The following is a 56,179-nucleotide window of genomic DNA, read 5'->3' as shown; positions in this document are numbered from 1 at the left end:
TTAATGAGTGGGGGGTCTTCATCCTCCACTCATTCCTATGCAGATTACATTAAAAAAGCATCCAAACTTTTAATTGGATGCTTTTTTATGTATATTTATCAGTTTATTAACTTTATAGCTACATATAATAAACTTAAGATTACTATTCATTATAATACTTACGCTTTCCGTAGCATTCTAGAAAAGAATGTAACGATTAAAATAAAGACGATTGCACCTAATAAAGCTGGAAGGATAAAGATGCCTCCCCATTCAGGACCCCAATGACCAAATAACGCACTACCTACCCAAGATCCGATTAATCCGGCAATAATATTACCAACTATACCTAAAGGAAAGTCTTTTCCTGTAATCATTCCAGCTAACGCACCAATAAGTCCACCTACAATACACGTAATAATAAGTCCCACAATTAAACCTCCTATATTCGTTTTATATTGGATTTATCAAGCTTTGGTATGTAACCAAAGCTTGATAAACATGTATTATTCTTTATTATCCAACCCATCACTTATCTTTTGTTTCACTTTTCCGACTTTTTCTTTTATCGTTCCTTTCGTCTTCTCCCACTTCCCTTCATTTTTCAACTCTGTATCTTCTGTAATTTCACCAATTCCTTCTTTTACTTGGCCCTTTTTCTTTTCAACCTTACCAGTAATTTGTTCTTTTAGCCCGCTCTCACTCATATTTCTAATCTCCTTTTCGTAATAGATTTATAGATTTAAAGGATACAAATTTAAATAGAATACATGCATCTTCTTTCTTGTAACCATTCACCGACTCTTTCTAAATCCTTAACGAATAACAAGATTTTCCCTTCATCCAGTTTTTCTTCATAGAAGTTTGCTTCTTCCTCATTAAGCCCTAACTCTTGCATCTTATTTCTTAACTGATCTCCCGTTTTTTGAAAGACGTTAATAATGCTTGTCCCAAGTCCTTCCTCTTTTATTCCAATTGTATTCACGTCTGCATTGTCTGCGATTCTATCTGTCCTATCTTTCTCATGTGTTAATACGTAAATATCTTTTTGGTCTATCCCTTTCTTCACTAGATCATTCGCCGCATTCATGACCTCTTTCTCCGTAATAAATTCATATACAAAAGGTTTACTATACTTCGTTTCCATCTTTAACTTCCTCCTTTAAAATGAATTATTTGTTATATTATATGTAATACACCCATTTTCGAAATGTTAAACATAGAATATGAAAAAAGTTATTTAGATTTTTTTTAATAGAGAATGAACAGCTTAATTTTCCACTTTAAAACATCTCACCCACCTTACAATAACTACCTAAATTAACAGAAAATTTTTATGATTAAACATAAGGATGGATACTATGAAAAAAATCATATCTATATGCGCTCTAACCACTCTATCTTTCACTTTAATTGGTTGTACAAGCACCTCAGCTACAGATAAAGCTTCACAAGTTAAGCAAGAACATACACAAAATACCTTTCAATTAAACTCCGCAAATATTACAGACATTGAAATACTCAAAACAACAAATCATACTACTTCCAAATCTCAAACAAGTAATGAAGAAATGGTAAAATCTATCGTTTCAGCAGTTCAAAAAGGTACCTCTAAACCAATCACATTAGATCAAAAAAAGAGAGATTCTGCACATTCTACTATAACCGTTACATATAAAGATGACGCAAAAGAAGAGTTTCTTGTGTGGGTTGATAATAAGGAACAAATTACGATTGCTAAAGATGCGAAGAAAGATAAGGTGGAAGGTGTGGTAGTGAATATTAAAGACGCTAAAATGATGAAAGATTTCTTTAAAATGTAAAAAGGGTCTCCTTTAAGGGGATCCTTTCTCTCTTCATACAGCCTATCGAGTTCTGCTCCTTAGCATTCAAAGTAAAACTATTAATTATAACGTTTATTTACGCTGTAGTTATATACCTATTGTTGCTATTGCAGCAAAGTAAACCAAACTGGACAACCTAGATTTCAAACTGTAAGATTAGATGTTGGTGAAATCGGACAGCAAAGTATATATAGAAAATAGGTGTTAATTTTGAAAATCAATAAAAAATTTGAACCAATAATTTTTAATCTCTTTATGATTTTAGGTATATCTAGTATTATCTCTTTCGTCATGGTTTCAATGAATGTTGGATATACAGATTTATTTCTCAAATCATGGATGAAAACATGGGGAATTGCTTTTGTGCTTGCATTTTTAGCTTCTAAATTACTACCCTTTGTAGTAAAAAGGATAATGAAAATATTCACATTTGTTGAGAAGGATGCTTAAAAATAAAGTGATACACTACTCTGGTTCATTCCAATTAAAAGAGAGTATTATCTTGAAAACTTAACCTAGTAAAATAATATTCGGATGAGAGTCCATACGTATTATGAAACATAAAATGTTTCGAATCGAAGGAAGGCGCCTTAAAAGTTGTCTTTTCTTTATATGTTAAAAAAGCCCGCCTATTTCCGTAGGCGGGCCTTATCTTTATTACACAATAAGAAAGTATACTCTCTTTTTCCTTGAATTTTTATGTAATTATACATATTCATGAAAATAGATAAAGTTGTTATTACAACATATTCTCCACGTTCAACTTAGTTATCATTAGCATATTTTTCTACAAAATCAAGGATTTTGGCATTAACTTCGTTAGAGAATTCACCATTGATTGCGTGAGATGCATTTTTCCAGTTCACTATATCGATATCTTTCACATATCTTTTCCCAGTTTCAACTGCTTTTACCGAATTATGCATTGTACTTTTTTCAGCCATTAATGCAAGCACTGGAATATTGATATTTTTCAAGTCTTCTTTACTAAATAAATCAGGCGCTGGCGTTTTCAGTTTATAGTTACGCATACCCGACTCGATTAACTTTGCGATCGGCTCATCTTTATTTATTTCTGCTCCTCCAGAAACATAGCTTAACATCTTTTCTCTTATAAACTTAGGTACAATAGGAACGGAAACTGGAATAGATGCTAGAATCATCTTTATGGATATTCGCGCAAATACAAAGACTGGGTCCAATAAACTAGCCGTAGCAAGATGCTCAGGGTTATATCTAGCCAAGTTCATTGTTGTCCAACCTCCAATGGAGACACCCACGATATGCACTTTTTCTAAACCTAATCCTTCAATTACTTCATTTAACCATTCTGCTTGTTGTTTTTGGTTTTCAATCACCTTCGTTTGCACACTCATTCCAGGTTCACCGAGTAAATCTATCGTATAAACAGGCCTTTTCTCCCTTATCCCTTCTAAATTGGGTACCCACATTGGAGTAGATGCACCACGTCCAGGGAGTAAGAGTATTGGTTCTTTATGTTTGTTTTCTTCTTTAGTAAAGTAATAAGCACGAATTGTGCCATATTTCGTTTTTATATCTTTCGTTTCGTTAGGTTTTGGAAGAAGTGCCATTGATTCATCGTAAGCAATTTGAAAATCTTCCTTCCCTTTTTCGGATATAAAGTGACCAATCTTATTATTAGCTCTCTTCATTTAAATTCCCCCTTTCTACAAATATATTGATGAAGTTTATCAATATATTTGTAGAAAGGGGGAATAGCTAATGATTTAAATAAAATAGACATACTAGATAAATATGCTACTTTAATCGCTGGTTTTATTGAAATCTATTATTTATTTTTTTAAATCCTTCACTTTCGAAGTCTAGTAGTTCTGGATCGCTAACTCTAAAAAACATATCAATTAATCCACTTGTAATAGAAAATAATATAATTCCTCTTAAAGGAATATAAATACTTACCATGTATTTTCTTTAACATTAAATCACTTGTTAAATTGAACATTTTTACTGCAACCAAATAACTTCCGATAAACTATTCGAGTTTAAAGTTTGAATATCATTACTTATCTCATATAAAAGAAACAAAAAATCCATTCTAATTAATCTTTTATCAAGATCATAATCAAAATGAATTTTTTAACTTTATAGAGACTGTTTTTTAGCTATACATCTCTTGGAGTTTCACTAAGTTTTTTTTATGATTTGATAATCCAATTGTAAAACTATTGGGATTCATAACGATATCTCCTTTGTTACCTTTTAATGTAACAATAACTTTAGACTTTATTAGCCCTCTTTTTACTTTTATACCCTCTACATCTTCAATATTAATTATTATTTTATTACCATTAAACTTACCAGTTAAAGGATTCAATTCAAGCATCATTATCCTCTTATTAGTAAAACAAATCACTTGATGTTGATTTTCTAAAAATGCACCAGGTCCAAATTTAAGATATTCTGATGTTGCTGCCATTTTCATAGTGTAAAAATAATAAAAATACAATTCATCTTCATATGCTACCTCATTAAATAGTGCATCTAATACATTATTGTTTAACATTTTTATTCCCCCGGTATGCAAATAATCTCTTACCATTTATCCTTTTTCTTCCTATCCGCCATCTAATTTTACCATAAATTAGAATTAGATTAGAGTTTATACAAGATTAATAACAAACCTAAAAAGATTCACATATTTATTTCAAAAACTAATTTAATCAATGGGGGGAAGATAAATGATAAGTTATAAAAATTAGAATGAGGTTCCATTAGAACTTGCAAGTAAAACTAAAACTCAGTAAAGAAGGTTTAAATCCTTTAGAAGCCCTGTAGCTAATGTATTCCAGAGAGTAAATAATAGGTATATACAGCTATATAAACGCTCAAAATCAGAAAAAAACAACTATCTGATAAACAAAAACTTGCACTACCAAATGGTAGAAAAGTAAGTTTGGAGCAACGGACTTGTAAACAGTGTGGTTATATCGTTCAAAGCAAAACTAAACTACGTCTAAATCTCTGCCCTAGCTGTTACGAACTTCAGGTAAGTATGAATCAATAATATGAATAAATTATTAAAATAAAAATAAGCACATCTCGTTAAAAAACAGATGTGCTTATTTTTATATAAGAATTTATTTATCACGTTTAACAATACGCTAAAATCTATTAAATCAAATTATTGTTTTATAAATTTAAATACTATTCCTTTGTCCATCTAACTAATATAATACTTTTTGCTTTATTTTATAAAATGAAGTATTTGACGCAAATAATTTCTTCTAATAATAAGGTAGTAAATTATTTGTACACTAATAAAGCTTGTGAATATGAGAATAGAATTCCCTGCAACAGGTAAGTCTACGCCCACCCTGCTCTGCGCTAAAGCCCTTATTGCCAAAAAGGCTACGCTACTGTGAATAACAGAAATCACAATAGGCATAAAAAATAATATGCTAATTTGTTGGGTTACAATTTTTTTTAACTCTCTTTTAGTTAACCCTAATTTAGAAAGCGTTTGAAATTGGCTTTTATCTCGATCTAAATCTGTGAATAAACGGAAGTATAAGAAGCTAATTGCAAATATAAAAAATACAACCCCCACTAGTACGCTAAGAATAGATAGCATTGCATTCATTTGTTTACGTTCTAACCATTGTAAGACCGAGCAATCAAACATAAAAGGTGGTTGTCCACTTTGATAATCATATGAAATTACCTTCTCAAGTTGTTTAGCAACATCTGCTGCTTCATGCATATTTTTAATTAAAAAACGATAGACTTTATGCTGATCAGCCCTTCCTTCTGCTAATTGCTTTGTATTTAGTATTGTTTCGTACATTGAATCTGAAACAACAACGGAAAAATAATAAGATGGGCTAATAATATTATCCCTTAATATCTTATTCCTCGAAAGATTAAAATGCATATTACCCTGTTCTATTTTAAGAGATGAGGACACTTTCTTTAATTCCTCTTGAGAAGCTGTTCTTAAATATTTTTTTGATGGTAGAATTAGACTATCTGTTTCCTTTTTTAATGTTTCTACTGGGTATCCTAGTATTTTGGCAGTTGCGTTGTAATCAGTCAGGCTCATAATTGTTGCACCTCCTTCTGTATTAAAACCAGTAGAAGTTACTAACTTATATGAGAATCCAGCATCATGTAATTGTTTCTCGATTTGAGAAATATGAGAGGACTCCTGCTTGTTGCGTTTCAATGATGTATACTCAAACGCATAAGGGCTGTCAACTTCCGCCAATGCTCCATTTCCAATAGCAAGACAAGCACCAATAGAGGTAAAGGCAACTGCCGAAAGTATACTTACTAGAAATAGTGTTCTTGCGTTATCTGTCATTCGATATGCTAACTCCGAAATCGTTAACATATTTGTTTTTTTAAAGAAAGTGTATTGACGATTTTTCAATATTTTAATGACATAAAAGCTGAGCTGAGTAAATAAAAAGTATGTTCCTAATACACATAAGAAAACGCATATTAACATAACATATATATAATCGGTACCTTTTTCCAATGCTGTATCTAAATAAAATGCTGAAGCATATCCAATGATAATACAAAGAATTGAAAAGAAAGCTAGCCATTTAGATGACTTTGGTTCCGTTTTTGGTTTTTCTTCAGATTTCATGAGTTCAATTAGCTGGGATACTTTCATTACTCGTAAAGTGAAAAAAGAGACAAGTATAAATAAAATAAAAAACATAATAGATGTCATTAAAATTGCCTTAGTAGGAAAATAAAATGGAAGCCCACCTTTTAATAGGAAAAGTGAACTACATATCAATAAAATTAATTTTCCAAAGACTAATCCAGTTCCAATCCCAACAATAATTGCAGAACATCCAATTAACATATTTTCCATGAAGATTAACTTTTTTAATTGTGTGTCAGACATGCCATGGAGTATTAAGATACCAAATTCCTTTTTCCTTGTTTTTAAAAACATAGTAATAGAATATAGAATGAAAAAGAAGGAGAAAAATATAATTAGATATTGAGTAATTTTAAATCCTTGTGTACTTAAGGCACTTATGACCGCACTTGTCGATACAAGATTACCAGTGAAATTAGGATGAAATGCAAGTAATTCATAAATGAATAGAATCATCACGGCAAATGTACTACTTAAAAAATGGCCTAAATATAATCGCTTATTACGAATGACGTTATTAAGCGCGAACTGACGCAAATTCATGTTGATTGCCTCCTAATAAAGATATTACATCCATAATATTTTTGTGAAATCTTGAACGATTGTCACCGCAATAAATTTCATTATAAAAAGATCCATCTTTAATGAAAACTACTCGGTCACAGTAACTCGCTGCTACAGGGTCATGTGTCACTAGCATCATAGTTACTTGTTCTTCTTGATTTAATTTCTTTAAAAGTTCCATCACATCATTTGCCGCTTTTGAATCTAAATTTCCTGTTGGCTCATCTGCTAAAATTAATTGAGGAGAATGAATGAGGGCACGAGCAATGGCAGTTCGTTGGGCTTGACCTCCTGAAATTTCATAGGTTCTTTTATTTAAAATCTGTTCAATCCCCAGTTGTTTAGAAATAACTTCTACTTTTTCGTTCATATCATTCAAACTTACATTATCTAATGTAAGTGGTAAAACAATATTCTCTTTTACAGTTAGAGTATTCATGAGGTTAAAAGATTGAAAGACAAATCCTAGTTCACGACGTCTAAATAGAGCTAAATCATTAGAAGATAAACAATAGGGATTTTTTTCGTTAATAAATACTTCCCCAGATGTTGGTGCATCAATAGTAGAAATCATATTCAGTAAAGTTGATTTTCCACTCCCTGATGCTCCCATAATCCCTACAAATTCTCCTTTTTGTATTGTCAAATCAATATTGGAAAGAGCTTTATAAGATACTTCTCCTGTATTATAAATTTTACTTAAGTTACGGACTGTTAATATACTCATTGTTGCTATCTCCTGTTCGTTTATTGGATATCTATAATTTAATCTAAAGTGTTATAGTCTTCATATTGAATTGTCTTACATTTACCTTACAAGAATGTAAGATTACAATAAGAAAGTGCAATTAATATTAAAGTAAATAGTAGTATTGTCAAGAATATGGTTAATTTAGAGGCATTTATAAATTAATTCCATAAAAAGGGTAACATTCGGCTGTTCTGGTTTAAGTTGTTCTAGCTTTACTTCTTTAAATTGCACTGTTTGTCCCTTCTCTTCAATTTCAGCGTGAATAGCTATTAAGATATTATCTTGATACAGTTCTTCAAAAACTACTAGTTCTTTACCTTGTAGTCCAGAAGCATTAAATGTGAAATCTAATGTGATAGAACCGTTTCTTTCGTTTTGGGGAGAATCAATTTCTTAAGTTAATAGCGATGGGGGCACCATATGAAAAAAAGAAAATTGTACGCTTAAATACAATTTGGCAACAAACTAACTGTTTTCTTATACATAAATAGACAACTACTGTAAGAGTTATAGTTCCCTTTTTGCATTTATCTTTTAATCAGATGAATGCTTTTTTTAGTACATAATAAAAAATATAAAAAAATAACTAGAAAAACTGTCACAAAATCCGTTTTTCTGGTTTCTCTATAATACAGGTATCAAATTGAAAGTGAGGTTTAAACTAACATGTTAACCATAGAAAATGAAGAAAGTCATGCTTCTGATATGACCTTTGAAGATTTATTTAAGCAGTACTATGCTTATGCTGTGAAACAGATCATATGGATTGTTAAAGATCAATCTATTGCTGAAGAATTAGCACAAGAAGTATTTTTACAATTATATCGTAGCGATTGGAAAGGAATTGAAAACATACCTGGATGGTTGATTAAATCTTCTACTTATGTAGCTTATAACCATTTCCGATCTGAAAAAAGGCAGCAAGCGAAGATTGATAAAGAAATACAATACCATGAAGTACAAAATGTTTCATCATTAGACGATGATTGGATAAGAAAAGAAGAAATTACAAAAGTCCAAACGATACTAAATAAAATGAATGATCGAGAACGAACCCTTTTACTAATGAAATTCTCTGGTTTTCAATATAAAGAAATTGCAGAAATACTTCAAATTGAAATATCTTCTATTGGAACATTATTGGTCCGAGCCAAAATGAAATTTCGCAAGATTTATAAACAAATAGAGGAGGCATAACAAATGAAATGTTATGATATCGGATTTATTCAAACATATATTGATGGAGAACTCTCTCATGATATAAGAAAGGAATTCACAAAGCACCTAGATACATGTGAAGCATGCCAAGATTTATTGGTAGAAATTAGTAAATTAAATCAATGGGAAAACGTAATGCTAGATGAAGAATGTGGAAATTCACCACAAGAAATCACAATTGATATAGAACAAGCATGGAAAACATTTGAAAGTCGCTCCAAGTTAGAGAATGTTTCTAATATAAATCAGAAAAAACAACAGAAGAAAGGAACCTTTACAAACATGAGTAAAAAATCAAAACGTTTCATGTATACAGCAGTAGCTGCAGCAGCACTTTTCACAACAGCAATGATTCCACAAGTACAAGTAGCAGCTACAAATGTTGCCTCGTATTTTTCTAATGCAGTTATAAACGATAAGGTTGTAAATGAGGGGGGTACAGATGAAAATGGTAACAAAATAGATGGAATGAAGAATGGTAAATATATTCCTATTGATGAAAAAATTACAGATCAAGGTATTACTGTACATTTCAAAGAATTATATATCGCAGATTCACGTATATCCGTTCATTATAGAATGGAAAAAGCTGACGGAAGTTTAGTACCATTTGAATTTGATACATCAGGATTAGAACTTAGGAATGATGGTAAGGTTAATGGACAACAAGAAGAAAACCCTGAGCTAAAAAAAGGCGGGATAGTATCTTTTATCCAAAGTTCAGATGATCGTCTTCCTTTTGAACTTGTGGCAGCAGGTAAAAAATTAGATCATGTAGGCATTCGTGATAATGACAAACCAGAAGGTGTCGTTACATTTGTTGAAGGTCCTGAAGGAAAAGACTCTTTCAAACAACCTCTTACGCTAGATATAAATATAAATAAAGTTGGAAAAGTAGCTGGATCTTGGAAAGCTCAAATTCCAATTGATACTTCACATTTGAAAAATAATACGAATTAACATGAAAAAAAGAATAGAACAGTATGTATCTAATTCTCAGTTTATATGTTTTCTTGTTTTCGTTACATTTATTTTTTATATAGTTTTTACTCTATCTTTTATTTATGATTTAAGTGTATAACCTTAAATCAATCATTTAAGATTATTACAAGAAAAAACTCCCTAAAAACAACCGATCTCTTAACGTATAAGAAATCGGTTGTTTTGTATCTACAATGCGTTTTAAAATACAATTTTCTTTTTTGTAAAAAAGAAAAGACACCCTAAGGTGCCTTTCTCCGACTTGAACCATCTTAATTTTAATAATATGTATTGGACTCTTATCTAAAAAATAATCTAATGTATTCCAATAAGATAAAGATAATGATAAAATAAAAGTGCAACAAGATGTTGCTTAGTTTTTAAATTTTATGGGAATAACACAAAAGCTAGGTTTGGTCGCCAAGTTTTTTCATTCCTATCGGTCATGAAATACCCCGGTTGGTCGCCGGGGTATTTCTTTTTTATTACCGTATATATAGGTCTATTATGGACAAAATAAAATATAATCTTAGTAGAAGATAGAACACTGACATCTTTGCCGCTTCTAAATCACTTTGGTCTTGTGCGAAGAAAGTATGGTCAGTACTTTCAGCTCAGTGTTCGATCCACTTTAGTTTTTGAGTTGAGTGTTGCTAATCATAGCAGCACTTTTTTACATTCCAATTTGTTCTTTGATCAATTGAATTATATGTTTTACAAACTGGCTTTGCGTGAAGAAGTAATGAATATTTCTCAGTACTGTCGTCCACGATGCTAGATTACTTACGAAAGACTGGGATTCTGTCTTTTTGGTCGCCTTTTTTTTACGTTTTTTCATTCCTGTCCCTCCCTTCATAAGGGAAGGGCAAAGATGGCACATTTTATATTTTAAAGAGTTATATAGAAGAGGACAAGCTATTCATTAGCAAAATAAAGAAAAGACACCCTAAGGTGCCTTTTTTTATGGAGAATCAGTTTAAAAATTAAAAATAAAAGAACCTCAATAAATGAGGTTCAAAAAATCTACTATTTTAAATTACCTTCGTAAAAAGCAACTCCATTTTGAACATGTTTTAAATACCATGTAATCGTCCCGCCACAAACATTTTCATTAAAACTATTAGCATATACTCCATTTGAGTAATAAAGAGTTCTTTTGAATTTACCATTAGAATATTCATAAGGAATTGAGCATGTTGCTTGCTTCGGAGAGCTCACAGCTTTTTGCGTATCAGCTGAAGCTGCCCCAATTCCTCCTGTTAATGCAATACCAGTTGACAATAGTCCTACTACTAATTTCTTGAACATAATAAATCCCCCTTTAATAGTTTTTATAACTTACAACTTAAATGTATCACTTTTGTAATTTATGTAAATATCTTGAATATGTAGAAATATTTATTAAACTATTGGTAATATTAGGATTTTATTTTATCAAATGAAAAATAGAGGGATTTAGAGAAGTATGTAACAATGCATAATAAATCAATCAGATATTATGATATACTCACAAAGAACTGATACAAAATTTCTTTAGATTGGAAAACTAAAGTCTTATCTACCTAAAAGGAATGCGCCTAATGGCGTCTTTTCTTTATTTTCAAAAGGACCTGCTCAATTCATTCTTTAAAACATAAGGTAAAGTGAACCCATTAAAATCCATGGAATGAACCCTAGTTTTACCCTTTTATCAAAAGGAGGCACTATTGTTATGGGATATGGTGGTAGTTGCGGCGAAGGCTGCGGTTTCGCTGGAGGATTTGCTTTATTAGTTGTATTATTTATTCTATTAATCATTATCGGATGCAGTTGTTTCTGCTAACAAACTATTAGAAAAAGGTACCTATATATAGGTACCTTTTCTTTATGTGCCTTATTCATTATCTAGTTCCAAACTTTTATCATGATTGGATTAGGTTTTTTCATTTTTCGCATTCATCATACCTCAAATATGAATCGATTTCAGACATGAGCTTTTAACTAAAAGAATTTGGGACCATTTTTTCCCACAAAGGAAATACCTTTTTGAAAACCTCTACTATAGAAGGATCAAATTGTGTACCAGATCCTTCTATAATACGTCTATAAGCTTCTTCAGGAGATAGAGCCGAACGATATGCTCTTGAAGAAGTCATTGCATCGAATGCATCAGCTATTGCAACAATTCTTGCGCATAATGGTATTTGATTTCCTTTTAGTCTTTGAGGATAGCCCTTTCCATCCCATCTTTCATGATGAGAAAGAATTATGTCTTCATTACCTTTTATTAAAGATATATTTTTAAAAACTTCTAATCCTAATTGTGGGTGTGTCTTAATAATATTATATTCTTCTTCTGTAAGAGAAGATGCTTTTTTTAAAACTTCATCAGGAATACCTATTTTCCCTATATCATGTAATAAACAAATAAAATGAAATTGTTTTAAGGAATTATCATCATATTCATTTGTTTCTTTAGCAAGAATAGTAGCATAATTTGCTACACGTTCACTATGCCCTTTCGTATATTGATCCTTTAATTCCATTATCCTCATTATCGATAAAGCTGTTTCTTTCATTTGTTTTTCATAGGATGCCTTAATTTTTTGTACTAAAAATTTTAATGAAAGAAATACAAAAAATGACGTAACAAAAATTGTTAGAAACAATAATATTAATGCTATTGGATAGTTAATTTCAAAATAATAAATAGCAATTAAAAATCTACATATCATACAAATAGATACCGATAGAAGATAATGAATACTTAAAAATAAAGGTGCAGAAATTACTAAGAAGCACTCTAAATAAGGGATATGTAAAGAAGCATCTGGATTACGTATAAACATAAGATCGTATGCCAAAAGATAAATAATACTTACTCCAAGAAAAATATATTTTGTAAACATTTGTTTATTCATTTTTTGTAGACACTTATTATATAAAATAAATGAAACAAAAATAAATAAAAATATGAGTTCAAATAAAAGTTTCTGTAGTGAAAAGTCCTTTCTAAGAATAAAATGTTGATAAATATTATCAAACAAAAGAATACTACAGGGAACCAATAGAAACATTTTTATCGGTTCTTTCGTTTCAATATTTTTAATACCTTTAATCATTTAACACACCGCCAAACCTTTTTTAATAAAAAAGAAGTTCATATAGATATTATTAATAATATCCAAGAATAGATAATAGTGCAAAAAACATCATTTCTCATAACCTATAAATGGGGTACCGCCATGATAGGAATGTATAAAAAGATGAATAGAGTTATAGAAAAAGAAAAAGGCGACGTTATGTTAACCTCATATGTATAGAATATACAGTAAACTAAAAATGAAAAGTTCACATTTTTTATTGTTTCTTATAGGTAAATTATTTGTATTCCTGTCTATATAATTTAAACGAATAAATAGCTCCAACGAAGAATACAAAGGCTTCAAATAATATAAAGATTTGACGGAAATTCTCGATATCTTTACCAACTAAAGAAATAAATATGCAATTCATTAGAATTTGAGTAGTAAACATACAAGAAATAATTTTAAAATAAATAGGATTTGTTCTTTCATCTGGTTTACCAATTTTTTTGTAAATAATTATAAGTGCAATTACTGAACCCAAAAATAGAAGTGCTGTAAGTCCTACAACGATATTGAAATTACCTGTACTTTCTAACATCCATTTATTTAATAGATCAATCATTATTATCTTCCTTTCCTACATAAGAGAATATTTCGTTCTTCTATTTCACTATAATAGAAAAAGAAAAAGGAAAACATCGAACTTTCTTACAAACATTCGTGTATTCTTACAATATTGTCATTTTGCAAATGCATTCATCGCCTTACCTTTCATTATTTTCTTTGGAAAACATAGTGAATTACAAATTTTAAACTCCTTTTAACTAAGATAATAAAAGGAAAAATTATATGTAATTATATTAAGATTTAAATAACTATAACGAACAATCTAAAGCTTCCTATTCAAATACTTTAGACTCCCTTATCTCGAGGCATCATTCATGGCCTATCGACTTAATATTTGGAAGTATATACAAATACCCTAAACAAAAAAATTAATTTGGGGTATTTGCTTTTCTTAGCTTGATAGCGATATCCTACTATTTAACATCAAAAAAACCTCGCTATTAATAACGAGGTTTTCCATCTCGAAACTTTATCTTCAACCAGTATTCCCATGTGCATATTGAACGATGACATCTTTAATAAATTGAGAGGCTTCCTGATGATTGACCGAATTATGAGACACATTCAAAAATAACGTAAGAGCCGTGACAACACCAACTAAAGTAACACTTATTTTTTTCATTTTAATGCCTCCTTTTTAAAAACCTCTTCACTCGCTTTATGGCTAGAGAAGAAATAATAACTCGCTTTTTCAAAGTTATGTTCTTTATGGAATAGAACCGCTAGTACTTCAGTATATTCTTTCACGTATTCCCAAAGCTTCTCTCTTTCGAAATATACAATACCTTCTAATATAATTTCTTCTAGCTTTTCTCCACTTAATCCTTCATTTCGTCCATTTAAAATTTTAAAATGGTGTTGGTACTCTACCAGTTCTAATTTATCGCAAATCTCCGTGCCTTTTCGAACAAGTACTGAAGCTAGTGAATTTTCGTCTAATTTAAAATGTTCTTTCCCCTTAATATATATCGCTTTATAGTTTTCAGGCATTTTTTCACAGACCTCATTTAAATGACTGATAGCTAACTCCGAAAGATTCTGCCCAGCATACATTAAACCTAAATTTTGTTTTACAACTAACATACCGTTTTCATTTTTAACCTTTTTAAAGATATCCATTGCCGAAATATAAAGTTCTTCAGCTAATTCCCATTCTTTCAAATGTGTACAAGCTAACGCCATAAGGTTGTTACAGTAACCGATTTTCACTTCATACCCTTCATGTTTAGCAAATATTTCTTTTGCTTTTGTTGCCTGTTGGAAGGCCACAAAAGCCTGATAATAATGATATTGGAAAACAGCTTGGTTATAATAAAACTCTGCTTTTTCAATTTCATCTGGAATACTTTTAAGTAAATTTTCTGCCATTTCATAATGCTCTTTTGCTGCATTGTAATTACCAACTGCATTAGAGTAGATCGCTTTATAAAAATGATAATAATACGATAAAAAATCATCAGTTGGTTCACCCAAAGATTCAATTTGATCAAAACTATTTTTTGCTATACTCAAATTATCTATTAAATATTTATAACCAAAATCAAGTAACGAATAATACAGTAATAGATTTTGGTCTTCTTCAATGTTGTTTATAGAACTCTCTATTTCTTTTTTAAATTTATATGCATTCGCAACGTTTCTATTTCGAATTTCAATATACCAGGCATTTAACAGTTCAGTAACTTTGTTATTTACGGTAGTTTGAACATTCAATTTACATCCCCCTTTTCCAAAATTATCTATATACTCTTTTCCTCATACTACCATACAACATTACCTCTTGATATCTTCATAAACTTGAGATAATTTTTACAGAAAATTCAGAATTTAATTCATTTAACTAACGTTTATTTAAACAATTAATGGATATTTTTAAAGAGGTAAAGTTAATATAGATCAACTAAATAACGCAAAGAAAATGTTTTATTTCATAAAAAAAGGCTCCATTGCTGAAGCACTCAAAAATAAGTAAATGAATTAAAACAAATAACAGACAATTTAACTATATAGATTAAATATAAATAAATCTATATATATTAAATATTACATATAAAACCCTATTTTTTGATGCTATAATAAGCTTACTCGATGATTGTTATATATTTTTATGGTTTTTAAGCAATACAATACCTTCTTAACACCAAGTGTACAAGTAAAAGAAGACATCTTAATCGATGTCTTCTTTTCTTATATAATAACAACACAATAAAATTAAGATGATTCAAGCTACAGGATGGCACCTTGATATGATAGTAAAGAATACATCATCACGGTGTCAGCAAGCAAAAGTGTATTCTGCATTTCTGAAAACAGTAGATGGCAGATTGTGACCTGCTGAATCTGCTAAGAAAGAATATACAAGAACATCCTTAACATCATCTTTATTTCCACTAATAATAACATCAAGAAAATCTTCTATTTGGAATTCTGGAGTAAACAACACAATCTTAGTTGTTCTGTTTGGTTCTAAAGAAACAAAAGTACGAGAGATTTCAACTAATTCATTTTGAGTTGGGAAAGAAGTGTTTGGACTTCTCTTAACAGTTACCGTTACATTACTAGTATGGCAGCGTGAATCATTGTTTAACATAATGTTGAGAGCAGTTGGAATAATCCCATTTTCAGAAACTGGAACTCGAAACACTCCAGTAGATTTATGAGCCATATAATCACATCCTTTCAAAATAAAATATATTTACAATATATTAGATGCAAGAAACGTTCATTTTGATAGGGACAAATTATATGATTAATATATCTATAATAACCCTCGGTATTACTAAGACAATGATTTAAAAGATTAACAAATATCGTGAGACCCAATCGAATGTATATGAAAAGTAAAAAGAATAAGGTGTCTAAAAGATTCCCTATTTTGAGCCAATAATGAGACATTATGTTAATCTTATATGTATAGCTGCACAAAATTGAAAAACTTAAGGAGACAGATCAATTTTATGAGAAAATCATTCATATTACTTACTTTAATTCTAGTATTAGTCAGTGTTACGGCTGCTTGCACACAAGATAAAAAAGATAGTGCCGTTGAAAATGGTCCAATAGAAGAACCCACCGCAAAAAATGAAAATGAAGAATTAATAAATTTTGAAGAAAAAGAAGATATGAGTCGCTTGGAACAAGGTATTTTATTAGTTGGTGAGAGTGTTAAGGGAGGCTATTACTTGACCGCCGTTCAAAGTGCATATTTAAATGATAGCAACGATTCTATCGTTGTTAATGTCTCTGTAAAAAATGTACGAGGTCAAACGATTGGACTATCAGAATTAAAATATAACCTAAAAGATGAAAAAGACGGAAAGGCCTATGAAGGAAAGGTGCTTGATCAAAATCCTTCTGATATACAAGTTAAACCAAATGAAACGGTAGAATTAAAAATAGCTTTTAAAGTACCAAGTACCGCAGATGAATATATGTTTTATATTGAAAGCTCTTTAGATCCTCTAGGAGCACGCTGGAAAATCGATAAGTTGCAATCACAAAAAAACTAAGTCTAACATACAATTTGATTGAAGAAATCTCTCAAATAAGCAAAAAGTACCGAAAGAAGTCTTCTACATATCAACTATATAAAAGTCCCTCCGACTTAAGACAGAGGGACTTTCTCATTCCTATTTCAAACTACCCGAAATCTCCGTAAAGATAACTCCAAGTGCATGTGCACCTGCATCTGGATAGCCTAAGCTTCTTTCACCAACTGTACCGGCGCGGCCCATGCGAGCTACGATTTCTTTCGTATACTCTGCTCCTTTTTCAAAGGTGATTTTCACTATATTTAAAATATCTGAAAACATAAATTCATTTACTTTTCACGAAAATAAAATTGTATTGTTTAGAATTTTAATGTTAATCAATTTGAAACTTTATGAGTTAATTAAATGTGATATTTAAAGAAGGAATTTATGATGAAGTACTCACATAATGGAATTAATGTTAAAAAACAAAAAAACTCTAACTAACTCGTCATGGCGATTTAGTTAGAGTTTTTTTGTTTGAAGTATTCACGAGTATCTACCCTTGTCTTTTCAGGTAAAACAATATCAAGTTCTTTATCTAACCATGCAAGAGTCTTTTTACGAAGAAACTCACGCATGTGTTCTTCTGCTTCGAGCATTACTAAGTTAATTGTACAAGAAGAATTGCTAGGTTCACAAGAATTACAAGCCTCGTCTCGATATAGTAGGCCATTCTGCACAATATTTTTACATTGAAAAATAGGTTTTGGACCTTCAACAGCTTCTATTACATCCCAAAAAGAGATATCTTCTGGAGACTTAGCTAACCTATACCCTCCCTTTACACCTGGGACAGAATTCACAATGTCAGCTTTAGATAATTTACCGAAAACTTTTGAAAGAAATGTTTCCGAAAGTCCTTGAAACTCTGCCAAATCTTTTATTCCAACACTTTCCTTAGAAGGGGTATTAATTAAATAAACTAGGCAATGCAAGGCATATTCAACCCCAACACTATATTGCATATACAAATCACCTGCTTTTTATTTTAAGGGTTATCAAATTGTATCTTAGGACCATTTAGAATTTTAGTCAAATAAAAAAAGGCTCTTTTAGAATAGTATGTATTTCATTTGACAAAAATAATTTCAGAGTTTATATTAAAGACCATATTAATCGACGATTAACTTAGTCGACAATTAAAACGTAAAAACTTTTAAAAAGGGGAAATAAAAATGAACAAAACACTTATCATAAACGCACATCCAAAAGTGGATGATACATCATCAATCAGCATTAAGGTTCTTAACCACTTTTTAGAATCTTATAAAGAATTAATTCCTAATAATGAAACGATTGAACAAATTAATTTATACGATGATGTAGTACCAATGATAGATAAAACTGTTTTAAGCGCATGGGAAAAGCAAGGAAATGGACAAAAGTTAACTGATGAAGAACAAAAAGTAACAGAGCGTATGTCCGAGATTTTACAACAATTTAAAAGTGCAAATACGTATATTATCGTATTACCTTTGCACAATTTCAATATTCCATCAAAGTTAAAAGATTACATGGACAATATCATGATTGCACGTGAAACATTTAAATATACTGAAACTGGATCAGTAGGACTACTTAAAGACGGAAGAAGAATGCTTGTTATACAAGCAAGTGGAGGAATCTATACAAATGATGATTGGTATACAGAAGTGGAATACTCTCATAAATATTTAAAAGCAATGTTTAATTTCCTTGGTATTGAAGATTATCAAATCGTTCGTGCACAAGGAACAGCAGTACTAGATCCAAATGAAGTATTACAAAGTGCATATAAAGAAGTTGAAGAGGCGGCTTCTAGATTGGCTAACAAATAGATCTTTTCACTGGAAGAATGATGGTTATAAATAAAGATCCCCTCCACCATAAGGCAGAGGGGATCTTCTAATTCCTATTTCAAACTACCCGCAATCTCCGTAAAGATAACCCCAAGTGCATGCGCACCTGCATCAGGGTATCCTAAACTTCTTTCGCCAACTGTACCGGCGCGGCCCATGCGAGCTACGATTTCTTTCGTGTACTCTGCTCCTTTAACGGCTGCTTCTGCACCTTTTTCAAAGGCGTTTTTCATGTCTTCTTCGCTTGAAGCGCTAGCTAACCAAGAGTCTACACATGGAGCAAGTGCGTCAACAAGTGTTTTATCACCAACTACCGCTCCTCTACCGAATGATCTTTCTCCGATAGATTGTATACCTTGCAGTGCTGCTTGTAACATTTCAGCGAATTCTTTCACTGTTAACTCACGCTTCTCGCCTGCTGCTTTACTAGCTGCGCGGAATGCTCCGCCCCAAATTGGACCAGATGCGCCGCCGCAATGTTCCATAATAATCATGGAACAACCGTCAAGGAATGATCCGATCGTTACGTTCTCTTGATCTACGATAGAATGCCACTCACGTTTTAATTGCTTAAATCCTTTTGCTACACTCATTCCGAAATCGCCGTCACCTGCATGCGTATCTAACTCACAGAACGTTACTTCGTTTTTAATAATAATATCGCTCATTTTATCAACGAGATAAATCATGTTGTTTAATGTGATGACATTATTTTTAATTACAGCGTGCTCTTCCGCTGTTTCTAGTTCAAAGGAAACTTCCTTCTCTTCTGCCCCTTCAATTACATTCACGTACTCTACACTTTCAACTGGTCCATCTACTTTAAACGCTGGTGTATTACACTCTTTAGATAGTAATGTTTTTAGCTCATCATCTAATTTCATTACTGTTAAAGACATACCAGCCATATCGATACTCGTCATATAATTACCGACGAATACTCTGTTTATTTTAATGTTTCTAGCAGCTAATTCTCGCGTAACTGCATTGTTAAATAAGTAAAGTTCTTGCAGTGGTGTTCCGCCAAAACCGTTAACTAAAAGCGCAATTTCTTCGCCGTCTTTTACACCTAAATCTTTCATTAAATCATTTGTCATACGGTTCGCTAATTCATCTGCTGACAGCATTTTTTCACGTTTAATTCCTGGTTCACCGTGAATACCTACGCCGTATTCCATTTCATCTTCCGCAAGTGTGAAAGTAGGTGATCCGCTCGCTGGAACAGTACAAGAAGTTAACGCTAAACCGATTGTACGCACGTTAGCCGCTGCTTTTTCCGCTACAGCTTTCACCGCTCCTAAATCCATACCTGCTTCCGCTGCTGCGCCGGCAATTTTATGAACGAGAATAACGCCCGCAACACCGCGTCGTCCTACTGTATATAGACTATCTTCTACCGCAATATCATCATCCACTTTTACGTAATCTACTTCAATTCCATCTTCCGTCGCTAAATGCGCTCCGTTTTTGAAATTCATAATATCGCCGCTGTAATTTTTAATAATTAATAACGTACCTTTTTTACTCGCTGTCTCTTTAATCGCTTGATACACCTGAATTTGTGAAGGCGAAGCAAACACATCTCCGCACACTGCCGCATCTAACATTCCTTTTCCGACTAATCCTGCATGCGCTGGCTCATGACCACTACCGCCGCCACTAATTAACGTTACTTTATTTTCGTTCATTTCTTTCTTCTTAATGACTTTATATTTTTTCAAAAGCTCAAGCTCTGGATGAGCCATAACCATTCCGTTACACATTTCCATTACTAATGTTTCTGGTTTGTTTATAATCTTTTTCATTGTGATTCTCCCTCAATTCCTTTAATATATTGTGATATATTTGAAATCTTCTTCTTACTAACCATGTTAAAATGAAAGCGTTTTATAGTAAACGGACAAAATGGACAATCTGTCTAAAGACACCGCTCTCATTTGTAGGTAGGATTTTCATATTACTAACATTCTAGGGATGATTGAGATGACCTCTTCTATAATTTCTAAAAAGATAATCGCGAATTCATTGAAATATTTAATGGAAACAGAGTCGTTTCATAAAATATCAGTGAGCGATATTATGTTACACTGTCAAATGCGTAGGCAAACTTTTTATTATCATTTTAAAGATAAATTTGAGCTATTAAGCTGGATTTATAGAGAAGAAACGAAAGAGAACATTATCGACTTTCTCGACTATGAAACGTGGGAAAATATTTTCGATTTATTATTTGATTACTTTTATGAAAATCAAAAATTTTACCGCAATGCTTTTAAAGTCATTGAGCAAAACTCGTTTAATCACTATTTATTTGAGCATACGAAAAACTTATATATGAAGATTATTGATGAACTATCTGTGAGCTGTGGATTCAGCCTTTCTGATGAGACAAAAAATACGATTGCCTCCTTTTATAGTCATGGCTTCGTCGGAACGATAAAAGATTGGATTGAAAGTAAATGCGAAGTAGATCCGTCCATTATGTCTTCTCTCATGAAAAATATGATAAACAATCAATTATTACTATTACTAGAGCAATCAGCAAAGTAATTAAAGGGTGGCAAAAGCAATGAAAAAGATTATGAATGATGTACAACATATCGTTCAAGATATGATGCATGGCTTTTATTTTGAACATAATGACAAAGTAAATTACGACGAAACAAATAACATCATTTATGTAAAAGATATCGAGAAAATGAAGCAAAACGTTGTTATCATTAGCGGCGGTGGTAGCGGACATGAACCTGCTGATATTGGCTATGTAGGAAAAGGAATGCTTACGGCGGCTGTAAACGGCAGTATTTTCATTCCGCCTACAGTGGAACAAATCGTCGCAGCTACTCGACTCATGCCAAAGGATAAAAGTATTTTATTCATCATTAAAAACTTTAAAGATGACGTTGAGAACTTTCTAGCGGCAAAGCAAATCGTGAAAGAAGAAGGAAGACAAATTGACCACATCATCGTAAATGACGACGTTTCAATTGAAGATGATGCTTCTTTTAATAAAAGAAGACGCGGCGTCGCTGGTACTGTTTTCGTTCAAAAAATACTTGGTGCGGCTGCTCTTGAAGGACATGCTTTAGAAGAACTAACAGCAATTGGCCGTTCTGTTACCGAGAACTTACACACATTAGGAGTCGCCCTTTCACCTGCAAACGATCCAGTGAAAGGTAAAGCTTCATTCATATTAAACGACGATGAAGTCTTTTATGGCGTCGGCATTCACGGAGAGAAAGGTTACCGTAAAGAATCCCTATCCTCTTCTGAAATATTAGCGATCGAACTAATGAACAAACTAAAAAGCATTTATCGCTGGAGAAAAGGTGAAAACTTCGCCATCCTCATTAATGGACTCGGCGCAACACCATTAATGGAACAATACATTTTCGCAAATGATATTCGCCGTTTATGTGAGCTGGAAGGATTACAAATTACATTCGTAAAAGTTGGTACACTGCTAACTTCTTTAGATATGAAGGGTGTTTCGCTCAGTTTGCTTAAGGTGGAGGATTTTGATTGGGTGAAGTGGTTGAAGGAAAATACAGAAACTGCTAGTTGGTAATATAAATAAAAATAGGATGACTTCAATGGGCCATCCTATTTTTGTACGTAATTCACCTATTAAAAAAAATTCAATTACTGAAGAATTCTGCCTTCAATATTACAACAAATTTACATTAAAAATGTAAATCCTCATTTCCTTCGTATTTTCCTTTATTAAGTCTTTTTCTTATGAATAATTCTGCAACAATTAAATTAGGTACCCACGCTAACCAAGCAATAATAGCGTAACTAAGTTCAAAACGCTCTATTCCAAATAGAACGATAAACAACGGTAGCCAAATTCTTAATGTAACTGCTCCAAAGGTTAAAGAATAATTTCTAATCATCCAATTCCGATGCTCTTTAATTTTTTTATTCTTAACTCTATTTAATGCTTGATATGCTGATGTTAGCCAAAATACAGATAACGAACCGAAACCTAGCTTCGCTACCAATCCTCCCGTAGCATAAAAGGATAGGTACAGTCCAGAAACACCTCCTAATAATATACCAACCATATAGATTCTCCCAACTATTCGATGACGGTTGATATTCTTTTCTCTAAATTTAGTGGATAATGTAAACGGACCAATTACTAATGCTACTATACTAGTTGTAATATGTATAAATAACATCATATACCAGAACTCACTTAATTTAGATCCAAACATAAGCTTCGCTTTTACAAGTCCTGTTTGAAATCCATCCATAATAAAATATTGGACAACAATATAACCAGATACTAAAAGAGCAAAACAAGTAACTACAAACCAAATTTTCCTGTTCAAATTTCACTGCCTCCCTATTATATTCACGGAAATTAGATTATATATTACTGTTCATTCTCGAGAAAAATAGAAAAGCCTTCTTCATACATAAAAACCCTCACGTATATCGTTCTATACTTGAGGGTTTATTCATCTATTTCTTCTCATCTCTCATTTTCTTACATCAATAGTTAACTCATCTGTAATCTGCTCAAGATGGAAAAATCTTTTTATATAATGGATATGTGACCATTTCTCTTCTCCACCAATAACAAATAATTCTTGCGCATCATACATAAATGAAAAGCTTGGATAGAAACTGTCAGCCTTTATTTCAATCTCACCAGTACGATTACTGATAATCTTACAGTCTGCTGAATAGCTTAATAACGTATAGAGAGAATCTTGTGCTGATTGGAAGAAATACTAGAATCATTTTATAAACGAGATCGCACATCTCATTGGAGAATTACAGGTCTTCCAAATAAAGCTGGATAATAAATTAACATCGCACCTACAAATGAACACACTAAACAAAAAACAGCTTCGTATTTTATAACTAGAGAAGAGTTGGCATCAAGCTTTTTTTCCTCTCTTTTACATATCATTTTAAATAATGCTTTATATAATACATACCCAATAATCGCTCCGAGGGTGTTCGTAAATAAATCATCAATATCTGTAATTCTATTATTTAGTAATTGATTTAACTCAATTGCCAATGAAAAAAAGAATCCCGCACATACGGTGTTTTTCATTTTTCTAAACTGCGGCCAAATAGTCGGTAATAAAAAACCTAACGGCATAAACAGTACAATGTTCAAAAGATACGTAGTACTACCTGCAGTATCAAATAGAGTTAAGTTAATTTGACTTACGCGAATCCACGTTTCATATCTACTTATATCCCATACAGTCGCGATTTGTGTCACCTTATACACTAGCGAAAGGTAGAACAGAAAAACATACACCCATAAAAAATGCCAAATAGATATAGTTCTTTTCGCTTTAAAATAACATCCAATTTGAAATACAATACAAAACATAATTGTAAAAAAATAAGTATACAAATAACTCATCAAAACTCCTGTATGCATGTGGAATCCCCTAACTTTACATTTTCATCTATGACTTTGTTGTTTATAGGATAGGGAAAACTTTTAAAATAAAAAGTGGGGTAAATATAAAATTTTTCTTAAATCTTCAGTTGGGTTTTATTATTACTCTTCTTAGGAATCCGCCATTGATAGCTAGGCAACAACATGCTTAAACGTAACAATATTATCATTTTTGCACGTAATCCTCGTAATACTTTAACCGATGAAGCATATATAAAATCATGTGAATCGTTTGTTCAGTTAAAACATGAAATGAAGAAATATATGACGTACTATAATCACTCTTGCTATCAATAGAATGTACAGAAGATGACTCCTGTTTGCATACAGAAATCATCTTTTTTAGAATGTCCTATTCAAGGGGATCAACTATACCTTCTTCCCTTAAAATCACTAAAACCCATTTACAAATCTATAAAAGTAGATATAATATCCTTATGGAACCTTTATTAATTTATAAAGCATTGTCAAATGAAACAAGATGTCAAATTTTATCATGGTTGAAAAATCCAGAAAACCATTTCGATGAAAAACCTTATCTAGAACAAGACCTTAACTTTCAAGTTGGAGTATGTGTAGGAGATATCCAGCTTAAAACCGGCTTAGCCCAATCGGTTATTTCTAGTTATTTATTAACTATGAAAAAGGCAGGCTTACTAGAGTCTGACCGAATTGGAAAATGGACCTACTATCGTCGAAATGAAAAAACAATACGAGAGTTTTCTGAATACGTCCAAAACGAATTATAAAATGAAAGCTAATGATCAATCAGCACACTAATTGATTATTAGCTTTCACACATTCTGCTTTTTTACAGGTATCCAATGAATTTTGTACAAATTGCACTGCCTATAAAAGCAAGAAACATCGAAAGGAGCATTTTTTTTAACATAACACATCTAGTTATTTAGATATCTGTTATTGTATTTAAAATTACATAATCCTAATAATATTGGCATCCAATCATGCTTATAATAATGCTTCTTTGTTAATGAATTTACTTTCAAAATACTGATACGAATGGAGAGTTTTATAAATGAAAAAAGTAAATCCTTTACTTATTCTGACACTCGCAATAGGTGTGTTCGGAATTATTACTACCGAGATGGGTATTGTCGGCGTATTACCACAACTCACTCAAAAATTCGGAATTTCAACTACACAAGCTGGATTTTTAGTAAGTATATTTGCACTAGTTGTTGCTATTTCTGGTCCGTTTTTAATTCTGCTCGTCTCTAGTATTAATCGCAAAATAATTTTATTAACAGCAATTTTCATATTTGTTATTTCAAATTTAATCTACGCTTATACAACACAATTTGAAATCATGCTTATTTTTCGTATTTTACCGGCAGCGCTTCATCCCCTCTTCTTTTCAATCGCTCTTGTAACAGCTGCTAAACTTGTCCCTCCAGAAAAGAGTGGTCAAGCAGTTACAAAAGTTTTCATGGGAATTACTGTTGGCTTTGCTTTAGGTGTACCACTAACCTCTTACCTTGCAGACCAATTTTCACTCGAAATGGCTTTCTTATTCGGAGCATTCGTTAACACTGTTGCATTCATTGGAATACTACTCCTACTTCCTTCTATGCCTGTTAAAGAAAAAATGTCTTTCGGCAAACAAATTCGTATACTCGGCAAACCAGGATTATGGTTAAATATTTTAACCGTCACATTCCTTTTTGCAGCCATGTTTTCCGTATACAGCTACTTCGCTGAGTACCTTGCAAAAGTAACTTCCATGAATGGATCTCTCATCAGTATCATGCTATTCATATTTGGTATAGTTATGATTTTAGGTAATCATTTATTTGGTGGTCTCCTGCAAAAAAGCATAATAAACACTGTAATATCATTCCCTATTCTATATTCTATTGTTTACATAATGGTTTATTATTTAGGTTCCTACCTTGTTCCAATGATTTTTATAGTATTCATTTGGGGAATCGTACATGCTGGTGGATTAATTGTTGGTCAAACATGGTTAATAAGTGAAGCTAAAGAAGCACCCGAATTTGGTAACAGTCTATTCGTTTCGTTCTCAAATCTCGGAATTACTTTAGGAACCACTATTGGAGGCTGGTTCATTTCAAACTTAGGTATTCACCAGCTTATTTGGAGCGGATTTATATTCACACTACTCTCATTTCTATTAATTATAATAAAACTAAAATTTTTCAATTCTAATAGCCAGGCTTCATTATCAAGCTAGTACATTGTCAGTTCCACATTCGATAAAAAACATTATAAATTCTTCTTATAAGATTTTATTAACTAAAAAGTATAATGCTCAAAGCCTTTAGCCATAATTACGACTAAAGGCTTTTTTGTATATAAAGTGAAACTTTAATCAGTGGCGGTTTTCTTCATCCCCCACTGATTATTAGTTGAACCAATCGGACTTTTATGAGCAGTTGATCCCCCACCTAACTTCTTTGCTTTCGCTGAATTTTGAGGTGGGGGTCTTACTGCCCATTAAAGCGGGATAAAAATAATTCTAAAAGGAGCTAATTTTATGGAACATAATCAAAATGGAGTACTTGCTTTAATTGTTTTGTTTTTAGGATTAGTGTTTTTTGTTAGTGGAATGGTTTATCATTTATGGGGTTCTTTTTAATGGTATGATTGTAATCACTCATAAAAACCCTCAAGTATATCGTTCCTTTATTAATTTCAACGTTTAGACAGATACATAATTCCAAAACTAAAACGTGTACTATAATTATCGATATGGAATATTTCCAAAAACAACTTAACATGGTAAAATAATATTCGGACGGGAGTCCAATATTATTAAAATTAAGATGGTTCAAGTCGGAGAAAGGCACCTTAGGGTGTCTTTTCTTTATTTTCAAAAGGACCTGCTCAATTATTGTGTAAAAAACATAAAGTAAGTTGAATCCATTAAAATACATGAGTGACCCCTTGTTTTCCCCTCTTATTAAAGGAGGAACTATTATGGGATTTGGTGGTAGTTGTAGTAGTAATTGTGGCGGCGGCTTTGCTTTACTAGTTGTATTGTTTATTTTATTGATCATTGTTGGAGCTTCTTGCTTCTGCTAAAAAACTATCGGAAAAGACACTCTTATATGGGTGTCTTTTCTTTGTAATAAAAAGCTCGCTATAAAGGAAGGTTTTCACATCCAAATTAGTGATTTACACAGCACTTTATTCCTTCGCATCCCTCATACTATAATAACCCAAATTAATAATAATTAAGAAATACCCACCCATAATTCCAGCTGCGAATGTCCACATGTACTCACGGTGTTCAATTTCATACATAATAATCGCACCGAGTATGGCGGCTGCAAACCGATTCATCATGCCAAGCATCGGTGCTTTTTCTTTTTTTACGATGCTATCTCCGAACTTTTCGATACGCCTTCCTAAAATCCAGGCGCAGTACATACTTACTAAAAGGCCAATGCTTATCCCTACAAACTGGGCTGAGAAAGGTGTCATCAACCATCCCAATAACATCACGCCTAGCAAACAATATATTTGTATGTTGAATGATCTTAATGCCATACGAATCATGTTATTCTCCTTATCTTTCCTATTAATCCCATCTTTCGGACTTCAAGCTCTCCGATATATCCTTTTTAAAATGGGGGAATTTGATTTTGCTCACCATTAAATAAGCGAGTACGCATGTGCCAAATGCCACGGAAACTGGGTTATTTAGGAGGCATAAAATAAGAAGACACATTGCCGCAAATGGAATGGGCATTCCGATGAATGTTGGGAGTTTGCTTTGTTGTGTATTAAATCTAGCAAGCCGCAGCATTCCGCAAACACTATAAACAAGCGCACATAGCATCCCGATAGACTGCAAATCTTTTAACGAGGCACTATATGCAAGAATAGACGGTGCCACACCAAAGGTCACTAAATCCGCAAATGAATCTAGTTCTCCGCCCATTTCCGAAACAGAATCTAGTTTCCGAGCAACCATACCATCAAACAGATCAAATACCATACCTGTAATAATGAACATAACTGCACCATACATATCGTGAACGAAAACAGCGTGAATAGCCAAAAGCCCACACACAAAATTTGCTATCGTAATCATATTTGGTATGTAACTCATCACATGCTTCCCCTCCTTTTTACTCATTACAATCAAGAGCCTTCTGTTTCTCTTCCAATATCACTTTATTTATTTTCGTTAACGTATCAGTCATTTGCTCTAAAGCATTTATATCGATTTTAGAAAAGTATTTCTCAATTAATACATCATCTAATTCCGACAACCGCTCTATATACTTACTACCGTTTGGGCCAAGTGTAAGGAAATACTCCCGTTTATTGTTAGGATTAACTTGTTTCGAAATCATCTTCTGCTTTTCCAACTTCGATAAAACTTGGCTCACAGCACTTTTCGATATATTAAAAGTAGTCGCAATGTGATTTGCTGTCGTGTTTTCATTTAAATTAATATGAAATAGCATACTCTCTTGCTGCCCAGTAAGACCAAACTCATCCTTTAAATCTTGAAATAGTAAAATGTAAAATTCATTATAGGCTCGATTCATTTCATTAATTACTTCTTTATACGATCTAGTCATAGCTTTCTTCCTCCATGCTGTTATTTCATTTTTAATAGTTAAGTTCACTTAACTTAACTATATTATACCGTTATGTTTGTGTAAAGGGAAATCTATCTCTATACATTCCTATAACACGGAATAAAGTATGCCCTTTGCCTTTTCCACTGCTTTTAATAGATCAAATTCAGAATGATACATCTATCATTCTGAATAAATAAACATAATCATTACAAAAAATTCCATATAGACCCATTACTGGTTAAAATGTTATAATGAAATTACCCTACATAGTTACTCATATTCCGATTGAGGAACTAGCGTCTTATTAAGCAATGCGCATAACTCAAATAAAAAAGACACTTTTTACAGTGTCTTTTTTATTTATATTCTATTCGTAAGGATTCTCTCTTTTACACACAAAATCTATTACATGACAAAGGAGACCATCAAATGGAACATCCTGTTGCAAAAGAACTACGTTTCATACGTATATGCCTCATCATCTTGATCATTGTCATCGCGTTTTGGGATCGTGAGAAAACTGTGGAAATCACTGACCACGGTAGCGATCCTATCGTAAACACGAGCAATATGACCCCAGTTGGCGATAATACATTTGCCTATAAAGACGAGTCGAATCAAATTAAAATATTTAAGTTTGACCCGGATACAAATGAAATAAAATTAATAAAAGAATTTTATGCTAACGAATATTAATTACATAAAGTGAAACTTTAATCAGTGGGGTTTTCTTCATCCTCCACTGATTATTAGTTGTACCAATCGGACTTTTATGGGCAGCCCGACCCCCACCTAAATTCTTTGCTTTCGCTGAAGTTTGAGGTTGGGGTCTTACTGCCCATTAAAGCGGGATAAAGGCACCTTAAGATGTCTTTTTTATTTTCAAAAGGACCTGCTCACGTTTATGCGTCAAAACATAAAGTAAATAGAATCCGTTAAAAAACACGAGTGACCCTTTGTTTTCCCCTCTTATTAAAGGAGGAACTATTATGGGATTTGGTGGTAGTTGCGGCGGAAGCTGCGGTTTTTCTGGAGGATTTGCACTATTAGTTGTATTGTTTATTTTATTAATCATCGTTGGAGCTTCTTGCTTCTGCTAAACAAACTATCGGAAAAGACACTCTTATACGGGTGTCTTTTCTTTGTAAACTAAAAAGTATGAGAATAAAAGCCTTTGGTCATCATTACGACTAAAGGCTTTTTCTATATAAAAAATAAAACATAGTAAAAATGAAATACTTACTCAAATTGTTTTTCACTTTACAAATTATATCCAAAAAGTTGGATAGCTCCTTTTACTACTCATATTATTAATAAATAAAGCAAAAGCTACAATAACAAGAGAACCAACTAGAACTGGTGTTACTAAATAACTCCAACTGTATGCTCCTAAAATAACGACAATTGGATCAGCCCCTGCCGGAGGATGCGTTGTTCTTGTTAACATCATAATAGCAATCGACATCCCCACTGCTAAAGCAATTGTCCAATATTCATTCCCAAACAAATGATATATTGATAGGCCAATGAAAGTTGAAATCAAATGTCCTCCAATAATATTACGTGGCTGAGATAACGGTGCATTCCAAACTCCAAACGCTAATACACAACTCGCCCCAAATGGAGCCATTAACAATTCTGTAGACGTTATACTCGTTAAATATGTTAAGGTGAGAATTGTTAAAAATCCCCCTAATAGTCCCGTCAAAGAGTCCTTTATATTTACTTGTAATGGACTTCTTCCTTTCCCTTTCATTTTTGCAAAGTATCGTACACTTATTGGTGGAGCCTCTTTCTGCTTAGCTGCTGTTATATTACTCATCATTCTCCTCCTTTATTTACCAACAATTATATTTCAAATTAACTAACCGGTCAATATCGTTTTTAGGGGTTAGTTTAAAAATACAGAAAAAAAAGGATCAACTGCTATAAGTTGATCCCCTAAACTTCTTCACATTTTCGATCCTGGAATTTTGCTACCTTTTTCCGGTTCCCACATATTTTCATAGAACACCATTTTCGTTTTCCGCTTTTATCTATAAATAATAAAACACAGTCAGGGTTTGAACACCTTTTAAGGAAAATAAGCTTATTTTCTGCTATTAACGTTAAAGCATCAAATGCAATTAACGATGCGAGTACATCCTCAATTTCCCCAACTGGGATAGGGACTAGACGCTGTTCAATGACTTTATATGTAAATGGTGCCTTCTCAATTTGTTTTTCTAAATATGTAATAAAATCATTAGAAATTTCGTGCTGATCGGCAATTGTCTCAAACTGTTTTCGCAATACTTCTCTTGCCTCTAATATGCTAGATGTAACTTGATTCATGCGCTCTTGAATTCCTATAAGTGTTTTTTCATTCCAAAAAGGCAGATTAATCTTTATTACATGTAGCCATTCTAATACATCTTCATCCGTTATTAATAAATCATAACGTTGTCCACGCCTAACTAGCTCTGTATTTACTAAATCTAATGAGAGATTTCCAGATATAAGCGGGAATTGTTTTGTTTCCTGCATGTACTCATCACCTACTCTTTAAACAATCATATTCCAAATTAATACAGAAGTACAACTTTTTTATAAACTATAAAGTATGAAGATCAAAGCCTTTAGCCATAATTACGACTAAAGGCTTTTTTGTATATAACTAAAAAGGAGCTGAATGTATGGAACATAATAAGAATGGAATGCTTGCTTTAATTGTTTTGTTTGTGGGACTAGCTTTTTTTGTTTTCGGTATGGTTTATCATTTATGGGGAACAGTCTAAAAATAAATAGTAATCCATTTAGAAGAAATTCAGACACAACATCCATGTCTTCATCTCATTAAGCACCAATAATCATTTACCTAGTTATGAAACCCCTCATTATGCTTCAGAGGTTTCCGCTTTAAAACAATTATAAAAAAAGGCCCCATCAATGGGGCTCTCAAAAAATAATATAAGTAAATGAATTAAAACAAATAACAGACAACTAAAATATATAAGATTAACATCATATAATCTATATATATGCAACATTACATAAAATTCTTTATTATTACATGCTATACTAAAATAGGAGTCGACAATCGTTATTTTCTTCTTATTTTTAAAGCAATATGGATATACCTTCTTAACTCATTTGGATTGTACAAGTAAAAGAAGACATCTTACTAGATGTCTTCTTTTCTTATATTTTTATGAATTCCTTTGAGCAGATGCTCTCCAAGCACGAAAAGATGTTGGGTGTCCAGAATGAGCTCTTTGCTTTGCAGCAGCAACAGCTGGTTTTTCTTCAATAGTCGTTGGTTTCTCTTCCACAATCGCTGATTTTTCTTCAAGAGTAGTCACAGCAGTTTGTATTTTTTCCAACTGCTCTTTTAAAGCTTGCTGTTCAATCTTTAAATCCGTAAGTAATCGTAAAATCATTTCAGAATTGGCCATAAAGATCCTCCTTCCCCCAATACACAGAATAAAATACAATATGTCATCAGCATACTACCCGTGACAAAAATAAGGTCGTCAACTCTTTTAAAATCTAAGCACTTTTTATTTTTCAAAAGGACCTGCTCAAGATTATCCGTAAAAACATAAAGTAAATTAAATCCATTATTAAATGGTCTTTATGGAAGGAGGAGTTAATATGGGATATGGCGGTAGTTGTGGTGGAGGCTGCGGTTTCGGCGGCGGATTCGCTTTACTTGTTGTGCTCTTTATCTTATTAATCATCGTTGGCGCTAGTTGTTGGGGCGGCGGATTCGGCTGCTAATAAGAGGCACTCTTGAGAGTGTCTTTTTTTTGTGTTTTTGGATGTACAACCCCTTCGCATTGGTAGCTTATCAACGTTACTAGTTACTGTCATAAGGAAATCGTATCCTTGTAATTCCCCCTCGAAATTCGCACATTTTAAAATTGACATAGCACTTTATGCACCATATACTGTTAACAACAGTATACTGTCAATAACAGTATAAATTCTAATTCATTCAAGGAGGTATATCCATGAAACATACAGGAAGACATACAGGTGCATTCCTTTTGTTATTTCTAGCTGAAGGAGATAACTATGGCGGGCAATTACTGCAAAAGTGCGAGGAAGAACTTCCAGTCAATCCAATCGATAGCGCCATTTTATATCGTACGCTAAAGAAATTAGAAAACGAAGGTGCAATTGAATCTTACGTAAGTACAGATCATCAAGACAAACCGAGAAAGATGTACAAAATTACACCTGCTGGAAAGGAACAATTGGCAGATTTCCAAATGGATATTGAAGAAAAAATGAAGAACTTATCCTTTTTCATAGACAAATATAAGGACTTAAAGGATTCCGACCATGATTAATGGCGTGATCCTTTACACTTTAGCCATTATTCTTACGGGGATTTCTTTTATGAAAGATCGCAATAAAACGAAAGATGCTCTAATGAAATCATGGAAAATGTTTCGCAATCTTCTACCTGCGATGCTTTCCATCATGCTTTTCGTTGGCTTATCGCTTTCTATATTAACGCCGTCTTTCATCTCTTCTATTATTGGGGAGCAATCTGGATTCATCGGTATTATTTATTCAGCAATACTCGGCTCCGTTGCACTTATTCCAAGCTTCGTCGTATTTCCTCTCGGTAATACATTAGTCCAACACGGCGCAGGCCTCCCTCAAGTTGCGGCACTTATGTCTACACTCATGTCAGTAGGAATTACAACCTTGCCGATGGAACAAAAAATATTCGGACGAAGTTTTGCTTACGCACGTAATGCATCTGCATTGCTCATGTCACTCCTATTCTCCTATATCATTTGGGTGGTGATGGTATGAAGGAACTAAAAAGATATCGCTTCTTTTTCATCTTACTACTGGGACTCATTGTATTAACTTTTATAAATCAATCTTTAGGATGGAGCGCATTACAATTAACAGGAAATAGCATTTTAGATATGTTGTTTCTACTCCCCCCTGTCCTAATATTTGTAGGATTACTTGATCAATGGGTGAAAAAAGAAACGCTCATGAAATATATGGGTGAAAATTCCGGCATATACGGAATCTTATTCTCTCTATTATTAGGCGGCATTGCAGCTGGTCCGCTCTACATCGCCTTCCCAATTGCGGCACTACTCTTACAAAAAGGCGCCAGCATTCGGTACATCGTATTTTTCTTAGGCGTTTGGACAACTGCGAAATTGCCAATTCTCGTGTATGAATTCTCTTCATTTGGAGCTACTTTTACACTCATTCATATTGGTTTCGGTTTAATATTCTTTTATGTTATGGGGCTTATTTTTGAGAGGTTTTATGATCAGGGGCAGTTGCTTCGGTATGATGTTACGGAGGAAATATAATCAAATTGACCATAAAATAGGAATATGATATATTTTCGGTAGAGTGCTATATAAGTATGACATCAAATAAAATGGCATATAATAAAAGAAGCGATGCGCTAACATCTCTTCCCTAACTGCTACCGTATAGGGTGGTAGTTATTATAAGTTATTTCTTTTTACGAAACCCACCCTTCTGCTTCCTACGGCGCGGAGTGGTTTTTTTGTTGTCCTTATCTAGAAGTTGCTTCCGCAAAAAATACGCTGAAACTTCGCGCACAGTCGCTTTGACAAACTCTTTTACAAGGTCAAACAAAAAGTCCATATTATCACCTTCTTTCCTTCCAAATAGAAAGAAGGGATAACCACCCACCCTCACAATACGCAGTTGAATTTATTTTATCAAATAATTGTAAATATATTATGTAAACAAATGAAATTTCTTCGTTTGGAACTACTTTTACACTTATTCATATTTGTTTGGTTTAGTATTCTTCTATGTAATGGAGCTTACTTTTGAGAAGTTTTATAATCAGGGAGAGTTGCTTCGGTATGATGTTACGTAGGAAATGTAAGATTAACAAACATTTGATAACAGATGCAGAAGAGCGAACTGTCATTGTAGAAAAAGATAAAACAACATTAACAACTTGTTACCCCTTTAACTATATCGGTGACGCCTCCTTTTTAGTTTAGAAGCATTAACATAACCTTAATTCGATACAGTATAATAAATGTATAATACATAAAATTCAGTTTTCAGGAGGTGATTACCTTGAGTAAAAACGTGAATTTACTTCTTCAAATAGTAATTGGAATTATCATTATAATCGCGCCCATTATCATCACAGGATTAATGTATGACGGATCGACAGCTATGGGCAACTTATTAATTGCAGAATTTATTATGAGAATACTTTCCCTCATTATTGGACTTTTAGTTATTAGTAAGGCTTTGCATCTTTATTCCCAATAGCTATTCATCCTCAAAAAGGAAAGCCATTGCACATACCATATTCATACAAATAAACTATCGATTATATTGTATCCTCACTTCATTGAAATTACACCGACCATTCTTCTGTATTAAAATATCCAAAACAAATGTTACGAAAGAAATATAAAAAGACATCTTTATCTCTTAAAGATGTCTTTTTATATAAACCTTAATTCTCGTTCTGTAAAACCCTCGCTGCCGTTACTCCCTTTTTCTCTTCTTTTAAAAACAACGATACGATAAAAGCAACAATGATAAAGACTAACCCTAATGTAAACGCACCTTGGAATCCTGATGTTAAACCGTTTAACTTCTCCACTGGATCCAGTGGATTTGCAGAGCTTTCCATATACTGAGTTGTTCCTGAAGACATTTTTGAAATAAAGATAGCCGTACCAATTGCGCCAGCTACTTGTTGCAACGTACTAAATAGTGCTGTTCCGTGCGGATATAAATCTGGTGTTAATTGATTTAACCCATATGTTTGTGCTGTCATGACAAACATGAGTCCAACCATTAATACGCTATGCATAACAATAATTTGTACCATTGATGTATCAGGAGTAATGCCTTTAAATAAGAACATTGCTATCCCTACTAAAACAATACCAGGAACGATAATAACTTTCGGACTAAATTTATCAAATAGTTTACCCGCGATTGGTCCCATTATGGCGCTAATAACACTTCCCGGAAGCATGATAATTCCTGATTTAAAAGCTGTAACGAGTAACACTGTTTGCAGGAACATCGGTAATAAAGTCATCGTTGAAAACAATGACATCATCACAATGACGATTAATCCAACTGATAATGTAAACATCGGAACTTTAAATGCGCGTAATTCTAAAATTGGATTTTCAATTTTTAATTGTCGAACGGCAAAAATACATAATGAGATAAGCCCAACAAGTAAAGTGCCATACACTTTCGCATCAGACCATCCTAAATCACCCGATGCACTAAAGCTATACACAAGTCCGCCAAATCCTAATGTCGATAAAAGGATAGATAGATAATCTACTTTTGGTCTTGTTAACTCTGAAACATTTTGAATGTACTTCCTCCCAATCATAATTGAAATGATCACGATCGGAATAACAATATAGAATAACCAGCGCCAATTTAATGAATCCACAATTACTCCAGATAATGTAGGACCAATTGCCGGAGCTGCCATCATCACAAGTGCGATTAACCCCATTGTGGCACCACGTTTTTCAGGCGGACAAATGATTAAAATCGTATTCATTAATAACGGTGTAATTAATCCCGTCGCTACAGCTTGGACGATACGGCCGACTAATAAAACGGAAAATGTCGGTGCGAATCCCGCAATTAATGTACCGACTAAAAACGTTACCATAGCGATCAAAAACATTTGTCTCGTTGTGAGCCATTGCTGAAGTAACGCTGTAATTGGGACTAAAACCCCAACTACCAACATGTAAGCTGTAGAAAGCCATTGAATCGTTGAAGCTGTTACATCAAATTCTTTCATTAATACCGTTAGCGCATTACCAAGTAATGTTTCGTTTAATAATGCAACCATTGCCCCTAAAAGTAACGCAATTAAAATGGGGGTATGTTTCATATTAGAAGTATCAACTTTGCCACTTGCAGGGCTCTTAGTTGTCATATTCATTTACAAATTCTCCTCCTATTTCTTACTTAAAAATCTTTAAATACACCGGAACACATGTAATATAATATACATATGTAGATTAAAAAGGGAGAATCAATTGTCAGCCACTGTATACTTAATCTACAAAAAAGGAGAATTGTAGATGAACGATAATGAAAAACAACTCGATTTACGTATTAGACGTACACATAAATTACTATGGGATTCCTTATTTGAATTAATGACGCAATCAAAACAAAAATATAGTACGATCACCATTAACCAAATTTGCGACCGTGCGATGGTACACCGAACAACCTTTTATAAACATTTTGAAGATAAAGATGCTTTATTAGCATTTGGATTTAAACGATACAGCAAGATGATTGCGGGAATACCGGTTTCAGATCGATTAAGTAAACCATTTCAAGTAATGGAACAATTTCTACATCATGAAGAAATCGGTAAAATATTAGAGACGCAAATGTCTGATGAACAATTTATTAGCCGGACACAGTATTTAAGTCACGAAACGAGAAAACAAGAAATAGAAGCGTTAAATCAACTTTGTAAAAACCATACGATGCCAAATGATTTAATCATTGAATTTTATTCAGGGGCAATCACCTCATTAAGCGCATGGTGGTTTAAAAATGAAAGAAAAGTTTCTGCAGCTGAAATGGATAGGTATCTCCACCAACTTATTAATCGGGATATTTTTCAGTTTGGAGAGGAATAAGACTACACCTTTTCAATCATGCAATCAAATTGACCACAAAATAGGAATATGATATATTTTCCGTAGAATACTATATAAGTATGACATCAAATAAAATGGCATATAATAAAAAGAAGAGATGCGCTAACATCTCTTCCCTAACTGCTACCGCTTAGGGTGGTGGTTATTATAAGCTATTTCTTTTTGCGGAACCCACCCTTTTGCTTGTGACGGCGCGGAGTGGGTTTTTTGTTGTCCTTATCCAGAAGTTGCTTCCGCAAAAAATACGCTGAAACTTCGCGCACAGTCGCTTTCAGAAACTCTTTTACAAGGTCAAACAAAAAGTCCATATTATCACCTCCTTTCCTTCCAAATAGAAAGAAGGGATAACCACCCACCCTCACAATATGCAGTTACATATATTTTATCAAATGATTGTAAAGATATTATGTAAACAAAACAAATGAAAGTTTACATAGAAAAAAAGCCCTTCTAAACTGGGCTTTTTATATACATACTATTACTTCCCAATTGTTCTGAAAAAAACGTCGATAAATTTTCATTTCAAATATTCAGAATTAATATTAAAATAAGCGATGGGAGAAGGGGTATAGAATTATAAATTATACATAACGAGGGAATAGAAATGAAACTACAATTAAAAGCGGATTTAATGCTACTACTAGTTACATTCTTTTGGGGTGCATCCATCTTACTTACAAAGATTGGACTTGAAGGCATAGAAGAATACAATTTAATCGCATTACGATTTATTATCGCCTTTCTTTTATCAGGTTTAATATTTTACAAACATTTATTCAAAATCGATTTTAAAACTGTAAAATATGCATTTATACTCGCTTCTGTTTTATTTATCGTTTACATTTTCGCGACTTTCGGCACAAAGTATACGAGTGTTTCTAATGCTGGTTTCTTACTATGTCTCACAGTCATTTTCATTCCGATATTATCAGCTATATTTTTAAAACACATCCCTGAAAAGAAAGTTATAGTAGGAATCATTTTAACGATAATAGGAATTGGTTTATTAACATTAACTAGCGAATTCAAGATCGGTAATGGCGATATATTTTGCATACTGTCAGCCTTATTTTATGCCATTCACGTCATCATTACCGGAAGCGTAACAAAACATGTGAACTCCATTGCACTGGGAGTCATACAACTCGGTTTCGTCGGTCTATTTAGTCTTATTTTTTCATTCATTATAGAAACGCCAAAACTGCCTAGCACAACCAACTCATGGCTAATCATCTTAGCCTTAAGCATATTTTGCACCGCAGTAGCATTCATCGTGCAAGTTATCGCCCAACAATACACAACGCCCACACATACAGGGCTTATCTTCTCATTAGAACCTGTCTTTTCCGCAGGCTTCGCTTTCGTTTTCACAGGTGAAACGCTCACAGGAAAAGGATACTTAGGCGCGACGCTTATATTAGTAAGTGTGTTGATTGCTGAGGTTGATTTTAAGGGATTGTTGCGGGTTAATTATAAGAAGAATATAGAGTAAACATTTTACTATGATCAATAAACATACCCTAGAAAAATATGAGTTTATATTATTTTCATTCTCTTCACTTAGATCTTCTTTTAAATGAGACTTTTTAGATGCTATCTTCAAATAAGATAGCATCTAAAATTGTTAAAAAGAATTCCCCCCTGGTATCTTCTTATACTTTATGTAGTCTTCATATTTAACCTTTTCTACGTTTTTTGAAGAAAAGATGTTCAAAATTACTTACTGAATATAGTCATACAGATTTTTCGCTAACAATAAACAAGTTACTGTAATGAAAAGAGCACGAACATACCCGCTTCCTTTTTTTATAGCAAATTTGGATCCGACGATTCCTCCAGCAATTTGAGCAATCCCCATTATAAAACCATACGCATAGTTTACTTGCCCTACATACATAAATATCAACAATGCACCAACATTACTTCCTAAATTAAGAAACTTCGCATTACCTGCTGCTTTTAAAAAATCATATCCAATAAATAAAAGAGCAAACATTAAAAATGAACCTGTGCCAGGACCTAGAAATCCATCATAAAAACCAATAGCAAAAATAAAAAAGGTAAAAACAATGACGTGTCGACCAGATAATTTCTTATGAGTAGAAATACTACCCCAATCCTTTTTGAATATCGTATAAATAGCGACTGCACCAAGCATTACCAGCATCAATGGCTTCAGTATTTCTGGGTTCATTAAATGAACGGTCCATGCACCTACTATAGAGCCTATGAAAGTGATTGGGAATAATTTTAAAGCCGATTTCAAATCAAGATTACCAGAATGATAAAACACAATATTACTAGTTGCACTCCCCATTGTTGATGCTAATTTATTCGTGGCTACTGCACTTGCTGGATTCAATCCTGTAAATAATAAAGCTGGTAAGGCGATTAATCCACCACCACCTACAACTGAATCAATAAATGCAGCTACAAATCCAAAAACAATCAAAATCATTAATATAGATGGGTCTAAATAAAAATCCATATTAGTAGCCTCCCCTTAGTCACTATTGTAATAGTAACTATCAATTTGCTAAATGTAAAGAGTTATTGTAACGTTGAAATATAAAGTGAAACTTTAATCAGTGGGGGGTTTTGTTCATCCCCCACTGATTATTAGTTGAACCAATCGGGCTTTTACGGGCAGTTGATCCCCCACCTAACTTCTTTGCTTTCGCTGAATTTTGAGGTGGGGATCTTACTGCCCGTTAAAGCGGGATAAAAGCAAACATCGGAGGAAGAAAAAAGTGGACTACATCGTACAACAGCTTAAAAAAATTGGTTTCAATGAATATGAAGCTAAATCTTATGTATCTCTTGTGAAACAGGGGCCTGTCACAGCCTATCAAGTGAGTAAGGATTCAGGTGTCCCAAGAGCGCGAATTTATGAGATTTTGGGTAACCTTGTAGAAAAAGGAATTGTCATGAAAGAAGAAATAAATGACACCACTCGCTATTCACCTCTACCTGTTGAAATCTTTTTACAGAAGGCTCAATCAGAATGGCAGTCTACTTATGAAGGAATTAGTGATTCATTAAAAAAACTAGAAACTTCCGAAGAAAAAACGGATAATCGAGTCATTACTTTAAAAGACAATCAAACAATCATTAGCTACTGTCAGACATTAATAAAAAAAGCAGAACAACGTATTGTCATTTCAATGTGGGATGAAATGTATGAAGCGTTAAAAGAGGAACTATCTGAGGTAGCTGATAAAGTTTCAGTACAAGGTATTACCTTACATGTTGAAAATCCAATTAAAAATCTAGAAGCTCATCGGATCACACCCTATACAGAAACTCTGTCTACAGAACATTGGTTTATTTTATCGATAGATTCTAAAGAGATGATTTATGGACCATCAATTGAAGAGCGTAATGTTGCTTTTTATACAGATGACCCCGTTCATATATACTTATTAGAGGATTATGTATGGCATGATGTTTTAGTAAATCGACTTGTCCGACGTAGCCAAGATGATTTGCAGCAATGGATTACTACAGAGAGAAAATCCTTCTTTATGGGGAAATAAGAAACATATTGAAAGAATAAAGCATAAGTGAATACCATGGAAAACTTATGCTTTATTTTATATGCAAAGTAATACTCCAATCTTTTCACTATTTCCCCTCCACAAACCGCCCAAACTCCTTCATAAACCTCAATTTAAAACTACCAACAGGCCCATTCCGATGCTTCGCCACATGAATCTCCGTCATCTCTTTCTGCACCGTTTCCTTATCATAATAATCCTCGCGATACATAAGCATAATGACATCCGCATCTTGCTCAATTTGTCCTGTCTCTCTTAAGTCGGATAAAAGAGGTCGCTTATCTTGCCGTGACTCTACAGAACGAGATAATTGCGACAATGCTACTACACAAACATTTAAATCACGCGCTAATAACTTAAGCTTACGCGAAATCTCACTAATCTCTTGAAATCGATTACCCTTATGCTTCGGATCTCCCGTAATAAGCTGCAAGTAATCTACAATAATTAAAATCTTTTTATCCCCATGCTTCCTCTTTAACTTACGAGTTTGCATCCAAATATCTTGCACAGTAACGCCTGCATTGTCGTAAATCTCAAATGGCAGTTCACCAATCTCCGCAAACGCCCTACTCACCTTTTCCCAATCTTCCATCGCAAAACGATGCTTCGGATTTTTCAGCCTACCTCCTGACACTTCACCTACACAAGAGGCCATCCTTTTTAACAATTGCTTGCTACTCATCTCTAACGAAAACAATCCAACCGCCGCTCCAGACTTCGCCGCATGCAGTCCAACATTTAGCGCAAACGCAGTCTTCCCCATAGAAGGTCGCGCACCAAGGACAACAAAATCACCATCCTGCAATCCGCACGTCATTTTATTTAGCGATGTATAACCAGTCTCAATACCAGTAATCTCTTTCGCATCTTGATGAAGCTCTTCATATAAATCAACTAGCGCATCCTTCAAATCAAACTCACATACACAGTCCTTTTCCTCTAACTCACAAAGTGCTGTAATCGTCTCACCAATAATTGTCTCACTCTTCTCGGCAATAAGACGCTCTCCCATCTTGTGCCCGAGAACACCCGCCTGATACATTTTCCAGGCACCTCGAACAAGCCCCTCATAATAAGAGAAGTTGGCAGTTGTCGGCACCCCATCCATTAATCCTATAAAATACTCCATTCCCCCGATCCCCTCTAAAAACTTCGGATCCACCCTAGAAATGAACGTCACAAGATCAATCGGTTGCCCCTCTTCTTCCATCTTTCGCATTAACTGAAATATAGACTTATGCACCGGCATCGAAAAATACTGCTCCGTCAAACGGCACTCCTTAATAAGCTCTCCATCAAGTAATAGAGAACCTAACACCGTCTTCTCCGCCTCCACATTTTGAATACTCATGGACGCCACCCGCGCTCCGCTAAAAAGCGCTGCAACTCTTCCTCAGACGGCGCATTCTTCTCCCACTCCTCACACCTCGCCAAAAACTCCTCCGTCTCCCCCGTACTCACAGACGAATCCTTCTTCCGAAACTGAGCCGTATCCGCCTCAACCTCACACACTTTCGTAAACCCTTTCCCGTGCCACCCTCTCAAAATGCCCTTCACATAAGCAACCGTCCGCTTATTATTCTCAAACGCAATTTGAAGAGCCTTCAGCACAAGCTCCTCTGACAAATCTTCCATCCACGCACTCAATTCCTCCACAGTATGAGGAGACAAACTACCGAAATGTTGCTCATAAAAAGAAAACACACGACTCCCCGTTTCTTCCTCTATAACCTCTTCTTCCTCTGTCTCCTCACAAACTGGCTCAACATCATCCACAGCCAAATCGCCAGGCATACCGAAATGCGCTAAAAGCATCGGAACATTCAGCTCCTCCTCCACGCACCTCTGAAGAAACATATGTACAAACTCCTTATTCTTCACACCTTTAAGCTCACGAAGCACACACTTCTCCACATTCGTATTCGTCACTGGATTATAACGAAGCCAATTTAAAACGAATAACTCCCGAGTATCCGCATCATAAAGAATCTTCCCATAATCAATGAAGCGTTGCACAAGCTTATCAACAGTCTCCCGATTATAACCCGTCTCCATCTCAGCTAACCGCTTCGGAAAAGGAAAAATCCTACACTGCGTCGTCTTCGAACAAGTCAACAAATACACATAAAAATACCGCTCCTCCGGCGTCAAATCCAAAACAAAATCATCCTGCCAAAAATTCACCTGCACAGTACGATACACCGCCATCCCAATTCCTCCCGTCTCCGTTCAAAAGTGAAAACCTCTTCATAATATATATGGGAGGATGGCAGGGTTTTTGGCGTGTTATTTCAAATTTTTTTCGACTCCTACTACGGTGTTTGTAGTTGTTTTTGTTTTGTTGTGTTTTTTCTTAGTGATTTATTACTTGGTAGGGGCTTGTAAGGGGCTTAGGAGGGGCTAGTTATCGGTTACTTCAATTAGAAAGACTCGATCTGAGAAGCCACCTCGTTCTTCTGCTTTCTTTTTACGGATGTTGTTAATTTCTTCTAGTGTTGTGCCTTCATGTTCGGCTAGGGCGTTGATTAGTTCTAGTAGGTCGGAGAGTTCTTCTAGTTTATGTTCTTTTGTTGTTGTTTCTAGGTATTCGGTTAGTTCTTCTTGTGTTTTTTTGCAGATTTCTTTTATGTATTCGTCTTGGGGTAGGATTCTTGTTGTGGGTGTTTTTCCGTTGGTTTTTATTATTTGTGGGATTTTGTTTCTGATTAGTTTGTTGTAGGTTGGCATGTGGGTTTCCCTCCGTTTGGTTTTTCTTCTATTATAATGGAAAAGCAGTTTAACTAGGGGTTAAACTGCTGCATTGCTTCTTTTATATAGTTTTCTTCTTCGGTTGTGAAGAGGGTTGGGAATTCGGATAGTGGGAGGTTGGATTTTTGGATTATATCCTCTATATCGCTTTGAGGTGTATCAAGATAGTCCGTTACCTCTTCTATTACATTGAAAAATTCCTTCAAGGTAACTTGAACGTCATGATAACCCGGATCCTTCTCCTCTTCCTTATACTTTTTCAACTTCCCTATCACATCCATAAATCGCCGATCAAACTTTTCTTTTAATTCCTTATTATTATAAAAAGCTTGAACACTATCCTTCGAAAAATGTTCCTCTAACCATTCTTTATTTTCTTTCTCCCATATGAAAGTTTGCAAAAACGAAGAAAACAAAGCAACATCCACTCGTTCTTCCTTTTGAAACTTTCTCGTCATCTCATCCATATGCGAAAGCACCTTAGCAATTCTTTCTTGCTCTACCAAAAGCAATTCCCTTTGAAAACGTATTTGTCTTAAAAATTCTTCCGTCTCTATATCACGCTGCAAAATAATATTTTGAATTTCCCCAAGCGAAAAACCCAGATGCTTAAACGATTGAATTTGCTGTAGCACATACAAGTCATCTTTCGTATATAACCGATGCCCACCCTCAGTATAATCGCTTGGCTTTAATAAATTAATCTTGTCATAATAACGAAGCGTCCGCACCGTAACATCCCCAACACTTGCAAACTCACTAATCATCCACGTCATATCATCACCTACTCCGCTAACTTCTCTTTCACATACTGAAACATATGAGAAAAACTCATCTCATTCTGCCTACAATATTGAAACAAACCTACAACAAGGAATAAAAAAGGAATATTCCCCCTATAACGATTTTCATACTCACTAATACCATCATAAAAGTACTCATACTTTCTATTTCGTAAAACGATATAAATCGCAATAAATAACACTGCAATCATAATAAAAATTCGCTTCCCCTTTATCTCCACTTCTTTTTTCATCACCTATTCTCCTTCCACTACATACTTATCTTCTTTAAATAACGGAATTCGAATGAAATAACGATATGGCTCGTCGCGTATTACTTTCCACGCAATAATGATCACTTGAACTACCTCAAAGACAAACACAATCCAAAATAAAATATCACTAATACGCGAACTAATATTAAATAGAAGAAAGATTAACAAATGAAAGTTGAATGCCTTTCGGCAATGATATTTGTACACTTCATTTTTACGTGCCAGTGTGATGTACATGAGTAGTGGTGAAAAGATTCCTATTGCGGCTGAGAGTATTAGCATGATGATGGTGTTTCTTTTTTCTTTTTTGGTGGTTTTCATAGTTAGTTTTGCCCCCTTTTTGATTTGTCTTCTTTAGGTTAGGGGATGACGTTGGGGGAGGTGCAAGGGGAATATGTAGAAAAAAATTGATTAATGCCGATATAGATAAAATCAGATTTTCACCTTAACAGGGGGGAGGTTGTAAGTATGAATAATAGTAACTATCTACATATAGTCTGTACAATTATTACATTCAAGCAAATCAGATATACTCTAATAGTTCTAACCCACCACATTTCATTTAAATACCGGCCAAGTTAGGGCCCTATGTTATTTAATTGCATGTTTGTGCAGAGTGATATCTGCTATTTATATAAATGCTTAGCATTTAATTTGTTAGCAATTATAACCTTTCAATGTGACCTAATGTTTTCGAGCCATTTAGATTAAAAAATCAAGTTTTGGCAAGTTACTTTATATAACATCCATTTTTTACAAACATGTAAATATTAGTTATAATTTACACAATAATTACAATAGAGGTGAAAACATTGATTGAAACACAATTAATCCATTTCTACAAAAAAAGATTAAGTAATTTTAGCTTAGTATTTAAACACCTAACCCTTAATATTATAATTACGATTTTAGCTGTCACAATAAGTACTCACTTTTTTCTTTCTCGCATAGTTGAAGAAAGTGTGCATTCTGCACTTGAATTCTATATATTAAGTGTTACTGTAGGAATCTTGCTAATATACATACTTTTAATACGGCCATATAATATTTTTACTATAAATGAATATAATATTAAATTCCGCAGCACCCAATGGGAAGCCTTCCGTATGTTATTATTAACAAAATTCCTATTTTCAAGTAACCTATTGAATAAAAGGAATGCCAATAATACAGAGAACACGGAACAACATATCAAAAAACTAGAGTCTTTAATTGACCTACTTCAAAATAGGCTGGATAACAATAAAAAGGAAAACCTCTTAGCTGCCTTAGGTTCCAATATTAATACGGCTGTTATTTTCTTGATTCCCGTTTGGACGGCATTTAACAGTCAAATCTTTATGCACAAAGACCTAACAATAGAGCAAGGATTAAAACGCCTTCTCCTAATCTTAATAATTATGATTCCATCCATCTGGTTTTTCTTCATGTTTAAAAGTGCTATTAAAGATTTTAATTTCTTTTCAATAGATAAATACTTAACCGATTTAATTGATATACTAACTCAATTAAAAGTTATCCTTACCCTAGATAACCCCAATTACCTAAAAAAGTATTACTCTGCGAAATTAAACGATTTGATTGAAAATCAAATTAAAGATTACGAATCTACTTTACACACAAAAACAACATTTTCATTTAAAAATATTCCTTGGAAAAAACTATATTATTTTCCATACTTACAAAGAAAACTGGATAACTATTAATACTTATTACATTTTTCAATCCAAAAGAGCATCAATCGCTAAAGATGCTCTTTTGGATCAACTCTCTTTCTTAAAAGCTTAGATGTTCTTTGTAAATGTCAAGATGATCATGTACATTTTCACTTGTTTAAGCATGTACAAATTTAATCGTTTTCTTTACTGAAATGATCTTTAATTCGGTATGATTGTCCTACAATGCTAACAACGGTAGCGTGATGTAATACACGATCTAGTATGGCATTAGCTATTTTAGGGTCCTGAAAGATTTCATCCCATGATTTGAAATTTACATTTGTAGTTAAAATCGTACTACGTTTTTCATAACGCATATCAATGAGTTGGAAAAATAATTTTGCATCCTCCGGATCAATTGGTAAATACCCAATTTCATCGATGATAAGCAATTTATACTTTGTGTAGTGTTTTAATCTTGATTCTAGACGATTCTCAAGCTTTGCACGCTTCAAATTTTGAAGTAAATCATGACACTTAATAAAATAAGTGCTTGTTCGTTTTTTAGCTGCTGCTATACCTACCGATGTCGCTAAATGGGTTTTACCAACACCACTAGGTCCTAAAAATACTATGTTTTCTTGTTGTTCTAGGAAACGTAGAGAAATAAAATCTAAGATTTGTTGTTTATTAATACTTGGCTGGAATTCAAAATCAAATGCATCAATCTCCTTTCTATGAGGGAATGCGCCCATTTTTACCATAGAGTGAATCATATTTTGTTCTCTTACATCAATTTCATAGTTTGTCAGCTTAACCAGTGCTTCCACGAATGACAATTGATTATTAATACTAAAATCAACGACTTCCCCTAAATGTTGTGTCATTTGTTTTAATTTTAAATACTCTAGGTTTGTGGTTAACTGTTGATAGCTATTCTTCATTTCTATATACCTCACCAATTACTGATAAATTTTGTTTCGCCAAATTGTCAATGTTCGGATATTTTGGTAGTGACTTAGCCAATGCGTTTTTATAATGTTCTTCTTTATAATTAAGCTTAGATTGACTGATTTTATGTTGTACAATTAACTTCATGTTATGATAAACATATATTTGATTATCATAGACTTGTAGACCAACGGTCTTACCTTGATACTCAGCTGGCACTGAGTATTGATTTGATTTGTAAGATATCATTCCTGACGCATTTACTTTTACAAGCTTATGTTTAATCTTATAGGAATCTCTTATTGTACTCGTAGGGAGTGGCTGTAAGAGATTCTTTTCTTGTTTTAAGGCAAACACCGGAATCTTACCAGTTCCCTGATGAAACGTTTGATTAATTCTTTTACATAACCTTTGTACAAATTCATGCAATTCTTCAAAAGTAAACTTGCCTTGATAAGCATGAATTTCATCTAGAAGTTTCATTGGAGCTTCTATTTTTCCTTTTGTATTTGGACGTCCTGCAATACAAGGTTGTACCTTAAATCCGAAATCCTGGGCAAATTGTGCAAACTTATTATTAATTGTTCCTGAAAAATGTTCTGTTCGAGCCTCATCCATTACAGTTTTCATATTATCTGTAACGATTACCTTCGGTACGCCACCAAACGCTTCAAATGCCTCTGTCATAAATGACAGTAATACACTTTGGGATTTTGAAATATTCAAGTGGAAAACTCTAAAGCGTGAATAAGATAGTAGAAGTACAGCCACATTTACAAATATCGTTTCACCATCTTTCGTTTCAAACTTTATGCTTTCTTTCCAATCTAATTGCGCTTGTTCAGCAGGAGGTGTTTCATAACGAACCTTTCCTGGTAAGTTTGAAGCAATACGTTTACCATCCTTAAAATATTTTTTGAATTCAGGTTTCCTATTGATATAGGCACGAAAAGTAGACTGGGAACATTGCAAACCATGATTATCCGTTAGATATTGCCATAGAACCCGCATATAGTAAAAAGTTTGTTTAGATTCATCTGATAAAAGATCTACAATCACTTCATAATAGGCATCGATTTTTGATGTTCTATTTTTGGTTCCTTTTGGTATAAAGCCATTCATGTATTTATCAATGGTACGTCGATCAACCTTCAATTCTCGCGCTAGTTGACTTTTATTTATTTTCATCTTTAAGTTCTCCATTAAATTTTTAAAATTAGACAAGTCTGTAAGACTTTTAATTGTAAATTCCGTTGGAATATCTAGTTTGATATACACACTAACCACCTCAAAGTCAGTATGTAGAATCCTGTTGAAAATGTACATGCTTATTCAAGTGTTAATGTGTACATTTAAACTAGCATTTATAGTTCTTAGTAATCTTACAATAAAACGGATTCTTTTAGATAAAGAAAAATACCTGGTTTTATTTTAGGTTCATATGTCGAACTGCGTATCTTTACGCTTGCCTCACTTTATAGGTCAATCCAAGTGTTGAATTATCACTTTTAGAGCAGGTACATTAGCAAAAACTTTTTTTATGATTCTGCCTATAATTATTTAAAAGACATTTAAATAAAATACAACCAAAATTGAGCCTACCTTTTATATAGAGAAAGCTAACTTTTATTTGGTTATGATCACCAATTGATTTCCTCCTTGCTAAACATTGCATTGAATTTTGATCTTATCCGTCTCTGAATCAAAAATCATTAGCATTCTTTCCCAAACATCAGCCTTCCACTCACTTAACGTGAGTTTCTTATATAAATCATATTTTTGAGCTATCTCCCTTAAATAAAAATAGTATTCTAAAAATATTTGATCTTGAAATCCTTTATCTATATTACCTTGTAAAAATCCAAACTATATACACCCTATCATCACCTACTCTCATAACCTCTATTTACAAACTGCAGCATATAAGAAAGATCCATCCCCACATTCTGCTTACACCACTGAAATGAATACACAAACCTAGCAAAAAACACATTAAATTCCAATAAAAAAGCCATATCAAAAGCATACTCCGATGTCATTTTGATACAGCCTCATCTATATTCCCTTAATCATTTTAGAAACATAAAGATATTAAAAATTTAATATACCTACAAAACATTACCGTCCTTTATATAATCATAGAGCTTATTATCAATTGATTTCTCCATAATCATATTCATCGTAACAACCGGTAGTTCTTTTCCATTTTTATCTTGCATTTCAGTTTGTTCTACACTTGCTTTATCAGGTCTCGCTTTTCCTAAATAGTAAAAGTCGCTTCCCTCGTCATCATCTTTTTTCACAAAAATATGGACATCAATATTATTTTCTTTAGCATCAATAATTGTTTGAACTTCCTTTGATTTTAATGTTCTATTACTTCTTGTATACCATTTCAGAACATCTTGATTAAGGAATTCATCACCGTAGTCCACACTGGATTCTACCTCATCATTTTTATGGTATGTGATAAATATTGGACAAGTATAGTACTTTGTCTTATAACCATACATAGTTGAGCTCTCATCATTATGCCAATTTAAAAGTTTACAGACATCTTTTCTTGAGTACTTTTTATAGACAGTAAGGTTACTATTACACTCATAGTTCTTGCTCTTTTCTTTCGCACTCCTAACGATGTCCATAACCATATACTTAAAGTATTCATTTTGTTCTAAGCTTTTTCGGATAGAATCATTAAACATATATGTCTTATTGTTCTGTAAAGAGAGAATTGGCTTTTCTCCATATTTCTTTTGACTGTTTTGTGAGAAAAACTCTAATTCAAAAATTCGTTGTACTGAAGTAATCGTTTCATCATCTATTAAGCAATTAGTTTCTTCAAGTTGTTTTATATACTCATCCTTATCAACTTTTTCTTGCTTTAATAATAAGTCTAACAAAACGATTTCGTTTTTACGTTTTCCATTTAATACTTCCAATGAAAGCATTGTTAAAACTTTATTTTCGTACTCTGTTAATGCAGGCACATCTTCTTTCATTTTCAATAGGAACTGATAGTAGTTCGAATATCCTTCTACAAGTACAACTGGATCAATAGAATAGTTTACGATAAAGTCATATAGATATGGAATTCTTCCTATTCTATTTTTCAACTCACCAAACGCTTCCTTTAATACTTTCATTGCTGTTAAATTACTATTATTAATAGCTTTAAAGATTCGTTTTTTCGCTATCTCCTCAAAGTTAACTGTTGAAATACCTTTAATATAACTTGTGTCATTTATATATCTGCGTATATTATCTTTATTTTGTGATCTATCTCCTGAAAGGGCAATTGGAATTAAATAGTTGTTTTTATAGTTTCCAATGAAATCAATAATCGTAACAAAATCTTTCGAATCATGTTTCCGAAGCCCACGCCCCAGTTGCTGTATAAAGATAATACTCGATTGAGTTTGTCGCAACATAACAACTTGGTTCACACTTGGAATATCAATTCCTTCATTAAAAATATCTACCGTTAAAATATAATCCAGTATGCCATTTTCTAATTGGTTCACACGCAGTTCTCTTTCCTGTTGGGAATGATCACCGGTTAACGCAAATGTGCGAAAACCTTTTTTATTTAAAGCATGTGATAATTGTTCTGCCTCATCTTTTCGACTGCAAAACATTAATCCTGTTACCTTCTCACCAGAAAAACCATAATATTTTACTTTTTCAACTACATGATCCACTCGCTCTTCCGTAACAAGTTTAGATAAAGCAGTAGTGTCATCTATCTTTTCACCATTATATTCAAAATCAGTTACTCCAAAATAATGGAAGGGACACAGCATATCTTCTTCAAGTGCTTCTTGCAATCGAATTTCATAAGCAATATTGTAATCAAATAGCTCATAAATATTAAAATTGTCTGTACGTTCAGGTGTAGCGGTCATTCCCATTAAAAATTTCGGTTTAAAATAATCAATAACTCTATGATAAGAACTAGCACCCGCTTTATGAACTTCATCTATTAAAATATAATCGAATAGCTCAGGATCAAATTGATGTAAAATATCCTCTTTTGAAATGGTTTGGATCGTCGCAAATAAATACTTAGCATTCATTTGCTTATTTGATCCTGATAAAATTCCAAAATCCTCATCTACTCCACCAAGAACCTTTTGAAAATCTGATTTTGCTTTATTTAATATTTGCTCTCGATGAACAATAAATAGCATCCGTTTAGGTGCAAAATTTCTGACATCAAATGCTGAAAGATATGTCTTCCCCGTTCCTGTTGCAGAGATAACTAATCCTTTTTCTTTTCCAGCGTCTCGAATAGCTTGTATTTCTTTTAACGCAGCTTGTTGCATTTTATTGGGAGTAATTTTCAAAGCTTCTTCAATTGAATTATGATATTGACCAGGTAATTCTATAACTCGATCTAGTAACTTATTTTCTGCAACTTGTTCATATATTGTTTCGTAATTTCCAATTAACTCTTCAGTTAATACTTGAGAATGCTCCCAAACTTCTTCAAATTGATTTTTAAAATGCTGTACAATCTCTCCATCTTCATGCGATGTCAACTTAACGTTCCATTCATAGTTTACCTTCAAAGCATGTGCAGTCAGATTTGAACTACCAACAATTAATGAACAATGCGTTTTGTTATCAAATATGTATCCCTTTGAATGAAAACCAGATAAGTTTGTTAATCTTACTTCTACATTTTCAAGTTTCATTAACTCTCTAAACACTTTTGGTGTATTAAAATTTAAGAATGTAGATGTTAATATACGTCCTTTAATCCCTTTTTGTTTAAGATCAAGGAAATGTGATTTTAAAGTCGCTAGCCCACTTTCCGTAATAAAAGCTACTGAGAAAATAAAAGATGTACTATTTTCTAGCTCCTCCAACAATGAGTTTAAAACATTTTCATTTTTTTTCGTATTGTTTACTAGGGTGTGTCTAAAAACTATTTCTATGATAGGATTACCTCAAATCATTTAGAGAGGGGTATTTTCTATGACGCCACGCCGCTACGAACTTACAAATGAACAATGGGAACAAATCAAAGACTTTTTCCCACCGTATTTTACTGGTCGTCCGCCTAAAAGGAGTAATCGTGAAATGTTCAATGCTATTTTATGGATAGCTAGGAGCGGCGCTCCCTGGCGTGATTTGCCGGACCATTACGGATTATGGAAAACCGTGTATGCTCGCTTCTGCAAATGGCGTGATGAAGGTGTCTTACTGACTATTTTTCAAGAATTAAATGCTGAACCGGATCTTGAAAACCTCAGCATAGATTCAACCAGTATCAAAGCGCATCAACATAGTGCTGGTGCAAAAAAAAGGCTGTAAATCATGAGTGTCATCAGCATATTGGCATGAGTCGCGGTGGAAAAACTACCAAAATCCATGCAATTGTTGATGGTTTAGGCAACCCCATTTTATTTCATTTGACTGGCGGAAATATTTTTGATAGCACTCCTGTTTGCGAGCTTTTGGATGAAATACCGATTAAGGGCAGCAATATTCTTGGTGACAAGGCCTATGGTTCTCATACGATTCGTAACTATATTACCGATCATGAAGCAACCTATACCATTCCACCCAGGTCAAATGCGAAAGCTCCTTGGAATGTGGATTGGTATTTATATAAAGAACGCCATTTAGTGGAGTGTTTTTTCAATAAAATCAAGCATTTCCGTAGAATCGCAACACGTTATGATAAGCTGGCATCTTCTTTTTTAGCCTTTGTGTATATCGCTGCCATTTTTCGATTAACACAATGAACAACAGTTTTTAGACACACCCTAATAATTTTGGCTTATATATTCCAGGATGATTATGTTTTTGATCAATAAACCCTTTATATAAAGACCCCTCTAATTTTTGAATAAAATTCTCCATATGATCACCATTTATGACAATTTTTTATATTAATTGTATTACTCACTGATTTAAAGTGCAAATTTATTACAAATATAAAAAACTATCCGTATAAAACGAATAGTTTTTTTAAAATTACTTTACAATCGATTCTTTTGATAATTTCTCAATAGTTGGGATATCCGCAGGTGCCCACTCTAAAGCTGCTAGTTCATTCGGATATAACCATTTAATTGCTACATGCTCAGTTAAAACCGGACTTCCTTCAACAAGTTTACAATAGAAAGTTTTCAAATGAACGATACCAAAATCATATTCATAGGCTGTATAGTCAATTTGTTCACCAATTTGCACGCTACAATGCATTTCTTCATCAATTTCACGCTTTAACGCCTCTTGAGGTGTTTCTCCCTCTTCTATTTTTCCACCTGGAAATTCCCACATAAGAGGTAGCGATTTAGATGGCCCTCTTTGTGCACATAAAATTTTCTCATCTTGAACAATTACCGCTCCAACAACATAAATATTTTTCTTCATTATGTCCTCCTTAAATCTCACAGAAACTCTATAATTTACGTTTCTACATCTTATAGACTGAAAAATGCCTTTTATATCTTTTAACGACTAATAAATTTTTAATCAGTAAGACAGATTTTATCTATTCCTATCTAGTACCTTAAATGTAATTAGCCTAACACTCTCATCTCTTTTATATTATATAGAAGTAACTATAAAAATAAAGCATGATTGAATACTTCCCTCTTAAGCCTCTTTTTTCACCATCTCTTCATACCTAAAACTACTCTCCTCCAAAAACCCCCTACTCTCCCCACTCCCCTTATAAAAACTCTCCCAACCCCGTTCCCTCAAAATCTCCTTCCAACTATCACTCTCCACCATCCTCTTAATCACACCATCCCAATAAGCAACCTCTTCCTCCGTCATATCTTTCGGGCCCATAATTCCTTTCCAGTGCTGGAATATGACGTCGATTCCTTGTTCTTTCCATGTTGGGATTTCTGGTAGTCGGTCTAGTCGTTTTGGTGCGGATACGGCTAGTATTTTTATTTTGCCGGATTTGTATTGTTTTTCGGCTTCGGATAGGGTCATGGTTGCGGCGCTGATTTGTTTGTTCGTTAGGGCGTTTATGATTTTTTCTTTGTTTTCGTAGACGAAGAATTGTAGTTCGGCAGGGTTTATGCCGAACGCTTTGCTTACTTGTACAAAGGATAGGTGATCGTCGTTTCCTAGGCCAGGGGCAACGCCGAGTTTAAAGTTTTTCTTGTTTTGTTTTAGTTGTTCCATTAGTTCGTTTGCGTTATCTATGGTGCTGTCTTTTGATACGACAACGACTTCCCAATCTGATGCGAGTGTTGCGAGCGGCGTGAAGTCTTTATATGTTAGTTTACTGTGGCCTAGTAGGTTGTTCGTTATGAGTAAGCTTGAGTTGATCGCGAGTACGTGACCGCCTTTTTGTTTCGTATATTTCCATCCGACGTCACCGCTACCACCTACTTTGTTTGTGACTGTGATTGGTTTTGTGAAGATTTTTTCTTCTGTTAGTGTTTTTTGCATCGCTCGCGTTGTTAAGTCCCATCCTGCTCCTTGAACGTTTGGTGCAACGATTTCTACTTCTTCTATGTTTACTCTATTCGTTTGCGTTTTTTCCGAGGAACAACCAGCTATTACTCCTGTCATGATCCATATACATAGTAATAATCGCTTTTTCATAGTCCTCGTCCTATGCGATATTTTCGTTCTGGTCGTCCGATAATGCCGTATGTGTACTCTACTGTGCATTCGTTTGTCGCTACTAAGTATTCTAAATATCTTCTTGCGGTTGTTCTGGAGGCCCCCATTTGTTCTCCCATTTCTTCTATTGTAATACCCTCTTCGAATCCTTTTATAATTCCTTTCACTTTTTGCAGTGTTAACGGATCAACACCCGTCGGTAAGTTTTTTATGTCTTGTGTTTGCGAAGTGCCGAAGAAACTATCGATGAGTGCTTGATTTACTTCATTGTTACTATGTAATAGTTGCTTCTTTCTTTTATAGTCTTCAATTGTGCGAACAAATTTTTCTAACGTGACCGGTTTTATAAGGTAGTTGCTTACGCCATTTCGAATTGCTTTTTCTAACATATGGTTTTCATTCGCCGCAGTAACCATAATGACGTCAACATTTGGAAAGTCAGCATGGATTTTCGGCAATAAGTCTGTTCCGATTCCATCTGGTAAATAATTATCTAATAGAAGTAAATCGATTTCTTCCTTTTGTAGTAGTTCCATCGTTTCTTTTGCATTCAATGCTTTTCCGATCACTTTTACGTCCTTTATTTTTGATAAAAACTCTTCCTGAATTTGCGCGACGCGGAAATCATCTTCTGCAATTGCAACCTTCAACATATGTCCATCCCCCTGTTTGTCATGTACTTTCTCTCAATGTTTTCGGAAGGTAAATTGTAAAAATAGCTCCCCCATTTTTCTCGTTTTGAATTTCAATCGTTCCTTCTAGTACATCTACCATTTCTTTCACGTTTGCTAGTCCGTAGCCACGATTGTTTCCTTTCGTTGAAAATCCTTTTTGAAAAA

At 33.5% G+C, this 56,179-nt stretch carries 64 protein-coding genes and 6 pseudogenes (1 of these 70 running past the window's edge); 26 read left to right on the top strand and 44 right to left on the bottom strand.

Annotated features, from left to right (window positions below; translation table 11 throughout):
* Positions 1-158 precede the first annotated feature (158 nt).
* The 3 genes from QCI41_RS23420 to QCI41_RS23410 form a co-directional block, all read right to left on the bottom strand.
* Entirely contained in the window at positions 159-410 is a 252-nt protein-coding gene (locus QCI41_RS23420; protein ID WP_000522901.1) for a GlsB/YeaQ/YmgE family stress response membrane protein, read from the bottom strand.
* A 75-nt stretch (positions 411-485) separates the two neighbouring features.
* On the bottom strand, positions 486-686 hold the full coding sequence (locus QCI41_RS23415) for a CsbD family protein (RefSeq protein WP_046957146.1): 201 nt from the start codon (positions 684-686) through the stop codon (positions 486-488).
* A gap of 50 nt (positions 687-736) precedes the next feature.
* Positions 737-1,126, bottom strand: coding sequence for a YflT domain-containing protein (locus tag QCI41_RS23410; RefSeq protein WP_000448802.1), 390 nt, complete (start codon positions 1,124-1,126; stop codon positions 737-739).
* A gap of 214 nt (positions 1,127-1,340) precedes the next feature.
* Here QCI41_RS23410 and QCI41_RS23405 point away from each other — a divergent pair, with 214 nt between their 5' ends.
* Together QCI41_RS23405 and QCI41_RS23400 are read left to right on the top strand one after the other, a co-directional pair.
* Positions 1,341-1,802, top strand: coding sequence for a hypothetical protein (locus tag QCI41_RS23405; RefSeq protein WP_353836538.1), 462 nt, complete (start codon positions 1,341-1,343; stop codon positions 1,800-1,802).
* Positions 1,803-2,033: 231 nt separating this feature from the next.
* Positions 2,034-2,273, top strand: coding sequence for a DUF2798 domain-containing protein (locus tag QCI41_RS23400; protein WP_060489138.1), 240 nt, complete (start codon positions 2,034-2,036; stop codon positions 2,271-2,273).
* Between the two features lie 314 nt (positions 2,274-2,587).
* Here the strand turns inward: QCI41_RS23400 and QCI41_RS23395 are convergent, their stop codons facing one another.
* The 5 genes and pseudogenes from QCI41_RS23395 to QCI41_RS23375 form a co-directional block, all read right to left on the bottom strand.
* Entirely contained in the window at positions 2,588-3,496 is a 909-nt protein-coding gene (locus tag QCI41_RS23395; protein ID WP_353836539.1) for an alpha/beta fold hydrolase, read from the bottom strand.
* 467 nt (positions 3,497-3,963) lie between these two features.
* The gene (locus QCI41_RS23390) at positions 3,964-4,368 is read right to left on the bottom strand and encodes a PH domain-containing protein (protein ID WP_074570861.1); all 405 of its coding nucleotides are present in this window, start codon (positions 4,366-4,368) and stop codon (positions 3,964-3,966) included.
* Positions 4,369-5,049: 681 nt separating this feature from the next.
* A complete protein-coding gene (locus QCI41_RS23385) occupies positions 5,050-7,023 on the bottom strand; it encodes an FtsX-like permease family protein (RefSeq protein WP_353836540.1) in 1,974 nt (657 codons plus the stop codon).
* Entirely contained in the window at positions 6,998-7,771 is a 774-nt protein-coding gene (locus tag QCI41_RS23380) for an ABC transporter ATP-binding protein (protein ID WP_098704854.1), read from the bottom strand. Before QCI41_RS23380 ends, QCI41_RS23385 begins: the two co-directional genes overlap by 26 nt.
* 204 nt (positions 7,772-7,975) lie before the next feature.
* Positions 7,976-8,167, bottom strand: a pseudogene (locus QCI41_RS23375) (VaFE repeat-containing surface-anchored protein); the annotation flags it as partial.
* Positions 8,168-8,461: 294 nt separating this feature from the next.
* Here QCI41_RS23375 and QCI41_RS23370 point away from each other — a divergent pair.
* Together QCI41_RS23370 and QCI41_RS23365 are read left to right on the top strand one after the other, a co-directional pair.
* On the top strand, positions 8,462-8,992 hold the full coding sequence (locus QCI41_RS23370; protein ID WP_327962181.1) for an RNA polymerase sigma factor SigX: 531 nt from the start codon (positions 8,462-8,464) through the stop codon (positions 8,990-8,992).
* Positions 8,993-8,995: 3 nt separating this feature from the next.
* Positions 8,996-9,973 carry a DUF4179 domain-containing protein gene (locus QCI41_RS23365; RefSeq protein ID WP_353836541.1) on the top strand — a complete coding sequence of 326 codons (978 nt, stop codon included), beginning with the start codon at positions 8,996-8,998 and terminating at the stop codon, positions 9,971-9,973.
* Positions 9,974-10,667: 694 nt separating this feature from the next.
* Here the strand turns inward: QCI41_RS23365 and QCI41_RS23360 are convergent.
* Both QCI41_RS23360 and QCI41_RS23355 read right to left on the bottom strand, forming a co-directional pair.
* A complete protein-coding gene (locus tag QCI41_RS23360; protein ID WP_353836542.1) occupies positions 10,668-10,832 on the bottom strand; it encodes a hypothetical protein in 165 nt (54 codons plus the stop codon).
* 188 nt (positions 10,833-11,020) lie between these two features.
* Positions 11,021-11,302 carry an LCI fold-containing protein gene (locus tag QCI41_RS23355; RefSeq protein ID WP_046953927.1) on the bottom strand — a complete coding sequence of 94 codons (282 nt, stop codon included), beginning with the start codon at positions 11,300-11,302 and terminating at the stop codon, positions 11,021-11,023.
* A 403-nt stretch (positions 11,303-11,705) separates the two neighbouring features.
* Here QCI41_RS23355 and QCI41_RS23350 point away from each other — a divergent pair, with 403 nt between their 5' ends.
* Complete coding sequence (locus QCI41_RS23350) at positions 11,706-11,816, top strand: YjcZ family sporulation protein (protein WP_000540371.1); 111 nt, start codon at positions 11,706-11,708, stop codon at positions 11,814-11,816.
* Between the two features lie 154 nt (positions 11,817-11,970).
* On the opposite strand, the gene QCI41_RS23345 is transcribed toward QCI41_RS23350, so the two are convergent.
* From QCI41_RS23345 to QCI41_RS23325, 5 genes are all read right to left on the bottom strand, one after another.
* The gene (locus QCI41_RS23345) at positions 11,971-13,095 is read right to left on the bottom strand and encodes an HD-GYP domain-containing protein (protein ID WP_353836543.1); all 1,125 of its coding nucleotides are present in this window, start codon (positions 13,093-13,095) and stop codon (positions 11,971-11,973) included.
* Between the two features lie 259 nt (positions 13,096-13,354).
* Complete coding sequence (locus QCI41_RS23340; RefSeq protein WP_001970498.1) at positions 13,355-13,684, bottom strand: hypothetical protein; 330 nt, start codon at positions 13,682-13,684, stop codon at positions 13,355-13,357.
* A gap of 480 nt (positions 13,685-14,164) precedes the next feature.
* The gene (locus QCI41_RS23335) at positions 14,165-14,311 is read right to left on the bottom strand and encodes a hypothetical protein (protein WP_000724334.1); all 147 of its coding nucleotides are present in this window, start codon (positions 14,309-14,311) and stop codon (positions 14,165-14,167) included.
* Positions 14,308-15,402, bottom strand: a complete 1,095-nt coding sequence (locus tag QCI41_RS23330) for a Rap family tetratricopeptide repeat protein (protein WP_353836544.1) — start codon at positions 15,400-15,402, stop codon at positions 14,308-14,310. The genes QCI41_RS23335 and QCI41_RS23330 overlap by 4 nt, the downstream gene beginning before the upstream one ends.
* A 562-nt stretch (positions 15,403-15,964) precedes the next feature.
* Positions 15,965-16,354: a hypothetical protein gene (locus QCI41_RS23325; RefSeq protein WP_029437700.1), complete on the bottom strand. Its 390-nt coding sequence runs from the start codon at positions 16,352-16,354 to the stop codon at positions 15,965-15,967.
* 292 nt (positions 16,355-16,646) lie between these two features.
* Between QCI41_RS23325 and QCI41_RS23320 the strand changes: the two genes are divergently transcribed.
* Positions 16,647-17,198, top strand: coding sequence for a DUF4352 domain-containing protein (locus tag QCI41_RS23320; protein WP_353836545.1), 552 nt, complete (start codon positions 16,647-16,649; stop codon positions 17,196-17,198).
* A 120-nt stretch (positions 17,199-17,318) separates the two neighbouring features.
* On the opposite strand, the gene QCI41_RS23315 is transcribed toward QCI41_RS23320, so the two are convergent.
* Together QCI41_RS23315 and QCI41_RS23310 are read right to left on the bottom strand one after the other, a co-directional pair.
* A complete protein-coding gene (locus QCI41_RS23315) occupies positions 17,319-17,480 on the bottom strand; it encodes a DAK2 domain-containing protein (RefSeq protein ID WP_483299552.1) in 162 nt (53 codons plus the stop codon).
* A gap of 200 nt (positions 17,481-17,680) precedes the next feature.
* Positions 17,681-18,187: an RrF2 family transcriptional regulator gene (locus QCI41_RS23310; RefSeq protein ID WP_001200337.1), complete on the bottom strand. Its 507-nt coding sequence runs from the start codon at positions 18,185-18,187 to the stop codon at positions 17,681-17,683.
* Positions 18,188-18,397: 210 nt separating this feature from the next.
* Here QCI41_RS23310 and QCI41_RS23305 point away from each other — a divergent pair, with 210 nt between their 5' ends.
* On the top strand, positions 18,398-19,039 hold the full coding sequence (locus tag QCI41_RS23305) for an FMN-dependent NADH-azoreductase (RefSeq protein ID WP_353836547.1): 642 nt from the start codon (positions 18,398-18,400) through the stop codon (positions 19,037-19,039).
* 74 nt (positions 19,040-19,113) lie between these two features.
* Here QCI41_RS23305 and dhaK read toward each other — a convergent pair whose 3' ends face one another.
* Positions 19,114-20,865 carry a dihydroxyacetone kinase subunit DhaK gene (gene dhaK, locus QCI41_RS23300; RefSeq protein WP_353836548.1) on the bottom strand — a complete coding sequence of 584 codons (1,752 nt, stop codon included), beginning with the start codon at positions 20,863-20,865 and terminating at the stop codon, positions 19,114-19,116.
* Between the two features lie 178 nt (positions 20,866-21,043).
* On the opposite strand from dhaK, the gene dhaS reads away from it, so the two are divergent.
* Entirely contained in the window at positions 21,044-21,610 is a 567-nt protein-coding gene (gene dhaS / locus QCI41_RS23295) for a dihydroxyacetone kinase transcriptional activator DhaS (protein ID WP_000204220.1), read from the top strand.
* Between the two features lie 19 nt (positions 21,611-21,629).
* The gene (dhaQ, locus tag QCI41_RS23290; protein ID WP_353836549.1) at positions 21,630-22,628 is read left to right on the top strand and encodes a DhaKLM operon coactivator DhaQ; all 999 of its coding nucleotides are present in this window, start codon (positions 21,630-21,632) and stop codon (positions 22,626-22,628) included.
* Between the two features lie 115 nt (positions 22,629-22,743).
* Here the strand turns inward: dhaQ and QCI41_RS23285 are convergent, their stop codons facing one another.
* The 3 genes and pseudogenes from QCI41_RS23285 to QCI41_RS23275 form a co-directional block, all read right to left on the bottom strand.
* Positions 22,744-23,397: a DUF2306 domain-containing protein gene (locus QCI41_RS23285; protein WP_353836550.1), complete on the bottom strand. Its 654-nt coding sequence runs from the start codon at positions 23,395-23,397 to the stop codon at positions 22,744-22,746.
* Between the two features lie 150 nt (positions 23,398-23,547).
* Positions 23,548-23,802, bottom strand: a pseudogene (locus tag QCI41_RS23280) (hypothetical protein); the annotation flags it as partial.
* Between the two features lie 32 nt (positions 23,803-23,834).
* On the bottom strand, positions 23,835-24,473 hold the full coding sequence (locus QCI41_RS23275) for a VanZ family protein (protein ID WP_353836551.1): 639 nt from the start codon (positions 24,471-24,473) through the stop codon (positions 23,835-23,837).
* Between the two features lie 458 nt (positions 24,474-24,931).
* Between QCI41_RS23275 and QCI41_RS23265 the strand changes: the two genes are divergently transcribed.
* The 3 genes from QCI41_RS23265 to QCI41_RS23255 all read left to right on the top strand — a co-directional run bounded on the left by QCI41_RS23265 (position 24,932) and on the right by QCI41_RS23255 (position 27,557).
* Positions 24,932-25,243 (top strand): ArsR/SmtB family transcription factor, encoded by a 312-nt coding sequence (locus QCI41_RS23265; RefSeq protein WP_000433539.1) that lies wholly within the window; start codon positions 24,932-24,934, stop codon positions 25,241-25,243.
* Between the two features lie 287 nt (positions 25,244-25,530).
* Complete coding sequence (locus QCI41_RS23260; protein WP_353836552.1) at positions 25,531-26,706, top strand: MFS transporter; 1,176 nt, start codon at positions 25,531-25,533, stop codon at positions 26,704-26,706.
* 746 nt (positions 26,707-27,452) lie between these two features.
* Entirely contained in the window at positions 27,453-27,557 is a 105-nt protein-coding gene (locus tag QCI41_RS23255) for a YjcZ family sporulation protein (RefSeq protein ID WP_075310385.1), read from the top strand.
* A gap of 105 nt (positions 27,558-27,662) precedes the next feature.
* On the opposite strand, the gene QCI41_RS23250 is transcribed toward QCI41_RS23255, so the two are convergent.
* From QCI41_RS23250 to QCI41_RS23240, 3 genes are read right to left on the bottom strand one after another with little or no spacing between them, the layout of a single operon-like run.
* Positions 27,663-28,034, bottom strand: coding sequence for an ATP synthase subunit I (locus QCI41_RS23250; RefSeq protein WP_064056335.1), 372 nt, complete (start codon positions 28,032-28,034; stop codon positions 27,663-27,665).
* Between the two features lie 22 nt (positions 28,035-28,056).
* Positions 28,057-28,590, bottom strand: a complete 534-nt coding sequence (gene pssA / locus QCI41_RS23245; protein ID WP_048567077.1) for a CDP-diacylglycerol--serine O-phosphatidyltransferase — start codon at positions 28,588-28,590, stop codon at positions 28,057-28,059.
* Positions 28,591-28,609: 19 nt separating this feature from the next.
* Positions 28,610-29,068 (bottom strand): MarR family winged helix-turn-helix transcriptional regulator, encoded by a 459-nt coding sequence (locus QCI41_RS23240; protein ID WP_097858062.1) that lies wholly within the window; start codon positions 29,066-29,068, stop codon positions 28,610-28,612.
* A 432-nt stretch (positions 29,069-29,500) separates the two neighbouring features.
* Between QCI41_RS23240 and QCI41_RS23235 the strand changes: the two genes are divergently transcribed.
* Together QCI41_RS23235 and QCI41_RS23230 are read left to right on the top strand one after the other, a co-directional pair.
* A complete protein-coding gene (locus QCI41_RS23235) occupies positions 29,501-29,767 on the top strand; it encodes a YmzC family protein (RefSeq protein ID WP_353836553.1) in 267 nt (88 codons plus the stop codon).
* Between the two features lie 293 nt (positions 29,768-30,060).
* Entirely contained in the window at positions 30,061-30,171 is a 111-nt protein-coding gene (locus QCI41_RS23230) for a YjcZ family sporulation protein (RefSeq protein ID WP_000505686.1), read from the top strand.
* A gap of 167 nt (positions 30,172-30,338) precedes the next feature.
* Here the strand turns inward: QCI41_RS23230 and QCI41_RS23225 are convergent, their stop codons facing one another.
* The 3 genes from QCI41_RS23225 to QCI41_RS23215 form a co-directional block, all read right to left on the bottom strand.
* Entirely contained in the window at positions 30,339-30,893 is a 555-nt protein-coding gene (locus QCI41_RS23225; protein ID WP_327973875.1) for an HPP family protein, read from the bottom strand.
* 119 nt (positions 30,894-31,012) lie between these two features.
* Positions 31,013-31,597 (bottom strand): CGNR zinc finger domain-containing protein, encoded by a 585-nt coding sequence (locus tag QCI41_RS23220; protein ID WP_353836554.1) that lies wholly within the window; start codon positions 31,595-31,597, stop codon positions 31,013-31,015.
* Between the two features lie 662 nt (positions 31,598-32,259).
* Positions 32,260-32,505, bottom strand: coding sequence for a hypothetical protein (locus QCI41_RS23215; RefSeq protein WP_046957167.1), 246 nt, complete (start codon positions 32,503-32,505; stop codon positions 32,260-32,262).
* 199 nt (positions 32,506-32,704) lie between these two features.
* Here QCI41_RS23215 and QCI41_RS23210 point away from each other — a divergent pair, with 199 nt between their 5' ends.
* From QCI41_RS23210 to QCI41_RS23185, 7 genes and pseudogenes are all read left to right on the top strand, one after another.
* Positions 32,705-32,830, top strand: a complete 126-nt coding sequence (locus QCI41_RS23210; RefSeq protein ID WP_000540377.1) for a YjcZ family sporulation protein — start codon at positions 32,705-32,707, stop codon at positions 32,828-32,830.
* Positions 32,831-33,063: 233 nt separating this feature from the next.
* Complete coding sequence (locus tag QCI41_RS23205; RefSeq protein ID WP_000683186.1) at positions 33,064-33,405, top strand: PadR family transcriptional regulator; 342 nt, start codon at positions 33,064-33,066, stop codon at positions 33,403-33,405.
* Entirely contained in the window at positions 33,398-33,880 is a 483-nt protein-coding gene (locus QCI41_RS23200) for a hypothetical protein (protein ID WP_327962294.1), read from the top strand. The genes QCI41_RS23205 and QCI41_RS23200 overlap by 8 nt, the downstream gene beginning before the upstream one ends.
* The gene (locus QCI41_RS23195; RefSeq protein WP_353836555.1) at positions 33,877-34,404 is read left to right on the top strand and encodes a permease; all 528 of its coding nucleotides are present in this window, start codon (positions 33,877-33,879) and stop codon (positions 34,402-34,404) included. The genes QCI41_RS23200 and QCI41_RS23195 overlap by 4 nt, the downstream gene beginning before the upstream one ends.
* 414 nt (positions 34,405-34,818) lie before the next feature.
* Positions 34,819-34,949 (top strand): annotated as a pseudogene (locus QCI41_RS30760) (permease); the annotation flags it as partial.
* A 7-nt stretch (positions 34,950-34,956) separates the two neighbouring features.
* Positions 34,957-35,079: pseudogene (locus QCI41_RS23190) on the top strand (class D sortase); the annotation flags it as partial.
* A gap of 79 nt (positions 35,080-35,158) precedes the next feature.
* Positions 35,159-35,359, top strand: a complete 201-nt coding sequence (locus QCI41_RS23185) for a hypothetical protein (RefSeq protein ID WP_353836556.1) — start codon at positions 35,159-35,161, stop codon at positions 35,357-35,359.
* A 190-nt stretch (positions 35,360-35,549) separates the two neighbouring features.
* On the opposite strand, the gene QCI41_RS23180 is transcribed toward QCI41_RS23185, so the two are convergent.
* Positions 35,550-37,025 carry an MDR family MFS transporter gene (locus QCI41_RS23180; RefSeq protein WP_353836557.1) on the bottom strand — a complete coding sequence of 492 codons (1,476 nt, stop codon included), beginning with the start codon at positions 37,023-37,025 and terminating at the stop codon, positions 35,550-35,552.
* A 142-nt stretch (positions 37,026-37,167) separates the two neighbouring features.
* On the opposite strand from QCI41_RS23180, the gene QCI41_RS23175 reads away from it, so the two are divergent.
* Positions 37,168-37,743, top strand: a complete 576-nt coding sequence (locus QCI41_RS23175; RefSeq protein ID WP_353836558.1) for a TetR/AcrR family transcriptional regulator — start codon at positions 37,168-37,170, stop codon at positions 37,741-37,743.
* Positions 37,744-37,916: 173 nt separating this feature from the next.
* On the opposite strand, the gene QCI41_RS23170 is transcribed toward QCI41_RS23175, so the two are convergent.
* A complete protein-coding gene (locus QCI41_RS23170) occupies positions 37,917-38,072 on the bottom strand; it encodes a hypothetical protein (RefSeq protein WP_353836559.1) in 156 nt (51 codons plus the stop codon).
* Between the two features lie 296 nt (positions 38,073-38,368).
* Between QCI41_RS23170 and QCI41_RS23165 the strand changes: the two genes are divergently transcribed.
* A complete protein-coding gene (locus QCI41_RS23165; RefSeq protein WP_353836560.1) occupies positions 38,369-39,256 on the top strand; it encodes a DMT family transporter in 888 nt (295 codons plus the stop codon).
* A gap of 228 nt (positions 39,257-39,484) precedes the next feature.
* On the opposite strand, the gene QCI41_RS23160 is transcribed toward QCI41_RS23165, so the two are convergent.
* Positions 39,485-40,252: a TSUP family transporter gene (locus tag QCI41_RS23160; RefSeq protein WP_353836561.1), complete on the bottom strand. Its 768-nt coding sequence runs from the start codon at positions 40,250-40,252 to the stop codon at positions 39,485-39,487.
* A gap of 262 nt (positions 40,253-40,514) precedes the next feature.
* On the opposite strand from QCI41_RS23160, the gene QCI41_RS23155 reads away from it, so the two are divergent.
* On the top strand, positions 40,515-41,300 hold the full coding sequence (locus tag QCI41_RS23155; protein ID WP_353836562.1) for a TrmB family transcriptional regulator: 786 nt from the start codon (positions 40,515-40,517) through the stop codon (positions 41,298-41,300).
* Between the two features lie 88 nt (positions 41,301-41,388).
* Here the strand turns inward: QCI41_RS23155 and dnaB are convergent, their stop codons facing one another.
* The 6 genes from dnaB to QCI41_RS23125 form a co-directional block, all read right to left on the bottom strand.
* The gene (gene dnaB / locus QCI41_RS23150) at positions 41,389-42,675 is read right to left on the bottom strand and encodes a replicative DNA helicase (protein WP_353836563.1); all 1,287 of its coding nucleotides are present in this window, start codon (positions 42,673-42,675) and stop codon (positions 41,389-41,391) included.
* A complete protein-coding gene (locus tag QCI41_RS23145; protein WP_353836564.1) occupies positions 42,672-43,532 on the bottom strand; it encodes a DnaD domain-containing protein in 861 nt (286 codons plus the stop codon). Before QCI41_RS23145 ends, dnaB begins: the two co-directional genes overlap by 4 nt.
* Before the next feature lie 192 nt (positions 43,533-43,724).
* Positions 43,725-44,051, bottom strand: a complete 327-nt coding sequence (locus tag QCI41_RS23140; protein ID WP_353836565.1) for a nucleoside triphosphate pyrophosphohydrolase — start codon at positions 44,049-44,051, stop codon at positions 43,725-43,727.
* Positions 44,052-44,104: 53 nt separating this feature from the next.
* The gene (locus QCI41_RS23135) at positions 44,105-44,848 is read right to left on the bottom strand and encodes a MerR family transcriptional regulator (protein ID WP_353836566.1); all 744 of its coding nucleotides are present in this window, start codon (positions 44,846-44,848) and stop codon (positions 44,105-44,107) included.
* An 8-nt stretch (positions 44,849-44,856) separates the two neighbouring features.
* Positions 44,857-45,108 (bottom strand): hypothetical protein, encoded by a 252-nt coding sequence (locus tag QCI41_RS23130; protein ID WP_353836567.1) that lies wholly within the window; start codon positions 45,106-45,108, stop codon positions 44,857-44,859.
* 3 nt (positions 45,109-45,111) lie between these two features.
* The gene (locus QCI41_RS23125; protein ID WP_353836568.1) at positions 45,112-45,450 is read right to left on the bottom strand and encodes a magnetosome magnetite crystal formation protein family; all 339 of its coding nucleotides are present in this window, start codon (positions 45,448-45,450) and stop codon (positions 45,112-45,114) included.
* Positions 45,451-46,235: 785 nt separating this feature from the next.
* Between QCI41_RS23125 and QCI41_RS23120 the strand changes: the two genes are divergently transcribed.
* Positions 46,236-46,835 (top strand): hypothetical protein, encoded by a 600-nt coding sequence (locus QCI41_RS23120; RefSeq protein ID WP_353839241.1) that lies wholly within the window; start codon positions 46,236-46,238, stop codon positions 46,833-46,835.
* A 143-nt stretch (positions 46,836-46,978) separates the two neighbouring features.
* On the opposite strand, the gene istB is transcribed toward QCI41_RS23120, so the two are convergent.
* The 4 genes and pseudogenes from istB to QCI41_RS23105 form a co-directional block, all read right to left on the bottom strand.
* A complete protein-coding gene (gene istB / locus QCI41_RS23115) occupies positions 46,979-47,731 on the bottom strand; it encodes an IS21-like element IS232 family helper ATPase IstB (protein ID WP_098866930.1) in 753 nt (250 codons plus the stop codon).
* Entirely contained in the window at positions 47,721-49,016 is a 1,296-nt protein-coding gene (gene istA / locus QCI41_RS23110; RefSeq protein WP_353836570.1) for an IS21 family transposase, read from the bottom strand. Before istA ends, istB begins: the two co-directional genes overlap by 11 nt.
* A gap of 444 nt (positions 49,017-49,460) precedes the next feature.
* Positions 49,461-49,598, bottom strand: a pseudogene (locus QCI41_RS30755) (PD-(D/E)XK nuclease family protein); the annotation flags it as partial.
* Between the two features lie 248 nt (positions 49,599-49,846).
* Positions 49,847-52,654, bottom strand: a pseudogene (locus tag QCI41_RS23105) (DEAD/DEAH box helicase); the annotation flags it as partial.
* A gap of 64 nt (positions 52,655-52,718) precedes the next feature.
* Here QCI41_RS23105 and QCI41_RS23100 point away from each other — a divergent pair.
* Positions 52,719-53,491 (top strand): IS5 family transposase gene (locus QCI41_RS23100; protein WP_483299041.1). Its coding sequence is split into 2 segments (ribosomal slippage): positions 52,719-53,049 and positions 53,049-53,491, totalling 774 coding nucleotides; the frame shifts between segments, so codons are not numbered across the junction.
* A gap of 232 nt (positions 53,492-53,723) precedes the next feature.
* Here the strand turns inward: QCI41_RS23100 and QCI41_RS23095 are convergent.
* The 4 genes from QCI41_RS23095 to QCI41_RS23080 all read right to left on the bottom strand — a co-directional run.
* Positions 53,724-54,125 (bottom strand): (deoxy)nucleoside triphosphate pyrophosphohydrolase, encoded by a 402-nt coding sequence (locus tag QCI41_RS23095; protein ID WP_000739608.1) that lies wholly within the window; start codon positions 54,123-54,125, stop codon positions 53,724-53,726.
* Between the two features lie 225 nt (positions 54,126-54,350).
* Positions 54,351-55,319 carry a tripartite tricarboxylate transporter substrate binding protein gene (locus QCI41_RS23090; protein WP_353836571.1) on the bottom strand — a complete coding sequence of 323 codons (969 nt, stop codon included), beginning with the start codon at positions 55,317-55,319 and terminating at the stop codon, positions 54,351-54,353.
* On the bottom strand, positions 55,316-55,993 hold the full coding sequence (locus QCI41_RS23085) for a response regulator (protein WP_283884409.1): 678 nt from the start codon (positions 55,991-55,993) through the stop codon (positions 55,316-55,318). The genes QCI41_RS23090 and QCI41_RS23085 overlap by 4 nt, the downstream gene beginning before the upstream one ends.
* Positions 55,994-56,012: 19 nt before the next feature.
* Positions 56,013-56,179 carry the 3' portion of an ATP-binding protein gene (locus tag QCI41_RS23080; RefSeq protein WP_353836572.1) on the bottom strand. 1,423 nt of this gene lie beyond the right edge of the window, so the window shows 167 of its 1,590 coding nt (coding positions 1,424-1,590); its start codon lies beyond the right edge, outside the window; its stop codon occupies positions 56,013-56,015.

Source organism: Bacillus cereus group sp. MG4, assembly GCF_040460055.1.
GTDB lineage: Bacteria > Bacillota > Bacilli > Bacillales > Bacillaceae_G > Bacillus_A > Bacillus_A wiedmannii.
Note: the sequence above shows the minus strand (reverse complement) of the source record. Positions and strands in the feature narration are given on the sequence as shown.

What these genes read in the sequence shown, in the direction of transcription:
- QCI41_RS23195 (WP_353836555.1), top strand. Translation starts at nt 33,877, where the DNA reads ATGAAGGAACTAAAAAGATATCGCTTCTTTTTCATCTTACTACTGGGA.
- QCI41_RS23165 (WP_353836560.1), top strand. Translation starts at nt 38,369, where the DNA reads ATGAAACTACAATTAAAAGCGGATTTAATGCTACTACTAGTTACATTC.
- QCI41_RS23255 (WP_075310385.1), top strand. Translation starts at nt 27,453, where the DNA reads ATGGGATTTGGTGGTAGTTGTAGTAGTAATTGTGGCGGCGGCTTTGCT.
- QCI41_RS23170 (WP_353836559.1), bottom strand. Translation starts at nt 38,072, where the DNA reads ATGGACTTTTTGTTTGACCTTGTAAAAGAGTTTCTGAAAGCGACTGTG.
- QCI41_RS23205 (WP_000683186.1), top strand. Translation starts at nt 33,064, where the DNA reads ATGAAACATACAGGAAGACATACAGGTGCATTCCTTTTGTTATTTCTA.
- QCI41_RS23405 (WP_353836538.1), top strand. Translation starts at nt 1,341, where the DNA reads ATGAAAAAAATCATATCTATATGCGCTCTAACCACTCTATCTTTCACT.
- QCI41_RS23250 (WP_064056335.1), bottom strand. Translation starts at nt 28,034, where the DNA reads ATGATTCGTATGGCATTAAGATCATTCAACATACAAATATATTGTTTG.
- QCI41_RS23320 (WP_353836545.1), top strand. Translation starts at nt 16,647, where the DNA reads ATGAGAAAATCATTCATATTACTTACTTTAATTCTAGTATTAGTCAGT.
- pssA (WP_048567077.1), bottom strand. Translation starts at nt 28,590, where the DNA reads ATGAGTTACATACCAAATATGATTACGATAGCAAATTTTGTGTGTGGG.
- QCI41_RS23325 (WP_029437700.1), bottom strand. Translation starts at nt 16,354, where the DNA reads ATGGCTCATAAATCTACTGGAGTGTTTCGAGTTCCAGTTTCTGAAAAT.
- QCI41_RS23260 (WP_353836552.1), top strand. Translation starts at nt 25,531, where the DNA reads ATGAAAAAAGTAAATCCTTTACTTATTCTGACACTCGCAATAGGTGTG.
- dhaQ (WP_353836549.1), top strand. Translation starts at nt 21,630, where the DNA reads ATGAAAAAGATTATGAATGATGTACAACATATCGTTCAAGATATGATG.
- QCI41_RS23310 (WP_001200337.1), bottom strand. Translation starts at nt 18,187, where the DNA reads ATGCAATATAGTGTTGGGGTTGAATATGCCTTGCATTGCCTAGTTTAT.
- QCI41_RS23305 (WP_353836547.1), top strand. Translation starts at nt 18,398, where the DNA reads ATGAACAAAACACTTATCATAAACGCACATCCAAAAGTGGATGATACA.
- QCI41_RS23410 (WP_000448802.1), bottom strand. Translation starts at nt 1,126, where the DNA reads ATGGAAACGAAGTATAGTAAACCTTTTGTATATGAATTTATTACGGAG.
- QCI41_RS23240 (WP_097858062.1), bottom strand. Translation starts at nt 29,068, where the DNA reads ATGACTAGATCGTATAAAGAAGTAATTAATGAAATGAATCGAGCCTAT.
- QCI41_RS23265 (WP_000433539.1), top strand. Translation starts at nt 24,932, where the DNA reads ATGGAACCTTTATTAATTTATAAAGCATTGTCAAATGAAACAAGATGT.
- QCI41_RS23200 (WP_327962294.1), top strand. Translation starts at nt 33,398, where the DNA reads ATGATTAATGGCGTGATCCTTTACACTTTAGCCATTATTCTTACGGGG.
- QCI41_RS23335 (WP_000724334.1), bottom strand. Translation starts at nt 14,311, where the DNA reads ATGAAAAAAATAAGTGTTACTTTAGTTGGTGTTGTCACGGCTCTTACG.
- QCI41_RS23395 (WP_353836539.1), bottom strand. Translation starts at nt 3,496, where the DNA reads ATGAAGAGAGCTAATAATAAGATTGGTCACTTTATATCCGAAAAAGGG.
- dhaS (WP_000204220.1), top strand. Translation starts at nt 21,044, where the DNA reads ATGACCTCTTCTATAATTTCTAAAAAGATAATCGCGAATTCATTGAAA.
- QCI41_RS23275 (WP_353836551.1), bottom strand. Translation starts at nt 24,473, where the DNA reads ATGCATACAGGAGTTTTGATGAGTTATTTGTATACTTATTTTTTTACA.
- QCI41_RS23160 (WP_353836561.1), bottom strand. Translation starts at nt 40,252, where the DNA reads ATGGATTTTTATTTAGACCCATCTATATTAATGATTTTGATTGTTTTT.
- QCI41_RS23230 (WP_000505686.1), top strand. Translation starts at nt 30,061, where the DNA reads ATGGGATTTGGTGGTAGTTGCGGCGGAAGCTGCGGTTTTTCTGGAGGA.
- QCI41_RS23340 (WP_001970498.1), bottom strand. Translation starts at nt 13,684, where the DNA reads ATGATTGATCTATTAAATAAATGGATGTTAGAAAGTACAGGTAATTTC.
- QCI41_RS23365 (WP_353836541.1), top strand. Translation starts at nt 8,996, where the DNA reads ATGAAATGTTATGATATCGGATTTATTCAAACATATATTGATGGAGAA.
- QCI41_RS23235 (WP_353836553.1), top strand. Translation starts at nt 29,501, where the DNA reads ATGGAACATCCTGTTGCAAAAGAACTACGTTTCATACGTATATGCCTC.
- QCI41_RS23220 (WP_353836554.1), bottom strand. Translation starts at nt 31,597, where the DNA reads ATGCAGGAAACAAAACAATTCCCGCTTATATCTGGAAATCTCTCATTA.
- QCI41_RS23145 (WP_353836564.1), bottom strand. Translation starts at nt 43,532, where the DNA reads ATGGCGGTGTATCGTACTGTGCAGGTGAATTTTTGGCAGGATGATTTT.
- QCI41_RS23135 (WP_353836566.1), bottom strand. Translation starts at nt 44,848, where the DNA reads ATGACGTGGATGATTAGTGAGTTTGCAAGTGTTGGGGATGTTACGGTG.
- QCI41_RS23140 (WP_353836565.1), bottom strand. Translation starts at nt 44,051, where the DNA reads ATGCCAACCTACAACAAACTAATCAGAAACAAAATCCCACAAATAATA.
- istB (WP_098866930.1), bottom strand. Translation starts at nt 47,731, where the DNA reads ATGAAGAATAGCTATCAACAGTTAACCACAAACCTAGAGTATTTAAAA.
- QCI41_RS23345 (WP_353836543.1), bottom strand. Translation starts at nt 13,095, where the DNA reads ATGATTAAAGGTATTAAAAATATTGAAACGAAAGAACCGATAAAAATG.
- QCI41_RS23210 (WP_000540377.1), top strand. Translation starts at nt 32,705, where the DNA reads ATGGGATATGGCGGTAGTTGTGGTGGAGGCTGCGGTTTCGGCGGCGGA.
- QCI41_RS23355 (WP_046953927.1), bottom strand. Translation starts at nt 11,302, where the DNA reads ATGTTCAAGAAATTAGTAGTAGGACTATTGTCAACTGGTATTGCATTA.
- QCI41_RS23370 (WP_327962181.1), top strand. Translation starts at nt 8,462, where the DNA reads ATGTTAACCATAGAAAATGAAGAAAGTCATGCTTCTGATATGACCTTT.
- QCI41_RS23120 (WP_353839241.1), top strand. Translation starts at nt 46,236, where the DNA reads ATGTTATTATTAACAAAATTCCTATTTTCAAGTAACCTATTGAATAAA.
- QCI41_RS23390 (WP_074570861.1), bottom strand. Translation starts at nt 4,368, where the DNA reads ATGTTAAACAATAATGTATTAGATGCACTATTTAATGAGGTAGCATAT.
- QCI41_RS23385 (WP_353836540.1), bottom strand. Translation starts at nt 7,023, where the DNA reads ATGAATTTGCGTCAGTTCGCGCTTAATAACGTCATTCGTAATAAGCGA.
- QCI41_RS23085 (WP_283884409.1), bottom strand. Translation starts at nt 55,993, where the DNA reads ATGTTGAAGGTTGCAATTGCAGAAGATGATTTCCGCGTCGCGCAAATT.
- QCI41_RS23130 (WP_353836567.1), bottom strand. Translation starts at nt 45,108, where the DNA reads ATGAAAAAAGAAGTGGAGATAAAGGGGAAGCGAATTTTTATTATGATT.
- QCI41_RS23380 (WP_098704854.1), bottom strand. Translation starts at nt 7,771, where the DNA reads ATGAGTATATTAACAGTCCGTAACTTAAGTAAAATTTATAATACAGGA.
- QCI41_RS23090 (WP_353836571.1), bottom strand. Translation starts at nt 55,319, where the DNA reads ATGAAAAAGCGATTATTACTATGTATATGGATCATGACAGGAGTAATA.
- QCI41_RS23350 (WP_000540371.1), top strand. Translation starts at nt 11,706, where the DNA reads ATGGGATATGGTGGTAGTTGCGGCGAAGGCTGCGGTTTCGCTGGAGGA.
- dnaB (WP_353836563.1), bottom strand. Translation starts at nt 42,675, where the DNA reads ATGAGTATTCAAAATGTGGAGGCGGAGAAGACGGTGTTAGGTTCTCTA.
- QCI41_RS23180 (WP_353836557.1), bottom strand. Translation starts at nt 37,025, where the DNA reads ATGAATATGACAACTAAGAGCCCTGCAAGTGGCAAAGTTGATACTTCT.
- QCI41_RS23225 (WP_327973875.1), bottom strand. Translation starts at nt 30,893, where the DNA reads ATGAGTAATATAACAGCAGCTAAGCAGAAAGAGGCTCCACCAATAAGT.
- QCI41_RS23415 (WP_046957146.1), bottom strand. Translation starts at nt 686, where the DNA reads ATGAGTGAGAGCGGGCTAAAAGAACAAATTACTGGTAAGGTTGAAAAG.
- dhaK (WP_353836548.1), bottom strand. Translation starts at nt 20,865, where the DNA reads ATGAAAAAGATTATAAACAAACCAGAAACATTAGTAATGGAAATGTGT.
- QCI41_RS23095 (WP_000739608.1), bottom strand. Translation starts at nt 54,125, where the DNA reads ATGAAGAAAAATATTTATGTTGTTGGAGCGGTAATTGTTCAAGATGAG.
- QCI41_RS23125 (WP_353836568.1), bottom strand. Translation starts at nt 45,450, where the DNA reads ATGAAAACCACCAAAAAAGAAAAAAGAAACACCATCATCATGCTAATA.
- QCI41_RS23175 (WP_353836558.1), top strand. Translation starts at nt 37,168, where the DNA reads ATGAACGATAATGAAAAACAACTCGATTTACGTATTAGACGTACACAT.
- QCI41_RS23215 (WP_046957167.1), bottom strand. Translation starts at nt 32,505, where the DNA reads ATGGCCAATTCTGAAATGATTTTACGATTACTTACGGATTTAAAGATT.
- QCI41_RS23360 (WP_353836542.1), bottom strand. Translation starts at nt 10,832, where the DNA reads ATGAAAAAACGTAAAAAAAAGGCGACCAAAAAGACAGAATCCCAGTCT.